The sequence below is a fragment of the Novosphingobium sp. TCA1 genome (assembly GCF_009811895.1).
Lineage (GTDB): Bacteria > Pseudomonadota > Alphaproteobacteria > Sphingomonadales > Sphingomonadaceae > Novosphingobium > Novosphingobium panipatense_A.
The window spans coordinates 1-57,340 of record NZ_BLJH01000022.1 but is presented as its reverse complement, the minus strand read 5'-3'; the positions used below and the strand labels follow the sequence as shown (position 1 = coordinate 57,340).

Annotated in this window: 52 protein-coding genes (1 of these 52 cut by a window edge); 33 read left to right on the top strand and 19 right to left on the bottom strand. The window is 63.9% G+C overall.

Annotated elements, in window-relative coordinates:
• Nucleotides 1-462, bottom strand: the 5' end (the start) of a protein-coding gene (gene parE / locus NTCA1_RS20995; protein WP_086490561.1) for a DNA topoisomerase IV subunit B. 1,536 nt of this gene lie to the left of the window's left edge; the window shows 462 of its 1,998 coding nt (coding positions 1-462); its start codon is at nt 460-462; its stop codon lies off the left edge, out of view.
• Between the two features lie 102 nt (nt 463-564).
• Nucleotides 565-1,734 carry a penicillin-binding protein activator gene (locus NTCA1_RS20990; protein WP_159831716.1) on the bottom strand — a complete coding sequence of 390 codons (1,170 nt, stop codon included), beginning with the start codon at nt 1,732-1,734 and terminating at the stop codon, nt 565-567.
• Nucleotides 1,735-1,775: 41 nt separating this feature from the next.
• Here NTCA1_RS20990 and rsmI point away from each other — a divergent pair, with 41 nt between their 5' ends.
• The 5 genes from rsmI to aqpZ all read left to right on the top strand — a co-directional run bounded on the left by rsmI (nt 1,776) and on the right by aqpZ (nt 5,502).
• Entirely contained in the window at nt 1,776-2,603 is an 828-nt protein-coding gene (gene rsmI, locus NTCA1_RS20985) for a 16S rRNA (cytidine(1402)-2'-O)-methyltransferase (RefSeq protein WP_159831715.1), read from the top strand.
• Complete coding sequence (locus tag NTCA1_RS20980) at nt 2,600-2,962, top strand: YraN family protein (protein ID WP_159831714.1); 363 nt, start codon at nt 2,600-2,602, stop codon at nt 2,960-2,962. Before rsmI ends, NTCA1_RS20980 begins: the two co-directional genes overlap by 4 nt.
• A gap of 105 nt (nt 2,963-3,067) precedes the next feature.
• On the top strand, nt 3,068-4,069 hold the full coding sequence (gene gshB, locus NTCA1_RS20975) for a glutathione synthase (RefSeq protein WP_159831713.1): 1,002 nt from the start codon (nt 3,068-3,070) through the stop codon (nt 4,067-4,069).
• Nucleotides 4,070-4,093: 24 nt separating this feature from the next.
• Nucleotides 4,094-4,708, top strand: a complete 615-nt coding sequence (locus NTCA1_RS20970) for a DedA family protein (protein WP_159831712.1) — start codon at nt 4,094-4,096, stop codon at nt 4,706-4,708.
• A 95-nt stretch (nt 4,709-4,803) separates the two neighbouring features.
• Nucleotides 4,804-5,502 (top strand): aquaporin Z, encoded by a 699-nt coding sequence (aqpZ, locus tag NTCA1_RS20965; protein ID WP_086490555.1) that lies wholly within the window; start codon nt 4,804-4,806, stop codon nt 5,500-5,502.
• 4 nt (nt 5,503-5,506) lie between these two features.
• Here the strand turns inward: aqpZ and NTCA1_RS20960 are convergent, their stop codons facing one another.
• The 4 genes from NTCA1_RS20960 to rph form a co-directional block, all read right to left on the bottom strand.
• Nucleotides 5,507-6,403 carry a tyrosine recombinase XerC gene (locus NTCA1_RS20960; protein WP_159831711.1) on the bottom strand — a complete coding sequence of 299 codons (897 nt, stop codon included), beginning with the start codon at nt 6,401-6,403 and terminating at the stop codon, nt 5,507-5,509.
• Between the two features lie 5 nt (nt 6,404-6,408).
• A complete protein-coding gene (gene hemW / locus NTCA1_RS20955) occupies nt 6,409-7,560 on the bottom strand; it encodes a radical SAM family heme chaperone HemW (protein ID WP_159831710.1) in 1,152 nt (383 codons plus the stop codon).
• 9 nt (nt 7,561-7,569) lie between these two features.
• The gene (gene rdgB, locus NTCA1_RS20950; RefSeq protein ID WP_159831709.1) at nt 7,570-8,199 is read right to left on the bottom strand and encodes an RdgB/HAM1 family non-canonical purine NTP pyrophosphatase; all 630 of its coding nucleotides are present in this window, start codon (nt 8,197-8,199) and stop codon (nt 7,570-7,572) included.
• Nucleotides 8,200-8,265: 66 nt separating this feature from the next.
• Nucleotides 8,266-8,982 carry a ribonuclease PH gene (rph, locus tag NTCA1_RS20945; protein ID WP_159831708.1) on the bottom strand — a complete coding sequence of 239 codons (717 nt, stop codon included), beginning with the start codon at nt 8,980-8,982 and terminating at the stop codon, nt 8,266-8,268.
• 161 nt (nt 8,983-9,143) lie between these two features.
• On the opposite strand from rph, the gene hrcA reads away from it, so the two are divergent.
• The 3 genes from hrcA (at nt 9,144) to NTCA1_RS20930 (ending at nt 11,194) form a co-directional block, all read left to right on the top strand.
• On the top strand, nt 9,144-10,187 hold the full coding sequence (hrcA, locus tag NTCA1_RS20940; protein ID WP_086490550.1) for a heat-inducible transcriptional repressor HrcA: 1,044 nt from the start codon (nt 9,144-9,146) through the stop codon (nt 10,185-10,187).
• 16 nt (nt 10,188-10,203) lie between these two features.
• Entirely contained in the window at nt 10,204-10,779 is a 576-nt protein-coding gene (gene grpE / locus NTCA1_RS20935; protein ID WP_086490549.1) for a nucleotide exchange factor GrpE, read from the top strand.
• 160 nt (nt 10,780-10,939) lie between these two features.
• Nucleotides 10,940-11,194, top strand: coding sequence for a glycine zipper domain-containing protein (locus tag NTCA1_RS20930; protein WP_159831707.1), 255 nt, complete (start codon nt 10,940-10,942; stop codon nt 11,192-11,194).
• 78 nt (nt 11,195-11,272) lie between these two features.
• Here NTCA1_RS20930 and NTCA1_RS20925 read toward each other — a convergent pair whose 3' ends face one another.
• The gene (locus NTCA1_RS20925) at nt 11,273-11,665 is read right to left on the bottom strand and encodes a hypothetical protein (RefSeq protein ID WP_306439311.1); all 393 of its coding nucleotides are present in this window, start codon (nt 11,663-11,665) and stop codon (nt 11,273-11,275) included.
• Between the two features lie 95 nt (nt 11,666-11,760).
• On the bottom strand, nt 11,761-12,324 hold the full coding sequence (locus NTCA1_RS20920) for a copper chaperone PCu(A)C (RefSeq protein WP_236549496.1): 564 nt from the start codon (nt 12,322-12,324) through the stop codon (nt 11,761-11,763).
• 218 nt (nt 12,325-12,542) lie between these two features.
• Here NTCA1_RS20920 and dnaK point away from each other — a divergent pair, with 218 nt between their 5' ends.
• Nucleotides 12,543-14,456, top strand: coding sequence for a molecular chaperone DnaK (dnaK, locus tag NTCA1_RS20915; protein ID WP_086490546.1), 1,914 nt, complete (start codon nt 12,543-12,545; stop codon nt 14,454-14,456).
• Between the two features lie 81 nt (nt 14,457-14,537).
• On the top strand, nt 14,538-15,668 hold the full coding sequence (gene dnaJ, locus NTCA1_RS20910; RefSeq protein WP_159831706.1) for a molecular chaperone DnaJ: 1,131 nt from the start codon (nt 14,538-14,540) through the stop codon (nt 15,666-15,668).
• A gap of 170 nt (nt 15,669-15,838) precedes the next feature.
• Here dnaJ and NTCA1_RS20905 read toward each other — a convergent pair whose 3' ends face one another.
• Nucleotides 15,839-18,157 (bottom strand): patatin-like protein, encoded by a 2,319-nt coding sequence (locus NTCA1_RS20905; RefSeq protein WP_159831745.1) that lies wholly within the window; start codon nt 18,155-18,157, stop codon nt 15,839-15,841.
• 70 nt (nt 18,158-18,227) lie between these two features.
• Here NTCA1_RS20905 and radA point away from each other — a divergent pair, with 70 nt between their 5' ends.
• The 10 genes from radA (at nt 18,228) to rnr (ending at nt 29,485) form a co-directional block, all read left to right on the top strand.
• Nucleotides 18,228-19,604: a DNA repair protein RadA gene (gene radA / locus NTCA1_RS20900; RefSeq protein ID WP_086490544.1), complete on the top strand. Its 1,377-nt coding sequence runs from the start codon at nt 18,228-18,230 to the stop codon at nt 19,602-19,604.
• Nucleotides 19,605-19,615: 11 nt separating this feature from the next.
• Nucleotides 19,616-20,143: a CvpA family protein gene (locus tag NTCA1_RS20895; RefSeq protein WP_159831705.1), complete on the top strand. Its 528-nt coding sequence runs from the start codon at nt 19,616-19,618 to the stop codon at nt 20,141-20,143.
• On the top strand, nt 20,143-20,568 hold the full coding sequence (locus NTCA1_RS20890; protein WP_159831704.1) for an iron-sulfur cluster assembly scaffold protein: 426 nt from the start codon (nt 20,143-20,145) through the stop codon (nt 20,566-20,568). Before NTCA1_RS20895 ends, NTCA1_RS20890 begins: the two co-directional genes overlap by 1 nt.
• A gap of 156 nt (nt 20,569-20,724) precedes the next feature.
• Nucleotides 20,725-21,768: an alanine racemase gene (gene alr, locus NTCA1_RS20885; protein ID WP_159831744.1), complete on the top strand. Its 1,044-nt coding sequence runs from the start codon at nt 20,725-20,727 to the stop codon at nt 21,766-21,768.
• Nucleotides 21,769-21,862: 94 nt separating this feature from the next.
• Nucleotides 21,863-22,420 (top strand): polyhydroxyalkanoate synthesis repressor PhaR, encoded by a 558-nt coding sequence (gene phaR, locus NTCA1_RS20880; RefSeq protein WP_133083885.1) that lies wholly within the window; start codon nt 21,863-21,865, stop codon nt 22,418-22,420.
• Between the two features lie 102 nt (nt 22,421-22,522).
• A complete protein-coding gene (gene proS / locus NTCA1_RS20875) occupies nt 22,523-24,061 on the top strand; it encodes a proline--tRNA ligase (RefSeq protein ID WP_236549495.1) in 1,539 nt (512 codons plus the stop codon).
• A gap of 20 nt (nt 24,062-24,081) precedes the next feature.
• Nucleotides 24,082-24,666, top strand: a complete 585-nt coding sequence (locus tag NTCA1_RS20870; RefSeq protein ID WP_086490539.1) for a DUF805 domain-containing protein — start codon at nt 24,082-24,084, stop codon at nt 24,664-24,666.
• 40 nt (nt 24,667-24,706) lie between these two features.
• Nucleotides 24,707-26,071 (top strand): M28 family peptidase, encoded by a 1,365-nt coding sequence (locus tag NTCA1_RS20865; protein ID WP_086490538.1) that lies wholly within the window; start codon nt 24,707-24,709, stop codon nt 26,069-26,071.
• 175 nt (nt 26,072-26,246) lie between these two features.
• On the top strand, nt 26,247-27,122 hold the full coding sequence (locus NTCA1_RS20860; protein WP_159831702.1) for a sulfite exporter TauE/SafE family protein: 876 nt from the start codon (nt 26,247-26,249) through the stop codon (nt 27,120-27,122).
• 110 nt (nt 27,123-27,232) lie between these two features.
• Nucleotides 27,233-29,485, top strand: coding sequence for a ribonuclease R (gene rnr, locus NTCA1_RS20855; RefSeq protein WP_201282555.1), 2,253 nt, complete (start codon nt 27,233-27,235; stop codon nt 29,483-29,485).
• 48 nt (nt 29,486-29,533) lie between these two features.
• Here the strand turns inward: rnr and NTCA1_RS20850 are convergent, their stop codons facing one another.
• Entirely contained in the window at nt 29,534-29,989 is a 456-nt protein-coding gene (locus NTCA1_RS20850; RefSeq protein ID WP_086490535.1) for a universal stress protein, read from the bottom strand.
• Nucleotides 29,990-30,155: 166 nt separating this feature from the next.
• Between NTCA1_RS20850 and NTCA1_RS20845 the strand changes: the two genes are divergently transcribed.
• From NTCA1_RS20845 to lpdA, 3 genes are read left to right on the top strand one after another with little or no spacing between them, the layout of a single operon-like run.
• The gene (locus tag NTCA1_RS20845) at nt 30,156-31,466 is read left to right on the top strand and encodes a pyruvate dehydrogenase complex dihydrolipoamide acetyltransferase (RefSeq protein ID WP_159831700.1); all 1,311 of its coding nucleotides are present in this window, start codon (nt 30,156-30,158) and stop codon (nt 31,464-31,466) included.
• A gap of 43 nt (nt 31,467-31,509) precedes the next feature.
• Nucleotides 31,510-31,848 carry an acyl-CoA thioesterase gene (locus NTCA1_RS20840; protein ID WP_081673882.1) on the top strand — a complete coding sequence of 113 codons (339 nt, stop codon included), beginning with the start codon at nt 31,510-31,512 and terminating at the stop codon, nt 31,846-31,848.
• 4 nt (nt 31,849-31,852) lie between these two features.
• Nucleotides 31,853-33,268, top strand: a complete 1,416-nt coding sequence (gene lpdA / locus NTCA1_RS20835; RefSeq protein WP_159831699.1) for a dihydrolipoyl dehydrogenase — start codon at nt 31,853-31,855, stop codon at nt 33,266-33,268.
• A gap of 84 nt (nt 33,269-33,352) precedes the next feature.
• On the opposite strand, the gene NTCA1_RS20830 is transcribed toward lpdA, so the two are convergent.
• On the bottom strand, nt 33,353-33,862 hold the full coding sequence (locus NTCA1_RS20830) for a GNAT family N-acetyltransferase (protein WP_159831698.1): 510 nt from the start codon (nt 33,860-33,862) through the stop codon (nt 33,353-33,355).
• Between the two features lie 258 nt (nt 33,863-34,120).
• Between NTCA1_RS20830 and acs the strand changes: the two genes are divergently transcribed.
• The 5 genes from acs (at nt 34,121) to NTCA1_RS20805 (ending at nt 42,226) form a co-directional block, all read left to right on the top strand.
• Nucleotides 34,121-36,070, top strand: coding sequence for an acetate--CoA ligase (gene acs, locus NTCA1_RS20825; RefSeq protein WP_159831697.1), 1,950 nt, complete (start codon nt 34,121-34,123; stop codon nt 36,068-36,070).
• 268 nt (nt 36,071-36,338) lie between these two features.
• Nucleotides 36,339-36,959, top strand: coding sequence for an FMN-binding negative transcriptional regulator (locus NTCA1_RS20820; protein ID WP_159831696.1), 621 nt, complete (start codon nt 36,339-36,341; stop codon nt 36,957-36,959).
• Between the two features lie 161 nt (nt 36,960-37,120).
• Nucleotides 37,121-39,355 carry a TonB-dependent receptor gene (locus NTCA1_RS20815; protein ID WP_236549494.1) on the top strand — a complete coding sequence of 745 codons (2,235 nt, stop codon included), beginning with the start codon at nt 37,121-37,123 and terminating at the stop codon, nt 39,353-39,355.
• Nucleotides 39,356-39,566: 211 nt separating this feature from the next.
• Nucleotides 39,567-41,183, top strand: a complete 1,617-nt coding sequence (locus tag NTCA1_RS20810) for an inorganic phosphate transporter (protein WP_159831695.1) — start codon at nt 39,567-39,569, stop codon at nt 41,181-41,183.
• Nucleotides 41,184-41,215: 32 nt separating this feature from the next.
• On the top strand, nt 41,216-42,226 hold the full coding sequence (locus NTCA1_RS20805; RefSeq protein WP_236549493.1) for a transporter: 1,011 nt from the start codon (nt 41,216-41,218) through the stop codon (nt 42,224-42,226).
• 12 nt (nt 42,227-42,238) lie between these two features.
• On the opposite strand, the gene NTCA1_RS20800 is transcribed toward NTCA1_RS20805, so the two are convergent.
• The 6 genes from NTCA1_RS20800 to NTCA1_RS20775 all read right to left on the bottom strand — a co-directional run bounded on the left by NTCA1_RS20800 (nt 42,239) and on the right by NTCA1_RS20775 (nt 49,316).
• The gene (locus tag NTCA1_RS20800; protein ID WP_159831694.1) at nt 42,239-43,273 is read right to left on the bottom strand and encodes a c-type cytochrome; all 1,035 of its coding nucleotides are present in this window, start codon (nt 43,271-43,273) and stop codon (nt 42,239-42,241) included.
• On the bottom strand, nt 43,270-43,863 hold the full coding sequence (locus tag NTCA1_RS20795) for a cytochrome c oxidase assembly protein (protein WP_159831693.1): 594 nt from the start codon (nt 43,861-43,863) through the stop codon (nt 43,270-43,272). The genes NTCA1_RS20800 and NTCA1_RS20795 overlap by 4 nt, the downstream gene beginning before the upstream one ends.
• Nucleotides 43,860-44,240, bottom strand: coding sequence for a hypothetical protein (locus NTCA1_RS20790; protein ID WP_159831692.1), 381 nt, complete (start codon nt 44,238-44,240; stop codon nt 43,860-43,862). Before NTCA1_RS20790 ends, NTCA1_RS20795 begins: the two co-directional genes overlap by 4 nt.
• Entirely contained in the window at nt 44,237-46,759 is a 2,523-nt protein-coding gene (gene ctaD, locus NTCA1_RS20785; protein ID WP_159831691.1) for a cytochrome c oxidase subunit I, read from the bottom strand. The genes NTCA1_RS20790 and ctaD overlap by 4 nt, the downstream gene beginning before the upstream one ends.
• A complete protein-coding gene (gene coxB / locus NTCA1_RS20780; protein ID WP_374705210.1) occupies nt 46,756-47,727 on the bottom strand; it encodes a cytochrome c oxidase subunit II in 972 nt (323 codons plus the stop codon). Before coxB ends, ctaD begins: the two co-directional genes overlap by 4 nt.
• 698 nt (nt 47,728-48,425) lie before the next feature.
• Nucleotides 48,426-49,316: a LysR family transcriptional regulator ArgP gene (locus NTCA1_RS20775; RefSeq protein ID WP_133083888.1), complete on the bottom strand. Its 891-nt coding sequence runs from the start codon at nt 49,314-49,316 to the stop codon at nt 48,426-48,428.
• A 73-nt stretch (nt 49,317-49,389) separates the two neighbouring features.
• On the opposite strand from NTCA1_RS20775, the gene NTCA1_RS20770 reads away from it, so the two are divergent.
• The 4 genes from NTCA1_RS20770 (at nt 49,390) to NTCA1_RS20755 (ending at nt 52,083) form a co-directional block, all read left to right on the top strand.
• Entirely contained in the window at nt 49,390-50,010 is a 621-nt protein-coding gene (locus NTCA1_RS20770; protein ID WP_159831689.1) for a LysE/ArgO family amino acid transporter, read from the top strand.
• Nucleotides 50,011-50,222: 212 nt separating this feature from the next.
• Nucleotides 50,223-50,543: a multidrug efflux SMR transporter gene (locus NTCA1_RS20765; RefSeq protein WP_086490522.1), complete on the top strand. Its 321-nt coding sequence runs from the start codon at nt 50,223-50,225 to the stop codon at nt 50,541-50,543.
• Between the two features lies 1 nt (nt 50,544).
• Complete coding sequence (locus NTCA1_RS20760; RefSeq protein ID WP_086490521.1) at nt 50,545-51,162, top strand: LysE family translocator; 618 nt, start codon at nt 50,545-50,547, stop codon at nt 51,160-51,162.
• Nucleotides 51,163-51,180: 18 nt separating this feature from the next.
• Nucleotides 51,181-52,083, top strand: a complete 903-nt coding sequence (locus tag NTCA1_RS20755) for a dihydrodipicolinate synthase family protein (RefSeq protein WP_086490520.1) — start codon at nt 51,181-51,183, stop codon at nt 52,081-52,083.
• Between the two features lie 279 nt (nt 52,084-52,362).
• On the opposite strand, the gene NTCA1_RS20750 is transcribed toward NTCA1_RS20755, so the two are convergent.
• The gene (locus tag NTCA1_RS20750) at nt 52,363-53,775 is read right to left on the bottom strand and encodes a DEAD/DEAH box helicase (RefSeq protein WP_201282554.1); all 1,413 of its coding nucleotides are present in this window, start codon (nt 53,773-53,775) and stop codon (nt 52,363-52,365) included.
• 2,791 nt (nt 53,776-56,566) lie between these two features.
• Here NTCA1_RS20750 and NTCA1_RS20745 point away from each other — a divergent pair.
• Nucleotides 56,567-56,803 carry a hypothetical protein gene (locus NTCA1_RS20745; RefSeq protein ID WP_133083893.1) on the top strand — a complete coding sequence of 79 codons (237 nt, stop codon included), beginning with the start codon at nt 56,567-56,569 and terminating at the stop codon, nt 56,801-56,803.
• 128 nt (nt 56,804-56,931) lie between these two features.
• Here NTCA1_RS20745 and NTCA1_RS20740 read toward each other — a convergent pair whose 3' ends face one another.
• Entirely contained in the window at nt 56,932-57,096 is a 165-nt protein-coding gene (locus tag NTCA1_RS20740) for a hypothetical protein (protein ID WP_159831688.1), read from the bottom strand.
• Nucleotides 57,097-57,340: the final 244 nt, after the last annotated feature.

Genomic DNA, 57,340 nt, shown 5'->3' with positions numbered 1-57,340 from the left:
CGCGAACAGCTCCTTGTTGCGCGCCACTTCCACCCGCGTGAGGCTGGACAGCGCATTGACCACGGAAATGCCCACGCCGTGGAGGCCGCCCGACGTGGCATAGGCCTTGCCGGAGAACTTGCCGCCCGAATGGAGCGTGGAGAGGATGACTTCGAGTGCCGACTTGCCGGGGAACTTGGGATGTTCGTCTACCGGAATGCCGCGACCGTTGTCGGTGATCGTCAGCCGGTTGCCTTCGTCGAGCGTGACCTCGATGCGGTTGGCGTGGCCGGCGACGGCCTCGTCCATGGCGTTGTCGAGAACTTCGGCGGCAAGGTGATGCAGCGCGCGCTCGTCGGTGCCGCCGATGTACATGCCGGGTCGGCGCCGGACAGGCTCAAGCCCCTCCAGCACTTCGATCGCGGAACCATCATAGGATTCCCCGCCCGAGGACGGGAGCTTGTCGAACAGGTCATCGGACATGGGCTGGACTATAGGGCGCCTAAACCCGCGATCAAGCACGGGTTTAGGCTTATCCGCAAAGAGATGTTCGCTGTCTGATCTTTTCGCCCGAAACGGACGGGGTTACTTGGCGAAACCGCTGGGGGCTGCGCTGACGACTTTGACGGCCCCGCCTTCCACCGCGCGAACCTCCAGGGCGCGTTCGATCAGACCGGTCTTGCCGAAGCGGAACGGGCCGTCCACGCCCAGGAACCCGCCGGGATCGAGCATGGCCGTGGCCGGAAAGACCTTGCCCGGCGCCCAGTCGCGCGCGACGCGCAGGGTCAGGAGTACCGAATCGTAGCCCAGCGTGGCGATACGGAAGGGTGCCGTCCCGAAGCGGGCGCGGTAGCTCTTGGCGAACTGTGCGAAACGGACGTCGGACACGGTCGAGAACCACGCGCCGTTCAGGGCCGGGCTGGTCGCGAGTTCGCGTTCGCCGCCCCAGAGTTCGGTGCCGAGCAGGCGCACGCCCGCGCCGCCGCCCGCCGCGCGGTACGAAACCGCGGCCTTGGCGGACAGACTGCCGCTGTCGGCGATGAGCAGGGCACCGTAGCCGGTCTTGGCCTTGATCCGGTTCGCCGCCGCGCCGATCGATGCGGCCGACCGGTCATAGGTCTCCATGGCGACAACCGAGCCGCCCGCGTCGCGCACCGAGGTGAGCAGCGAACTGCTCACGCGCTCGCCGTAGTCGCCCCTGGGGACGAGCGCGGCGAAAGTCGTGACGCCCTTGCCGCGTGCATAGGCAACGGTGCGGGCGATCGACTGCCCGGGCAGGTTGCCGATGATGAAGACGTCCTTCGTCGCCGCCTTCTCGTCGTTGGAGAACGAGATCAGCGGGATATGCGCGGGCTTGGCCACCGCCGCGACCGAGGCGATGTCGTCGGACAGGAGCGGGCCGAGAATCAGCTTGTTGCCGTCGGCAATCGCGCGGCGGGCCGCGTCGCCGGGATTGGTGCCGGTATCGTAAGTGGTGATGCGAAGATTTTTCGCGCCGGTATCGAGCAGGGCCATGTTGGCGGCATTGGCCAGCGACTGGCCGACACCCGCGTTGGCGCCGGTCGTGGGCACCAGCAGGGCGACGCGGTGACGCTCGGTATCCGTGGGAATCTCGCTTTCGGAGGGTGTCGGAGCGGGGGCGGGTGCCGGGGCAGGTGCCTTGGGAACCACGGCGCAGCCCGCCAGAGCTGCCATCGTCGCCGTCATCGCTGCCGCCGCGAGAAGATTGCGCCGGTTGAGGCGATTATAGAACATTGCTTGCCGCTCCCATAGTGCTTGGGCCATGAGTTCCCGCGATGGAACACACTCTCAACTCAGGCCTCTACATAGTGGCAACCCCGATTGGCAACCTCGGGGACATTACCTTTCGCGCGGTGGAGATCCTCAAGGGTGTCAGCGCGGTCGCCTGCGAGGATACCCGCGTCACCGGAAAGCTGCTGCATCACCTGGGTATCAAGCAGAAGATGATCCGTTATGACGACCATGCGGGCGAGGGTGATCGCGAACGCCTGCTGGCGCTGATGGAAAGCGAGCCGGTGGCATTGGTCAGCGACGCGGGGACGCCGCTGATTTCCGATCCGGGCTATCGCCTCGTGAAGATCGCGCGCGAACGGGGCATCCCCGTCACCAGCCTGCCCGGCGCCAATGCGGCGGTGATGGCCATGACGCTTTCCGGCCTGCCCAACGACCGTTTCCTCTTCGCCGGGTTCCTGCCGAACAAGGCCAAGGCGCGCGAGACGGTGCTGGGCGACCTTGCCAAAGTGCCGGCGACGCTGATCTTCTACGAAACGGCGCCGCGCCTGGAAGATGCGCTGGAGGCGATCGGCACGGTCCTGCCGGGCCGCGAAGTCGCCGTGGCACGGGAGCTTACCAAGAAATTCGAGGAATGCCGCAGTGGCACACCCGAGGAACTTGTCGCGCACTATGCGGCGCATCCGCCCAAGGGCGAGATCGTGCTCCTGATCGCCCCGCCCGGCGAGGAGCCGCTGGGCGAGATCGATGTGGATGCCCTGCTGCGCGCGGAACTGGCGCTGGCCAAGCCCTCTCAGGCGGCGGCCAGCGTGGCCAAAGCGACCGGGCTCGACCGCAAGATGCTCTATGCCAGGGCGATGGAACTGAAGTGAGCAGGCAGCGCGCCGAAGCGGAGCGCAAGGGGCGCAGGGGGGAGGCCCTGGCCGCATGGTACTTGCGGCTGACGGGCTGGTCCATTCGGGCGCAGCGCGTGAAGACTGCGCGCGGCGAAATTGATCTCGTCGCCCGCCGGGGCCGCACGCTGTGCTTCGTCGAAGTGAAATGGCGCGCGCGCCGGGCCGATCTCGACCATGCGATCGACCACTACCGCCTGCGCCGCGTGGCTGCCGCCGCCGAGGCCGTCGCCCACCGCTACCAGAGGCCCGGCGACGACGTGAGGGTGGATGTCCTGCTCATGGCGCCGGGCTGCTGGCCGCGCCGCATAACCAATGCCTGGCAGCCTTCTTCCTAAAGATGCGGCCCGATCCCGAAACCATTCGCGCCCGCCGCCGAATTTGATTAAGCCGCCTTCACGAAAGATACCGCTCGGTACATATCCGCGAGCACCGGAGTTTTCATGACCTTACGCATCGCAGTTCAGATGGACCCCCTGGAATCGATCAAGATCGCAGGCGATTCCTCGTTCGCACTCATGCTCTCGGCGCAGGCGCGCGGGCATGAGCTGTTTCATTACGACGTGCGAACGCTTGCCTACGATGCCTCTTCCGGCGCGGCCGGTCGGCTGACCTGCTGGGGGGCGCCGGTGACGGTGCAGCGCGTGGAAGGTGCGCACTTCACCCGCGGCGAATATCGCCTAATCGACCTCGTGGCCGATATCGATGTCGTGCTGATGCGGCAGGATCCGCCTTTCGATCTCGGCTATATTACCGCCACGCACCTGCTCGAGCGGCTTGCCGGGCAGACGCTGGTGGTCAACGATCCCGTCTCGGTCCGCAATGCGCCCGAGAAAGTCTTCGTGCTCGACTACGCGCGCTTCATGCCGCCGACGTTCATCGCGCGCCGTATCGAGGACGTGCGCTTGTTCCAGCAGCGCAATGTGGAAGCCGGTTTCGGCGGCGATCTCGTGATCAAGCCGCTCCACGGAAACGGCGGCAAGGCGGTGTTCCGCGTGCCCGCCGACGGCAGCAACCTTGGCGCGCTGATCGAGATGTTCGAGAACGCCTGGGTGGAGCCTTTCATGGTCCAGCCCTTCCTTCCCGACGTGGCCGAGGGCGACAAGCGCATCGTCCTTGTGGACGGCGAATTCGCAGGCGCCATCAACCGCAAGCCGGGGGCGGGCGAGTTTCGCTCCAACCTGGCGGTCGGCGGTTCGGCAGAGGCGACCGGCCTCACTTCGGCTGAAGAGGAAATCTGCGGGGCGCTGGCACCGGAACTCAAGGCGCGCGGCCTTGTTTTCGTGGGCATCGACGTGATTGGCGGAAAATGGCTGACCGAAATCAACGTGACCTCGCCAACCGGCATCGTCGCCATCGACCGGTTCAACGGAACCGATACCGGCGCGAAGATCTGGGACGCCATCGAAGCGCGCCATGCCGCGATGGCGAAAGGAGCGGTCTGATCCGCTCGGTGGAATTGCTCCGCCATGGATGAATGGGTCATCTCGCTCATCGAGGGGGGAGGATACTGGGGTATTCTCCTCCTGATGGCGCTTGAGAACATCGTGCCTCCGATCCCCTCGGAGCTCATCATGGGTGTCGCCGGGATAGCCATGGCGCACGGGCGGATGGATTTCGCGCCGGTGCTTCTGGCAGGCACCCTGGGATCGACGCTCGGCAACTATGTGCTGTTCCTGATGGCGGATCGTCTCGGCTATGAGCGGCTGAAGCCCTTCGTCGACCGGTGGGGGCGCTGGCTGACGATGGAATGGCGCGACATCGAGCGCGCCGGACAGTTCTTTCGCAGGCACGGGCGCTGGGTGGTGTTCGTCATGCGTTTCATGCCGATGTTTCGGAGCATCGTCTCGGTTCCTGCCGGGCTGGCGCATATGCGGCACCTGACTTTCCTGATCTACACGGCGGCAGGGGCCGCGATCTGGAACACGATCCTCATCATGGCGGGTAGCTGGCTGGGCCGCCGCTTCTCGGAAGCTGAGACCTGGATCGGCTGGGCCACGGTCGTTTTTGCTGTTGTAGCAGCCGTTTGGTACTTCTGGAGAGTATTTACCTGGCAGCCCTCGTCAGGGAAGGTTGAAGACTAACCGTAAACTATTCATCAGTTTTGTACAAAGCGCCGAGTATCGTCGCTAGGTGCAATGCCGTAGTCTTTGCTCGCAACCATTTGGGAGCAGGGGTTATGTCCAAGCGATTGGCAGCGGAATTCTTCGGTACTTTCTGGCTTGTCTTCGGGGGCTGCGGTTCGGCGGTCCTTGCGGCGGCCTTTCCCGATCTCGGCATCGGCTTCGCCGGTGTGGCACTGGCCTTCGGCCTAACGGTTCTGACGATGGCCTACGCCGTCGGCGGGATTTCGGGCGGACACTTCAATCCCGCCGTCTCGTTGGGAATGGCCGTGGGCGGCCGGCTCGAGTGGAAAGACCTCGTTCCCTACTGGGTCTCGCAAGTCCTGGGTGCCATTCTGGCGGCAGCGGCTCTTTACGCGATCGCTTCGGGGAAGGCCGGCTGGACCCCCGGAGGATTCGCCACCAACGGCTACGGCGAGCTTTCGCCGGGCGGTTATGCGCTGTCGTCGGCCCTGCTGATCGAGACCATCCTGACGGCCGGTTTCATCGTCGTCATCCTCGGATCGACTTCGAAAATCGCTCCGGCCGGGTTCGGACCGCTCGCCATCGGCCTTTGCCTGACCTTGATCCACCTGATCTCGATCCCGGTCACCAATACCTCCGTCAATCCCGCGAGATCGACCGGCGTGGCGCTCTTCGCGGAAACCGCGGCGCTGGGACAGCTCTGGGTGTTCTGGGTGGCGCCGCTGGTCGGCGCGGCGATCGGTGCGCTGATCTGGCGCGGCTTGCTGGCGCCGCACGAAGGCGCGCTTTGACCTCTCAACCCTGCTCGCGAGGATGCGCGCTGCGATAGACGTCGAGCAGGGTTGCCGCATCCACTCTGGTATAGATCTGCGTCGAACCCAGGCTGGCATGGCCGAGCAGTTCCTGCAGGCTGCGCAAGTCCGCGCCGGCGCCAAGCAGATGGGTGGCGAAGCTGTGCCGCAAGGCGTGCGGCGTAGCGCTGGCCGGTAGCCCCAGCACGACGCGCGCACGGGCAACCGCTTTCTGGACCATGCCCTGGGACAAAGGCCCGCCTTTCGCCCCGCGAAAGATCGGCATGTCCGGCGCCATCGGCCAGGGGCACTTGTCCAGATAGTCGGCCACGCCCTCGCGCACGATCGGAAGCAGCGGCACCATGCGCTGCTTGCCGCCCTTGCCGGTGACGAGCAGCGTCTCGCCAAGGGGAAGGGCGGCGGCGGTAATCGCCAGGGCTTCGGCAATGCGCAGCCCGGCGCCATAGAGCAGCAGCAGCACGGCGCGGTCGCGCGCGCCTATCCAGGGCGCGCTGGCGTCGTCCTCGACCATGGCCGCCAGGTTGACGGCCTCATCCGGCGTGACCGGGCGCGGCAGGCCCTTCTTCACGCGTGGGCCGCGAAGACGTGGGGCCTTGGCATGAGGCGATCCCGATTGCTCGCGGGCAAAGGCGAGAAAGCTCTTGAGCGCGGAAAGCTCTCGGGCAGCGGAGGTGTTGCCGATGCCGTCTTCGCGGCGATCCGCCAGATGGTGGCGCAGTTCGGCCGCTTCGAGCCCGGCCAAGGCATGCCAGTCGGCAGGCTTGACACTGTCGATCAGCCGCCCTGCCGTGGCGAGATAGGCCCGCACGGTATGGGGACTGCGTCGCCGCCCGTTCCTGAGATGGTTGCCCCAAGCCTCGAGCAGGTCGGCCTTGGTCATCCGGTTCAAGGTTCCACCAGATCGACGGGCACGATTTCGCCCAGCAATCCGTCAAGCAGCGGCATGCCCTCTTCGGTGACATGGAGCCGCGCGCCTTCGCGGCGGACGAGGCCCTGCCTCTCGTAGAACGCGGCCTTGGCCGGATCGCACAGCTCTGCGCCGGTCAGGCCGAACCGTGCAGCCATGACATCGAGGTCCACACCCTCGCGCAGGCGCAGGCCCATGAGCATGGCCTCGCTCGCCTGTTCGCGGCGTCCCAGATCGCGGTGTTCGTTGATGCCCTGGGCCTTGGCATCGAGGGCCTCGAGCCAGTTCTCCGGCTTGCGGTGGCGGGTGGTGGCAATGCCCCCGCGCCGCCCATGAGCGCCGGGGCCGATCCCGCAATAGTCCTGATAGCGCCAGTACGTCAGGTTGTGGCGGCTTTCCTCGCCGGGGCGGGCGTGGTTGCTGATCTCGTAGGCCGGGAGGCCTGCGTTGGCGGTCATTTCGCGGGTGAGCGCGAACATGTCGGCGCAGGCATCCTCGTCCAGCGGTTCAAACTGGTTCTGACGCACCATCGTGGCGAACCTGGTGCCGGGTTCGATCGTGAGCTGGTAGAGCGAAAGGTGGCCGGTCCCGAACGACAAGGCCCGTTCAAGCTCTGCCTGCCACGCATCCAGGGTCTGGCCGGGGCGTGCATAGATGAGGTCGAAGCTGACGCGGGAGAAGCGTTGCTGCGCCACTTCCAGCGCTTGCAAGCCTTCCGAGGCATCGTGAAGCCTGCCGAGGAAGCGCAAGGTTTCGTTGTCCAGCGCCTGAAGGCCAAGCGAGACACGGTTCACGCCGGCATCGGCCAGAGCGGCGTAGTTGCCCGCTTCCACCGACGAAGGGTTGCCCTCCAGCGTGATCTCGATCCCCTCCGAAAAGCCCCAGAGCTTCTCGGCCTCGTCCAGCAGCCGCGCGACGAGGGCAGGGGGCATCAGCGACGGCGTGCCGCCCCCGAAGAAGATCGAATCGAGTTTCTCTCCGCCCGCGACGGCATGTTCGTGGCGCATGTCCGCCAGCAGGCCCGCCTGCCAGCGATCATGCTCCACGCGTTCGCGGACATGGCTGTTGAAGTCGCAATAGGGGCATTTTGCGAGGCAGAACGGCCAGTGGATGTAGAGCGCGCGCGCCATCTTGGCAGACTAGCCTGCGAACTGCTCCGCGACCAGCTTGGCGAAAGCGTCGGCGCGGTGGCTGATCTCGTGCTTCTTTTCGGGCGCGATCTCGGCAAAGGTCTGGTCGAGGCCGTCCGGCACGAAGCAGGGATCGTAGCCGAAGCCCATCTTTCCGCGCGGAGGCCAGGTGAACGTGCCGTTGGAGCGGCCTTCGTAGACGGCTTCCTCGCCGTCCGGCCAGGCGATCGCCAGGACGCAGGAGAACCAGCAAGAGCGATCGACTTCCGGTCCCTGTTCGCAGAGCAGGCCTTCGACCTTGCCCATCGCCATGAACCAGTCGCGGCCGGAAGGGCCTTCGAACCACTGCCGTTCGGCCCAGTCGGCGGTGTAGACGCCGGGCCTTCCGCCCAGCGCCGTCACCGACATGCCACTGTCGTCGGCCAGCGCGGGAAGCTGCGCGGCCTTGGCGGCGGCGTGGGCTTTCAGGAGCGCGTTCTCGACGAAAGTCGTGCCGGTCTCTTCCGGTTCGGGCAGGCCGAGTTCGCCAGCGGAAACGCACTCGATGCCGAAGGGTGCGAGCAGGGCACCGATTTCCCGCAGCTTGCCCGCGTTATGAGTCGCGATGACGAGGCGGGTGTTTCCGAGTTTGCGGGTCATATGCCTGGTTCCATTTTCGCCGTCCCCGCGCAGACGGGAACGGCGATGGTTTATGCGTATTTGAACTTAGCGGCCGACGGCCTTGGCCTGCTCGGCGAAGATACGGTCGCAGCCGATGCGGGCGAGGCGCAGCAGGCGCAGCAGGCCTTCCTCGTCGTAAGTCGCGCCTTCGGCAGTGGCCTGGGCTTCCGCGATCTTGCCGCCTTCGATCAGCACGAAGTTGGCATCGGCATCGGCCGAGCTGTCCTCGATATAGTCGAGGTCGAGCACCGGGGTGCCTTCGCAGATGCCGCAAGAGATGGCGGCGACGCGGCCGGTGATCGGGTCTTCCTTGATCTTGCCTTCCGCCATCAGCTTGTCGACGGCCAGGCGCAGCGCCACCCAGGCGCCGGAGATCGAGGCCGTGCGGGTGCCGCCGTCGGCCTGGAGCACGTCGCAGTCGAGCACGATCTGGCGTTCGCCAAGCTTCTTCATGTCGACCACGGCGCGCAAGCTACGGCCGATCAGGCGCTGGATTTCCTGGGTGCGGCCCGACTGCTTGCCCTTGGCCGCTTCACGCGAACCACGCGTATGGGTGGCGCGGGGCAGCATCGAATATTCGGCCGTCACCCAGCCTTCGCCCTTGCCGCGCAGGAACGGCGGCACCTTTTCCTCGATCGAGGCGGTGACGAGGACGCGGGTATCACCGAAGGAAATCAGCACCGAACCTTCGGCGTGCTTGGTGAAGCCGGTCTGGATATCGATAGCGCGCATCTCGTCGGGCGTACGGCCGGAAGGTCGCATGGAGGTTCCTTTGCTCAAAGTTCTGATCGTCGATTACCGGCGCGCCCTAAAGCATTTTTGGGGCGAGTGGAAACACCTCAAGCGCGTAAAAATGCGCGCAATCGAATGGCCCCCGCGCATTTGGCTTGAGACGCCCGCGCCATTCCCTAGATTGAAGGCAGATGCCGACACCGCCGATCACCGAACTTTCCGACCGCGCCCGCGAGATATTCCGCCTCGTGGTGGAGGGATATCTTGCGACTGGAACTCCGGTCGGCTCCAAGACCCTGGCCGGGCCGGGCGGCTTGAAGCTGTCGTCCGCCTCGATCCGTTCGGTACTGGCGGACCTCGAATCGTTCGGCCTGCTGGCCGCGCCGCATACCAGTGCGGGACGGCTTCCCACCGAGGCAGGCCTGCGTCTTTTCGTGGATGGCATCATGCAGGTTGCCGAACCCACTGCCGAGGAACGCTTCGCGATCGAGAGCCGCCTCGCCGCGCCGGGACCGATCGAAGCCGCGCTGGAGGCGACCAGCACGCTCCTGTCGAACCTCACCTCCAGCGCGGGCGTGGTTATGGTGCCACGCCGCGAGCCGCGTCTGATGCACCTGCAACTCGTGCCGCTGGGGCCGGGGAGGGCACTGGCCGTGCTGGTGGGAGAGGACGGCGCGGTGGAGAACCGCATCGTCGAATTTCCCGATGCCTTGCCGCCCGGAGCGTTGGAGGAGGCCTCCAACTACATTACCGCGCATCTGGCCGGGCGCACCCTCAGCGAGGCGGCGCGCGCCATGCGCGCGGATATCGCGACCGGCAAGTCCGCCCTCGATGCCGCCAGTCGGGACCTTGTCGAACGCGGCCTGGCGGTCTGGAGCCAGGACGCCATGGCCCGTCCGGTGCTGATCGTCAGGGGGCAGGCCAACCTGCTCGACGAAACCGCGCTGTCCGACCTCGAACGCGTGCGCTCCCTGCTGGACGACCTCGAGAACAAGCAATCGGTCTCGGACCTGCTCGATCTGGCGCGCGAGGCCGAATCGACGCGTATCTTCATCGGCTCGGAGAACCGGCTCTTCGCGCTTTCCGGCTCTTCGGTGATCGCCTCGCCCTATCGCGACCGCGATGGCCGGGTGGTCGGCGTAGTGGGGGTAATCGGGCCGACTCGGTTGAATTATGCGCGCGTCGTCCCCATGGTGGATTTCACTGCCCAGAGCCTGGGCAAGCTCATCGGATAGTTGGAACCTTACAATAATGACTGACGACAAGACCCAGCCGCCAGAGGGTCAGACTGTAGATCCCGCCATCGCGGAAGAACTGAAGGGCGTGCCCGAAGACATGATCGACAGTGATAAGGACAGCGGTGAACTCGCCAAGCTGCGCGAGGAACTGGAAACCGCCAAGCAGGAAGCGCTTTACGCCCGCGCGGAAACGCAGAACGTGCGCCGCCGCCTGGAGAAGGATGTTGCCGACACGCGCGCCTATGCCGCAACCGGTTTCGCCCGTGACATTCTTTCGGTGGCCGACAATCTGACCCGCGCGCTCTCGGCAATCCCGGCGGACCTGCGCGAGGACGAGAAGCTCAAGGGCATCGTCGCCGGTATCGAGGCCACTGGCCGCGAGATCGACAAGGTCTTCACCAACCACGGCATCACGCGTGTCGCGGCGATGGGTCTGCCGCTCGATCCCAACCAGCACCAGGCCATGATCGAAGTGCCTTCGGCCGATGCCGAGCCCGGTACCATCGTTCAGGAACTCCAGGCCGGTTACATGATCAAGGACCGCCTCCTGCGCCCCGCCATGGTCGCGGTCGCCAAGAAGCCGGACTGATCTTCCCGCAGCGCTGCGCTCGCCACCGGAACTTCAAGGTCCGTCAAGTCCTTGAGGGACGAATGGGGGCGCGGCGGGGTTGGCCCGAAAGATCTGATGGAACCCGTCCGCATCGGGGCCGTTGATCAGGTAGAGTCCTGATATTTAGCGGAGACAACCCATGCGACAGTTCATTCTTCCGATCCTCGCAGCCGGTGCGCTTGGCATGGCCGGTTGTGCTAGCAACTATACAGGCGAAGGCGCTCTGGCAGGCGGCGCGCTGGGTGCCGGTGTCGGCGCTCTCGCAGGCGATGTCGGCGCAGGTGCTGCCGTCGGCGCGGCGGCCGGTGCCGCGGTGGGTTCGACCCAGAAGAAGCACAACGGCTGCTACCGCTACGATCGCAGGGGCGACCGCTATTGGGACCGCGATTGCTGACCTGGCGGCAAGACCACTGGAATTTCGAAAAAGGGCGCGGATCGTTCCGCGCCCTTTCCTGTTTTCGAAACCGCAGCTTCAGGCCGAAAGGTGGCCGAACGGAAGAATGCCGCGATAGCTGCCCAGCGGCGGCGCGCCGGGCACATGCCGTCCCAGATCCAGCAGGAAGGCATGGCGCACGATTTCCGCCTGCTGCTCGATCCCGTAACGATCGAGGGTCCAGCCCGGCCGCAGCGTGTAATCGTAGCGGCAGAACGGGTGCCGCATGAGCGGCAGATACCATCGCCCCTTTTGCTGGCTCTGCCAGACGTGGGTCATCTCATGGATGAAAAGACCCTGGAGGCCGATCGGCGCCGACGAGAAATCCTCGCGGTAGAGATCGGAGCGGTGATGGAAATGAAGATGCCCGCAAGGCGCCATCACCACTTTGGCCGGTTGCAGGGGGAACCATTTGCGACGGCGGATCCGCACCGGACCCGCGTCTACGGCATCTGCGAAAACACTGCGGACCAGCGCGACTTCACCTGAGGTGAGCGGCCTTTCCCCACCTGGCGGGCAATTTCCCGTCAGTGGTCCATCCCCGGCATATCGCCGCCCATGTCCTTGCCGCCGAGGCTTTCCACGCGCAGCGGCATCGAGAGCTTGTCGCCGCCCAAGAAGGTCAGGGTCAGCTCCGCCGTGCCGCTGGCCTTCACTGTATCCTCGATATCGAAGACCATGACGTGCATGCCGCCCTGCTTGAATTCCACCTGGGCGCCCGGTGCGATCTCCAGCGAATCGACCGCCGCCATGCTGCCGCCTTCGGTCTTGTGCATCTGTGCCTTGCCGGTGCCGCTGACATGGACGCCCACCAGGCTGACGGGCGCGGGGCCGTCATTGCGCACGGTGAAATAGACCGCACCCGGCCGGCCCGCCACGATCGGCAGGAACAGGTGCCCGTCGCTGGCGCTGATCCCGGGCTTTGCGGTCGGCCCCGAATTCGCGCCCGATCCTGGAGCAGCGCTTTCCTGTGCAGCGGGGTTTTCGGCCTTCTGGCAGGCCGCGAGCGAAGCAAGAAGGCCGACCGAGCCGACGACAGCAAGCATGCGGAGGGGCTGGGGAAAACGCACGGTCTTCTGGGCAGGCTTCACGGCAGATCGGTCCTCTCGGGTAGGCGCCTGATGCCAAGGAGCTTGGGGCGCTGAAAATTTCCACCGCGTAATGCCATTGCGACAGACTTGTTCCAAGCGAAACCACACCTATATGCCGCTCCGACGACTTTGAACGTCATCGAGCCATGCAAGCCGCCTTGCCTTGTGGAGGGAGGCGATCCGCATGGTGTCATCCACTGACGTGAGGAATGGGGATAATGGCAAAAGTAATTGGTATCGACCTCGGCACCACCAACAGCTGCGTCGCCGTGATGGACGGCGGCAAGCCGAAGGTTATCGAAAACTCCGAAGGCGCGCGCACCACGCCCTCGATCGTCGCTTTCACCAAGGATGGTGAGCGCCTGATCGGGCAGCCTGCAAAGCGCCAGGCCGTGACCAACGGCGACAACACGATTTTCGCGGTGAAGCGCCTTATCGGCCGCCGCTTCGACGACCCGGTGACCAAGAAGGACACCGAGCTGGTTCCGTACCACATCGTCAAGGGTAAGAACGGCGACGCCTGGGTTCAGGCCGGCGGCGAAGACTACAGCCCGTCGCAGATCTCGGCCTTCACGCTGCAGAAGATGAAGGAAACCGCCGAATCGTACCTCGGCGAGACCGTGACGCAGGCCGTCATCACCGTGCCCGCCTACTTCAACGACGCGCAGCGCCAGGCGACCAAGGACGCCGGCCAGATCGCCGGTCTTGAAGTGCTGCGCATCATCAACGAGCCGACTGCGGCCGCGCTGGCCTATGGCCTCGACAAGCAGGACGGCAAGACCATTGCCGTCTACGACCTTGGCGGCGGTACCTTCGACGTTTCGATCCTCGAAATCGGCGACGGCGTGTTCGAAGTGAAGTCGACCAACGGTGACACGTTCCTGGGCGGTGAAGACTTCGACACCAAGCTGGTCGAATGGCTGGCCGACAAGTTCAAGGCCAAGGAAGGCATGGACCTGCGCAGCGACAAGCTGGCCCTGCAGCGTCTGAAGGAAGCGGCCGAAAAGGCGAAGATTGAACTCTCGTCCACCGCGACGACCGAGGTCAACCTGCCCTTCATCACCGCACGTATGGAAGGCGGCGCCACCACGCCGCTGCACCTCGTGGAAACCGTTACCCGCGCCGACCTTGAAAAGATGGTTGCGGACCTGATCCAGCGCACGCTCGAGCCCTGCCGCAAGGCGCTGGCCGATGCCGGCGTTTCGGCCAAGGATATCGACGACGTCGTTCTGGTCGGCGGCATGACCCGCATGCCCAAGGTACGCGAAGTCGTGAAGGACTTCTTCGGTAAGGAACCGCACACCGGCGTTAACCCTGACGAAGTCGTGGCCATGGGCGCTGCGATCCAGGCCGGCGTGCTTCAGGGCGACGTCAAGGACGTGCTGCTGCTCGACGTGACCCCGCTGTCGCTGGGTATCGAGACGCTGGGCGGCATCATGACCAAGATGATCGACCGCAACACGACGATCCCGACCAAGAAGAGCCAGGTCTACTCGACCGCCGAGGACAACCAGCAAGCGGTGACCATCCGCGTGTTCCAGGGCGAGCGCGAGATGGCGCAGGACAACAAGATGCTCGGCCAGTTCGACCTCGTCGGCATTCCGGCCGCGCGTCGCGGCGTGCCGCAGATTGAAGTGACCTTCGACATCGACGCCAACGGCATCGTCAACGTCTCGGCCAAGGACAAGGGCACCGGCAAGGAGCAGCAGATCCGCATCCAGGCTTCGGGCGGTCTGTCCGATGGCGACATCGACCAGATGGTCAAGGATGCCGAGAAGTTCGCCGAAGAGGACAAGAAGCGTCGTGAGGCCGCCGAGGCCAAGAACAACGCCGACAGCCTCGTCCACGCGACCGAGCAGCAGATCGCCGAGCATGGCGACAAAATCGACGCCGGCCTGAAGTCGGAAGTCGAAGCGGCCATCGCCGCGACCAAGACGGCGATCGAAGGTGGCGACCCCGCCGAGATCACGGCAAAGTCGCAGGCGCTGACCGAAGTCGCGATGAAGATGGGTCAGGCCATCTACGAGAAGGAACAGGCTTCGGCTGCTTCGCCGGAAGCCGCTCCGGCCGGTGGTGACGACGATGTCGTCGACGCCGAGTTCTCGGAAGTCGACGAAAACAACAAGGGCTGATCGGTCCTCATGACAAGCGTGGCCGCCATCGTTACATCGCGTGACGGTGGCGGCCAGGTCGCACGCGGGGAATAACGAGACGTGTCAGCTACCGAAATCGACTATTACGAACTGCTCGAAGTAGAGCGCGGCGCCGACGACAAGACCATCAAGTCGTCCTACCGTCGCCTTGCGATGCGTTATCACCCGGACAAGAACCCGGGCTGCGGCGACAGCGAAGCACGCTTCAAGCAGATCAGCGAGGCTTACGATTGCCTCAAGGACCCGCAGAAGCGGGCAGCCTACGATCGCTACGGCCATGCCGCGTTCCAACAGGGAATGGGTGGCGGCGGCCATCCCGGCGGCGCCGAGTTCGGCGACATCGGCGATATCTTCGAATCCATCTTCGGCAGCGCCTTCGGTGGCGGCGGTCGTCAGCAGGCCCGTCGCGGCGCCGACTTGCGCTACGACATGGAAGTCTCGCTGGACGAGGCCTTCCATGGCAAGCAGACCGAGATCACCATCGAGGTTTCGCAAAGCTGCGAGCCTTGCAGCGGTTCCGGCGCGGAGCCGGGCACCGGCAAGCGCGGCTGCAACATGTGCGGCGGCCATGGCAAGGTCCGTGCCCAACAGGGCTTCTTCGTGGTGGAACGCACGTGCCCGACCTGCCACGGCCGCGGCGAAGTGATCGAGAAGCCCTGCCGCTCCTGCGGCGGCGAAGGGCGGGTCGACAAGCCCCAGGCCTTGCAGGTGGAAATTCCGCCGGGCGTCGATTCCGGCACCCGCATCCGCCTGTCCGGCAAGGGCGAGGCCGGGCCGTTCGGCGCGCCTCCGGGCGACCTCTATATCTTCCTCCACGTCAAGCGGCACAAGGTGTTCGAACGCGACGGCACGACGCTGCTCACGCGGGTTCCGATCACGTTCACCACGGCGGCGCTCGGCGGTTCGATCGACATTCCCGGCATGGACGGCGAGACCATCTCGGTGGACATTCCCGCAGGCATCCAGTCCGGCAAGCAGCTTCGCAAGCGCGGGGCAGGCATGCCGGTGCTTCAGGGCCGGGGCCGGGGCGATCTCGTCATCGAGATCAGCGTGGAAACGCCGACCAAACTGTCCGCGCGCCAGAAGGAACTGATCCGCGAGCTGCAATCGACCGAGACGGGCGATGAATGCCCGCAGTCAAAGGGTTTCTTCGACCGGATCAAGGAAGCCTGGAACGATCTGACCGAGTAATCTCGGTCTGGGATAATACGTCGTCCCGGACTTGATCCGGGACCGCTGGCAATACTTTAGGCGATACATCGCGCGCGAACGCAGCGCCTAAAGACGGCCAGCGGTCCCTGGTCGAGCCCGGGACGACGTAATACCGCCCATCGCATTACCGCTCGTGGTTATCCCGCTCATCACCCGCCGCGCAGCACTTCGTCCCTGACATTGCGCAGGAGCGCCGGATCCGCTGTCAGCCGCTCCTCTTCCTCGTCCAGCACGGCCAGGAATGCCTCGCGCTTCAGCGCCCAAAGCTCGCCTTCGAGCAGAGCATGCTCGCCTTCCGCGGTGGAGGAAATCAGGTCGATCATCCGCTCCGCGCCGTGAAGCCGTCCCCAGAGATAGTCGTTCTCACGATAGGCGCGGCTGAAGAAGGCGCCGAAGTTGAAGAACTCGGTGCCGCGCAGCACCGGTCCCTTGCGGATCATGTGGCAATCTTCGGGCGAGATGCGATCGACGCGGATGGGATCGAATTCGGTCAGCCCTTCGCCGCGCAGCAGGGGCAGGGTGACGGTGTCGTAGAAAGGGAACCCGAGGTAGGCGAGCAGCACCCGCCGCCGCAGGACCTGGGGCATTTCCGAGAGCGCCTCCGCCAACATGCTGTCGACTTCCGCATCGATCTCGCCGAGGTTGCGCACCCGTTCGACATGCTCGATCACAGCGCCGGGATCCGTGAATACGCCCGCAGCCAGGGCCGCGAATTCCGCGCCCATGGCAGAGACCGGCTCCCTGTTGAGGTAGAGCGCCAGCGCGGCATAGATCGCCTCTCGCGCGCTGTCGCGTTCGGCTTCGTCGACGCTCGCTTCTTGCTGCCATTCCTGCGTCACGCGGCGTGCCAGGAGGCGAAGTCGCCGTATCCGGAAAGCGAGGTCGTGGCTGCGGAAGAAATCGATCATCCCGGGAGAGCCGTCGCCCTTCAGGCCGTGGATTCGGTCCAGCCCCATGCTGGCGAAATGGTCGTGAAGACGGCGCGCGACGGGTTCGCTGGACGATAGCCCCAGTTCGGGCGCCGCTTCGTGGATCAGCTTCGCGAGCTTGGCGACGATGCCGGAGAACTTCACCTGGACATAGCCGTGATAGGCGAAACCGGCCTGCTCCAGCGCCGCTCTCTGCGCCTTGTCGCGCCAGGCAGCGAGACGCTTGGGTGTCGGGCGATCGAGGAAGAAGGTATTGCCGAACAGGCGGTCCACCGTTTCCTCGATCTCGGGCCGCATGGCGAGAACGATGGCGCGAAGTGTCGCCATCTCCTGCGAATCCCGCTCGAGCGTCTCCAGATTGTCGCGGATGGGCTGCTCGCGCGGGATCGAGGAGAGCGAGCCGAAGATCGTCGAGAAGAAGCCCGGTGCTTTCCTTTCCTGCCGCACCGAGGCGCCGATGCGATCGGGGGTAGGGTCGATATAGACGAAGCGGCGATCCACCTCGCGCGTGGCCGGGCGGTCTCGCAGCACGCTCATGGCGTCCGCGAAGGGCGCATTGTTGAGCACCGATCCATCGATGAGGGCCACATTGTCGAGGTCGCCGCGCTGGCTATGCTCCGGCATGATCCGGCGGAAGAACGCCTCGCGCCCGGGCCATGCAAGCCCGAGTTCCTCGACCAGCCCGTCGATCTCCTCGATCTGGAGCGGGGGGAAGGCGCCGGGGAAGCTCGCCGTCGAACGTGCCGCCAGCAGCAGTTCCGGCATGGCGGCAAGGGCAGGGGTGCCGGCCCGCGATTCGAAACCGATGCTCAGGCGGTGTTCGCTTTCCAGCACGAGTTCGGGCGAATGCAGCCTCAGGGTTTCGAGATGGCCCTTGAAGTCTGTGGCCGTCACGAAAAGATTGATCGGATGGCCGTGCGGCAGGAGCGGCGGCCCGGGCTCGCTTTCGGCCATGGCGGTAAGCGCGCCTGCCAGCAGGCGCGAAAGGCCGATGCCGCTGAAGGGCGGTTCGAACCAGCGCGAGCGGATCAGGCGGGAGAGCTTCTGCCGCACTTCCTCGCGCGTTTCCGGTGCAACGCTGCTGCTCACCGCATTGCCGGGACGATGGAGCAGATAGGAAACGATCGGCCGCGCCCAGAACTTCGTAACCTCGCTGCGCGCCCGCGCCTCGGGATCGAGCAGCACATCGACGTCGGCATTCTCGAGCCAGAGTTCGGTCAGGGGTTCCAGCGAGTGGCCGGAATGGATCGCCTGCGAGAGGAACACGCTGTTGATCCCGCCCGCACTGGCCCCGGCGACGATGTCGGCAAGGATGCGCAGTCGCAGGTTACTTCCCGATTCGAGCCTTTGCAGCAGCTTACGATAGACTGCCGCGGTTCCCTTTCCCGCTCCGACGTTACCCGGCTCGCCGCTCCCCGCCCAGAACGCCTGGCTGGCCTGAAGTGCCTTCCAGAGTTCCTTGGTTACTCCGTGCATGTAGACGGCAAGGCTGATGCCGCCGTAGCAGACCAGCGCGATCCGCAGTTCCTTTTGCCGCATTCCGCCATGTTGGCGCGATCGTTCGGGAAAGGCAATTGCGTTCTCATTCCGTTCCAGATAATCGAGGCGCATGGCAAAGCCCAAGCGTCGATATGTCTGTCAGGCCTGCGGAGGCGTCTCGTCCCGCTGGCAAGGTCAATGTCCCGATTGCGGAGAGTGGAACACGCTGGCGGAAGAAGCGCCGCAGACGGTGTTTTCCTCCAAGCACGATCTGTCCTCGGGCGGTCGGCCCATTCTCTTCACTCCGCTCGATGCCCCGGGCGAGCTGCCCAAGCGCCGCGCCAGCGGTTTTGCGGAGTTCGACCGTGCGCTCGGCGGCGGGCTGGTGCCCGGTTCGGCGATCCTGATGGGCGGCGATCCCGGTATCGGCAAGTCGACCCTCCTGCTTCAGGCCTCCGCGCATATCGCCATGGCGGGCGGCAGCGTGGTCTATGTCAGCGGCGAGGAAGCGGCCGGGCAGGTGCGCCTGCGCGCGGAGCGGCTCGGGCTGTCCAAGGCGCCGATCCAGCTGGCCTCGGCCACGTCCGTCCGGGATATCCTGACCACGCTGGGCATGATGGAAGCGCCGACCCTGTTGGTGATCGATTCGATCCAGACCATGCACTCGGACACGATCGAGGGCGCACCGGGCACCGTCAGCCAGGTGCGTGGCTGCGCTTTCGAGCTGATCCGCTATGCCAAGGAGAACGACGTCACCCTCGTGCTGGTCGGCCATGTCACCAAGGACGGCACGATCGCCGGGCCTCGCGTGCTGGAGCACATGGTGGACGTCGTCATGGCCTTCGAAGGCGAGCGCAGCCACCAGTACCGCATCCTGCGCAGCCTGAAGAACCGCTTCGGCCCTGTCGACGAGATCGGCGTCTTTGCCATGGAGGGAGCCGGGCTCGCGGAAGTCGGCAATCCTTCGATGCTGTTCCTTTCGGGCCGAGACGAGGAAATGGCGGGGAGCGCCGTCTTCGCCGCCATGGAAGGCACCCGGCCGGTGCTCGTGGAAATCCAGGCCCTGATCGTCCGGCTCCAGAGCGGGGCCACGCCGCGCCGCGCGGTGGTCGGTTGGGATTCCGGGCGCATGGCCATGCTGCTGGCCGTGCTGGAGGCGCGCTGCGGGCTCAATTTCTCCAGTGCGGAAGTCTATCTGAACGTTGCGGGCGGCTATCGCCTGGCAGACCCCGCTGCCGATCTCGCGGTGGCGGCCGCCCTGATTTCGGCGCTGGGAGACCGGCCGCTGCCCAAGAACGCGGTGTGGTTCGGCGAAGTCTCGCTGGCGGGCGAGATCCGCCCGGTTTCGCATTCATCGATCCGTCAGCGCGAATCGGCCAAGCTCGGCTTCGGGCGCGCGATCGGGCCGGCGGGCGGGGCCAATGCCGAAGGTACGGCTAAGGGCATCGAATTCACCGGTTTGACCATGCTGCCCAATCTCGTTGACCGTATCCTGACGGATGCCTAGTTCGGGGCATTATGACCGGTTTCGATATTGCTGTTCTGGTGTTCGTCGGCGTGGGCGCCGCCATCGGATTTCTGAGAGGTTTCGTGCAGGAGATCCTCGCCCTGGGGGCGTGGATCTTCGCGGTGTTCGCGATCAGGGCGCTGCATACCCCGCTGTCTGCCTGGCTTGAACCCTACACCGGCTCCGGCACTGCAACGCCGGTGATCGCCTTCGCGCTCCTGCTGCTGGTGCCTTTCATCGTCGTGAAGCTGGTCGCAAGCTGGGCCGGAAAGCAGAGCCGCGCCTCGGTGCTCGGACCGATCGACCGCGTGCTCGGCTTCGGTTTCGGCGCAGTGAAGGGGGTGATCGTCGTCATCCTCGGCTTCTCGGTTCTGGTGCTTGGCTACGACACCGTCTGGGGCCCCGGCGGACGCCCGGAATGGATGAAGGAGGCGCGCACTTATCCTTTCGTCAACGCCAGCAGCGAAGCGCTCGTCAAGATGATCTCCGAACGCCGCCGCGAAGCGCGCGAAGCAGAAGCGCGCGAGGCAGAAGGCTGATGTCCAGCGCAGTTCTCTACACGCCCGACGTGCTGGGCCTGACGATCCGGCTTGCCGCTTATCCCTGGGATGAGGGCTTGCCCTTCAAGGGCGAGGCGCGATCGCAGAGCTGCGGCTCCACAATCGCCCTTGGTCTGGCGCTGGACGGGCAGGGCGCCGTCGCGCGCATCGGCGTCCGCAGCCAGGCCTGCGCCATAGGACAGGCCGCTGCCGCCATCTTCGCCGACGCAGCTATTGGCCGCAGCCCGCGAGACCTGCATGCGGCAGCCGAAGCGATTGCCCTTTGGCTTTCGGGCGAGCGCAACCTACCGGAATGGCCCGGCCTTGCGGCGATCGCCAAAGCGCGTGACTACAGTGCCCGCCACGGCGCCGTTCTGCTCCCCTGGCACGCCGCCGTTCAGGCGCTTTCCGGTGCGTGCGGCTAGCGCTGGATTACCTTCGGCCGAGCCTGCGACGATCACCCGCCAGACCAGATTGGCGGTTTCCTTCCGCTGATTTCCGGCTACATGGTCGCGAGCAGCGGCAATCCCTGCCTGATTACCCGGGCCGTTGTCGCGGCCTTCCGCGCGATTATGGTGAAGATGTTTCCTGAGTTTCCCGCTTCCGCCCTCCGTCTCGCTTTCGACCGCGATGCCCTGCGCGCCAACTGGCAGGCGCTCGATCGCCTGTCTGGAACCGCGCGTGCCGGAGCGGCGGTAAAGGCCAACGGCTACGGCCTGGGTGCGCGAGAAGTGGTTCCGGTGCTTCACGCAGCCGGATGCCACGATTTCTTCGTCGCCCACTGGGGCGAGGCGCAGGATCTGCTCGAGTGCATCAGCCCTGCCGCGCTTTCGGTGCTGCACGGTCCGCTGACCGCGCAGGACGCCGCTTTCGCGCGGGAAACCGGCGTGACGCCCGTGATCAATTCGCTGGCGCAGGCCCGGCGCTGGAACGAGGCAGGCGGCGGGCGTTGCCACCTCATGGTGGATACCGGGATGAACCGCCTCGGCATTCGCCTGGAAGAACTGGGCGACGAGGCGATTGCCGCGCTCGATATCGACGTGCTGATCTCGCACCTCGCCTCGGCGGAGGAGGAAACCGATCTCAATGCCGCGCAATGCGCGCGCTGGCAGGATGCCCGCAGGCAGGTTCGCCATCTGCGTGCCAGCCTGGCCAATAGCGCCGGGATCGCGCTGGGTAGCGACTATCACGGCGACCTGACCCGCCCCGGCATCGCCCTCTACGGCGGCATTCCGCGCGAAAGCATGGCAGGAGACTTGCGGCAGGTCGTCCGTCCCGAGGCAGCGATCCTTCAGGTCCGTGACGTGCCCGCCGGCGAAACCATCGGCTATAACGCCACTTTCACGGCGCCTGCCGCGATGCGGGTGGGAACGATCGCGCTCGGCTATGCCGACGGCTACTTGCGCTGCTGGTCCGACAAGGGAATGTTCCGCGCCAAGGGCCACGAATTGCCGGTGCTCGGCCGCGTCAGCATGGATCTTACCGTCGTCGATCTGACCCATGCGCCGGATGTGGGCGAGGGGGACTGGATTACCGCCGACTATGCCCTGCCGCAAGCCGCGGCGCGATCGGGGCTGTCGCAATACGAGTTGCTCACCCTGCTCGGCCGAAGGTTTGGCCGCTAGGGTTTCTACCCGGACTTTTGCTGCGCAGCAATTTGTGTTGCGTTGCGATATCGGGGGGTGGTAACCTGCGGCGATACTGTACTGGGGATTGGCAATGGCTGAAACGGCGTCGCAGGACGACAACACGGTAATCATAAAAAAATACGCAAACCGTCGTCTCTACAATACACGTTCATCGAGCTATATTACGCTCGATCATCTCGCGAAGATGACCCGCGAAGGGGTCGATTACAAGGTGCTCGATGCCAAGACCGGCACCGACATCACGCACACGATCCTCACGCAGATCATCATGGAGGAGGAATCGAACGGAGAGCAGATGCTCCCGGTCAACTTCCTGCGCGAACTCATCAGCATGTACGGCAATTCGATGCAGTCGCTGGTGCCGCACTATCTGGAAGCCTCGATGGACAATTTCCGGGCCAACCAGACCAAGCTGCACAAGGCTTTCGAAGACAGCCTCGGCAACAATCCGCTGGCCAAGCTGGCCGAACAGAACATGGCGATGTTCAAGGCCGCTGCCGCCGCCTTCATGCCCGGATCGGAAAAGCCCGAGCCCAAGGCACCTCCCGCAGAAGACGCCGGTGACCTTGCCGCGCTGCGCGATCAGATGGCGGAAATCCAGAAGAGGCTTGACGCGCTGGGCAAATAAGGGTCTGCGCGAGGGGCTTTCGCGGTGCCCGAAATGGCGCCGCGATTTGCCTGGAATGCAACGGATGGTCCGTCGCATCGCTCAGTTCAGGAAGAAGCACCCGTGCCCGCCATTCGCCACGCCCTCTCCACCAAGCGCGAGGACGACTTCGCCCAGTGGTATCAGGAAGTCATTTCCGAGGCCGAGATGGCCGAGGAATCGGGTGTTCGCGGATGCATGGTCATCAAGCCGTGGGGCTACGGCATCTGGGAACGCATCCAGCGCCTGATGGATGACCGCATCAAGGCGGCCGGTGTCACCAACTGCTACTTCCCGCTGTTCATCCCGCTTTCCTACTTCGCCAAGGAAGCCGAGCACGTCGAAGGCTTCGCGAAGGAAATGGCCGTCGTCACCCATCACCGCCTGGTCGGTGACGGCAATGGCGGCCTCGTGCCCGACCCCGAAGCGAAGCTGGAAGAGCCGCTGATCGTCCGCCCGACTTCGGAAACGGTGATCGGCGCCGCCATGGCGCGCTGGGTGCAGTCGTGGCGCGACCTGCCGCTCATGGTCAACCAGTGGGCCAATGTCGTGCGCTGGGAAATGCGCACCCGCATGTTCCTGCGCACCAGCGAGTTCCTCTGGCAGGAAGGCCATACCGCCCACGCCGACCGCGATGACGCGATGACCGAGACGCTGCGCGCGCTCGAAATGTACCGTGATTTCTCCGAAACCGAGCTGGCCATGCCGGTGATCGCGGGTGAAAAGCCCGAGAATGAACGCTTCCCCGGCGCCGTCGCGACTTATTCGATCGAGGCGATGATGCAGGACGGCAAGGCGCTTCAGGCGGGCACCTCGCACTACCTGGGCACGGGCTTTGCGGAAGCGGCAGGCATCCAGTACCAGGACAAGGAAGGTACGCAGCAATACGCGCACACGACCAGCTGGGGCACTTCGACCCGCATGGTTGGCGGGGTCATCATGACCCACGGTGACGACGATGGCCTGCGCGTGCCGCCGATGATCGCGCCGCACCAGATCGTGATCCTGCCGATGCTGCGCGACAACGACGAGGACGAAGCGCTGCTCGCCTACTGCGAGGAACTGCGCAAGGCGCTCGTCACGCAGTTCGCTCTGAACGAACCGCTGCGCGTCCTGCTCGACAAGCGGCCCGGCAAGGCCACGCAGAAGCGCTGGGCCTGGGTCAAGAAGGGCGTTCCCCTGATCCTCGAAATCGGCGGCCGCGATGCTGCCGGTGGCCAGGTTTCGATGCTGCGCCGCGACAAGCTGTGGAACGATGCGGCCAAGGCCAATTTCGTGGCCATGTCCAAGGAAGATTTCGTCGCCCGCGCCGCAGCCGAGATCGAAGATATCCAGACTTCGCTCCACGCCGAAGCCAAGGCGAAGCTTCAGGCGAACATTTTCCAAGCCGCCAGCTTCGAGGAACTCGCTTCCTTCTTCTCGGAAGACAAGCGCTATCCGGGCTGGGTAGAAGTGGAATGGTCCCGCCCGACCGGGGAAGCGCTCGAAGCCGTGGTGCAGAAGCTCAAGGCACACAAGCTGACGATCCGCAACACGCCGCTCGACGCCGCGCCCGTCGCCGGTAATTGCGTGTTCACCGGCGATCCCGCAGTGGAACGCATCTACGTGGCGAGATCCTACTGATCTGAAAAGGGGAAGAGGGCGTGTTGGGATCGATCAAGTACAACCTGACGAACCTGCTGAACTTCAAGGGCCGCGATGCGCGGCAGACTTTCTGGTTCTACGTCCTCTTCCTCGTCGTCATCCAATATGCGGTGGGCATGGTGATCGCCATGCCCATGATGGGCGGCATCATGAAAGGCGCCTTCGTTGCCGCGCAGCAGGGCGCGACCGGTGCCGACATGAATGCGCGGGTCATGAGCCAGATGGCCGGCTACATGCGCACTTCAATGACGCTCTCGACGATTGTCTCCCTCACCGCCGGGCTTCTCCTGCTGGCGTCGTTCGCGCGGCGGCTTCACGATTCCGGCAAGCCGGGCTGGATCTCTGTGCTGACTTTCCTGCTTTCGCTGACGTCGAAGGCGATTGTCTGGTCCAGGATGGATGAGATCGTTTCGACCATGCAGAAAGTATCGGCGGACAATCTCGAAACCGCCTTTGCCATGCAATCCAAGATGGTGGCCGCCAGCCTGCTGGGATACGCGGCGATCCTGATCGTCATAATCTTCGGCGTATGGCCATCCAATCCGGGGCCGAACCGCTACGGCGAGGCGCCCGTTCGCTTCTGACCTCTTGCCAAGCAGGCCGTCGGACGTGACAAGCGCCTGCATGAACAAGATTCTGGTCGCGACCGCGCTTTCCGCCACGATCCTTCCCGTTGTTCCGGCCGGAGCTGCCGATTCGAACACCGCATCTGGCGCCACTTCGGCTCAGGTGTCCGAGGCCCGGATGCGCGCCGATGTGGAAAAGCTCGTTGCTTTCGGCACGCGGCACACGCTTTCGTCGGACACCGATCCCAAGCGGGGCATCGGCGCAGCACGGCGCTGGGCGGCCGATGAGTTCCGCAAGACTTCCAAGGCCTGCGGTGGCTGTCTCGAAGTGGTCATGCCCGAGGCCATGGTCAGCGGCACGCGCATCCCGACACCGGTAAAGATGGTCGACGTCGTCGCCATCCAGCGCGGCACGGAGCGACCGAACGAAGTCGTCATCGTCGAGGCGCATATCGACAGCCGCGTGACCGACGTGATGGACGTGAAGAGCGACGCGCCCGGCGCCAACGACGACGGTTCCGGTACCTCGCTGGTGCTGGAAGCCGCCCGTGTCCTCTCCAAGCGCAAGTTCGCCACGACCATCGTCTACGCAGCGCTTTCGGGCGAGGAGCAGGGCCTCTACGGCGGCAAGCTGCTGGCCGATTACGCCCGGAAGCAGGGCTGGACCGTGAAGGCCGTGCTGAACAACGACATCGTCGGCGGCACGCACGGCTCGGACGGGCTGGTCGACGACAAGAACGTGCGCCTTTTCTCGGAAGGGCCGCGCGCCGATTCCACCGACAAGACCCGCGCGGATGCCCGCCGTTTCGGCGGCGAGAACGATAGCCCCGGTCGCAATATCTCCCGTTTCATCGCGCAGCTCGCGGGCGGCGTGCAGGACGATCTTGCCGTGAGGCAGGTCTGGCGGGCCGACCGCATGGGGCGCGGTGGCGACCAATTGCCGTTCCTCGAACAGGGCAATCCCGCCGTGCGATTCTCGGTCGCCATCGAGGATTACGAGCACCAGCACCAGGACCTGCGTACCGAGAACGGCATCAAGTATGGCGACACCATCGACGAGATGGACTTTCCCTATCTCGCCAAAGTGACGCGCCTCAACATTGCCGCGCTCGCGGCTCTCGCCAGCGCGCCCATGCCGCCTGCGCCCACGGCCGATGCGGCGGTGAAGACCTGGACCGATGTGACCTGGCAGCCGGTGCCGGGCGCGGCGGCCTATTCGGTCTGGCGTCGGCGTACCGATGCGCCGGAGTGGGAAGCAGAGCCGATGGTGGCGCGCACCACGCAGACCAGCGTCAAACTCGACGGATTTCGCGGGGACGACTGGATCCTCGGCGTCCGCTCGATCGCGGCGGACGGCAGCGCCAGCCCGATCGCCGCGGCCGTTCCGGGCGGAGGGTTTACTCCGCTTGCCCAATTGCCCTGACCAATCCGATGGTCGAATTTCGTTCGGGGCGCCGGGCTCGCCCGGTGGAGGAGAAATCGCTCGGGGCAAGGAATTCTTTGTTGTCGGCCGCGCGCGGGCGTGACACTCGCCCCGTGAGAACAGCGCAGGATGGCGATTTGAGAGAGCGGATGATTTCGGGCAACGGTGGGCAATCATGGCGCTGACGCAGCATTTTGACTATCTGCATGTCTTCGCAGGCATGCTTGTCGGCGTGCTGGTGGGGCTTACCGGCGTGGGCGGCGGCTCGCTGATGACCCCGCTGCTGGTGCTGCTGTTCGGCGTCAGCCCGCAGACGGCGGTTGGCACCGACCTGCTGTTCGCCGCCATGACGAAGATCGCGGGCTCCGTGGTCCACGGCAAGCGCGAAACGGTGGACTGGCGCATCGTGCGCCGGATGGCTTGCGGCAGCGTGCCGGCAGCGGTCCTCACGCTGGGGTTCCTGTCGTGGTTCGGGAAGGTGGGCAATTCCACCGAGCACCTGATCATGGTTTCGCTCGCGGTGCTGCTCGGCATTACCGCGATTGCGGTGATCTGCCGCAAGTGGCTGCTCAGGCTCGCGCACGATATCGACCCCGCCCAGCCCCGTTCGAGAGTGCTCGCTGGCACAGTCCTGCTGGGCGCCGCGATCGGCGTCGCCGTATCGATTTCCTCGGTAGGGGCAGGCGCCATCGGCATGACCGTACTGCTGGTGCTCTATCCCAAGCTCCCCGTCGCGCGCATCGTCGGTTCCGATATCGCCCATGCCGTGCCGCTGGCACTGATCGCCGGGTTCGGTCACTGGATCATCGGAGACGTGGATTTCGCACTTCTGGCCGTGTTGCTGGTCGGCTCGATCCCTGGCGTCGTGATCGGCAGCTACCTCTCGTCCCACGCTTCGGACCGCATTCTCCAGCCCTTGCTGGCCTGCGTTCTGGCGGTGTCGTCCTGGCAGCTGTTCCTCAAGGCCAGTGCCGGTCAGAAACCGGCCCCCGCGCAGAGCACTGCCCAGTCGGTATCGATTGCAGGTGAAGCGGACGCGAAACAGCCCTGATTTTTGAAGGGGCTGGGTTTCGCGGGCGATCACGCAGCACCATCCCGCCCTCGTGCTGCGTCGATGCCATGCCATTGCATTGACGGCCATTCCGGCGCATGGCGGAAACCATGCCTCCCAAGAACCGGCCCGCGCCTGGCCTGCCGACGCGCCAGCAGATCCTCGATTTCATCCAGAACGCGGTTGACCCCGTCGGCAAGCGAGAAATCGCGCGTGAGTTCAGCCTGAAAGGCCATGAGAAGATCCAGCTCAAGGCCTTGCTCAAGGACATGGCCGAGGAAGGCCTGATCGACGGCAAGCGCACTGCCTTCCACCGCATGGGCGGGCTGCCCAAGGTCACGGTGCTGCGCGTGGTGGACGTGGACGAAGGCGAACCGGTCGCCATTCCCGATACCTGGACGCCCGACGATGCCACCCCGCCGCCGCGTATCCGCCTGATCGAGAAGGGTCGCTCGGCTTTGCGCAAGGGCGACCGCGTGCTGGCGCGCACCGAAGAGACGCAGACCGGATGGCGCGCCTATCCGATGAAGAAGCTGATGCTGCGCTCCGAACAGATGCTCGGCGTCGTGGAAATCGACGGTGCGGGCAAGCCCTGGCTGGCGCCGGTGGACAAGCGCATCCGCAATTCCTCGCCGATTTCGGACCTTGGCGGCGCCGAAAAGGGCGAACTGGTGCTGGCCGAGCCCATCGGCCGCTCGGCGCGCCCTTCGGTAAAGGTCACCGAAGTTCTCGGTGAGCCGCTGGCGCCCAAGGCGTTCAGCCTGATCGCGATCCACAAGCACGGCATTCCCAACCACTTCGACGGCGATACTATTGCAGAGGCTGGCGCTTCCGCGAAGATGCCGCTCAGCCACGAAAAGCGGGAAGACCTGCGCCATCTTCCCATCGTCGCGATCGACCCATCGGACGCGCGCGACCACGACGACGCGATCTGGGCCATGCCGAATGAGGAAGGCGGCTTCGACGCGCTCGTCGCCATTGCCGACGTCTCGTTCTACGTCCGTCCCGGCGGTCATATCGACCGCGAGGCACGCAAGCGCGGCAACTCGGTCTATTTCCCGGACCGGGTCGTGCCGATGCTTCCCGAAGTGCTGAGCGCCGACGTCTGCTCGCTGCGTTCGGGCGAGGACCGTGCGGCGATGGCTTGCCATCTCAAGGTGGACGGTCAGGGCAAGGTCACCGAATGGCGCTTCACCCGCGCGCTTGTCAGGATCGATGAAGTCATCGCCTATGAAGAGGCGCAGGCCCGCATCGACGAGGGCAGGGCGGCCGAGCATCTCCAGCACCTCTGGGCCTGTTGGAAGCTGCTGGCCAAGGCCCGCGAGGCCCGCGACCCGCTGGAACTGGAACTGCCCGAGCGCCGCGTGAAGCTGGATGAGCAGGGCCGCATCACCGAGATCGCCATCCGCGAACGGCTCGACGCGCACCGCGTGGTCGAGGACTTCATGATCGCCGCCAACGTCGCCGCCGCCAAGGCCCTCGAAGCCAAAGTCGCGCCGGTAGTCTACCGCGTCCACGAAACCCCGAGCCGCGAGAAGCTGACCGCGCTCAAGGACTATCTGGCGACCTTCGGCCGCAAGCTCTCGCTGGGGCAGGTCATCACGCCGGGCCTGTTCAACCGCATGCTCAAGGACATCGCGGACGAGAGCGAAAAGGCGCTGATCATGGAAGCGGTGCTGCGCAGCCAGACCCAGGCCTATTACGGCCCGCGCAACGAGGGGCACTTCGGCCTTGCGCTGGGTTCCTACGCCCACTTCACCTCGCCGATCCGCCGCTATGCCGACCTTCTCGTCCATCGCGCGCTCGTCGATGCCTATGGCCTGGAGCAGCCGAAGCCGGAAGGCGATATTCCCGCCACGTCAGGCCTGTCGGACCGCGACCGGGATGATCTCGGCCGCGTCAGCGAGGCGATCAGCAATGCCGAGCGCCGCGCCATGGAGGCCGAGCGCGAGACTATCGACCGCTACGTCGCCGCCTGGCTCTCCGGCCGCGTCGGCCAGGTTTTCGACACCCGCATCACCGGCGTCCAGAAATTCGGCTTCTTCGCCACGATCATCGGCCTTGGCGGCGACGGCCTCGTGCCCGTCTCCACGCTGGGCGACGAACGTTTCGGCTATGACGAAAAGGCGCAGGTCCTCGAAGGCGAGCAGACCGGCACCACGTTCGCAATGGGCCAGATCCTGCGCCTGCGCCTGGCCGAAGCCAATCCGCTGACCGGCGCGCTGAAGTTCGAACTGGAAGAGGGCGGCGGCCGGATCGAACAGCGTGGCAAGCCGCTTGCGCTCAAGAAGAAGGGCAAGCACTTCGTCTCGCCGCGCGGCCGTCCGGGGAATATCCGGCATCAGGGACGCAAGAAGAAGTAAGGCACCCGTCGTCCCGGATCAAGTCCGGGACGACGTTGCATCCTTACCTCAGCTCAGGCGCTCGATCGCCTCGGCATCGAGCGTGCCTGGGATCACGAAGACCGGGCAGGGCATCTGGCCGAGCCCGGCGCCCGTGAAGTGCGTCACCAGCGGACCGGGCCCGCCTTCCTTCGCGGCGCCGAGCACGAGTGCGGAAACCTCGCCGTGCTCCTTCAGGTATTCGCGTACGATCTTGATGTCTTCTCCCATGCGAACGGAGATGACCGGCATCTTAGCGCCTTGTGATAAAAGGTTTCCGGCAGCGGCTGTCACCAGCGTTTCGGCGCGGGCGCGGGCCTCTTCCTCGATGGTCGCCTGAACGCCGCCGAAGGCATTGAAAGGCTGAGGCGGAACCACGGCGAGAAGGTGGAGCGCGCCGTCGGTCTTCGCGGCGCGGCGCGCGGCGAACTGCAGCGCCACCAGCGCTTCTTCCGTTTCGTCCACGATGACCAGGTAGATGCGCATGGGTTTCCTCTCGATGGGGGCTTATCGGGCTATTCAGGACGTGGTGCAAGCCATCACGATTGCGAAAAAAGGATCGTGAAGGCGCTTGTGCGCGCGCCTCAACTTGTCCAAGGAAAGGCGGACCCCGCATACCTCCCCAAGGAAAACAAGGGACACACAAGCTTCCATGCCCATCGACATCAAGATGCCCGCCCTGTCCCCCACAATGGAAGAGGGAAAACTGGCAAAATGGCTGGTTAAGGAAGGCGACACCGTCAGCTCCGGCGACATCATGGCCGAGATCGAGACCGACAAGGCCACCATGGAGTTCGAAGCCGTCGACGAAGGCGTCATCGGCAAGATCCTCGTGGCCGAGGGTACCGACGGCGTGAAGGTCGGCACCGTGATCGCCGTTCTCGCCGGTGAAGGCGAAGACGCCAGCGCCGTTTCCGCCGCACCTGCCGCCGCGCCTGAAAAGGCCGAAGCGCCCAAGGCTGCCGCCAAGCCCGCGGAGGCTGCTCCGGCGCCTGCCGCTGCTGCGCCGGCTCCCGCCGCCGCTTCCGCTTCGAAGGAAGGCCGCGTCGCCGCCTCGCCGCTCGCCAAGCGCATCGCCGCCGACAAGGGCGTCGACCTTGCCAGCGTGAAGGGCTCCGGCCCGAACGGCCGCATCGTCAAGGCCGACGTCGAAGGCGCGAAAGCCGGCGCCGCCAAGCCCGCCGCCGCCGCACCTGCTGCCGCAGCAACCGAAGCGAAGGCCCCGGCCGTCGACATGGCGCCCGAAACCCGCGCCCTGCTGGACGACCGCGTGCCCCATTCGGTCGAGAAGCTCTCGGGCATGCGCAAGACGATCGCCAAGCGCCTTACCCAGTCCAAGCAGGAAGCGCCGCATATCTACCTCTCGGTCGATATCTGCCTCGACAAGCTGCTGGCCCTGCGCGGCGAGATCAACTCCATGCTGGAAAAGCAGGGCGTCAAGGTTTCGGTCAACGACATGCTCGTGAAGGCCCTCGGCCGCGCGCTGCTCGACGTGCCGGAATGCAACGTGACTTTCGCAGGCAACGAGCTGATCAAGTATGCCCGCGCCGACGTATCGGTGGCGGTCTCGATCCCCGGCGGCCTGATCACCCCGATCGTCACTGACGCCAGCGGCAAGTCGTTCTCGCAGATCGCGCGCGACATGAAGGATCTTGGCACCCGCGCCCGTGAAGGCAAGCTCGCCCCCACCGAGTATCAGGGCGGCACCGCCTCGATCTCGAACATGGGCATGATGGGCATCAAGCAGTTCTCGGCCGTGATCAACCCGCCGCAGTCGACCATCATGGCAATCGGCGCGGGCGACAAGCGTCCCTGGGTCATGCCCGACGGCTCGCTCGGCGTGGCTACCGTGATGAGCGCGACCGGCAGCTTCGACCACCGCGCGGTGGACGGTGCGGACGGTGCCCGCCTGATGGCCGCTTTCCGCGAATACGTGGAAACGCCGCTCAGCATGGTCGCCTGAAGTGACCGAAGCACGACGTGACCCGGTGATCCGGGTCACGGCCATGCCGGCCGACGCCAATGCCTACGGAGACATCTTCGGCGGCTGGTTGATGAGCCAGATGGACATGGGTGCCGGCCTCGTCGCCGCCCGTCGCTCGCGCGGACGCGCGGTGACGGTGGCGATGGACGGCATGCAGTTCCACCTGCCTGTAAAAGTAGGTGACGAAGTGTCGGTCTACGGCGAGATCCAGCGCGTGGGCCGCACTTCGCTGACCATCGCCATCGAGGCCTGGCGACGGCATCGGCACGAAGAGGAAGAAGTGAAGGTGACGCAGGCCGTGTTCACCTTCGTCGCGGTGAACGAATTCGGCAAACCGCGCGCCATCGATCAGGAGAAGTAAGACAGTGGCTGATACCTACGACGTCATCGTCCTCGGTTCGGGCCCCGGCGGCTATGTCGCGGCCATCCGCGCCGCCCAGCTGGGCCTGAAGACCGCCATCGTCGAGCGCGAGCTGCTCGGCGGCATCTGCCTCAACTGGGGCTGCATCCCGACCAAGGCGCTGCTGCGCTCGGCCGAGGTGTTCCACCAGATGCAGCATGCCAAGAACTACGGCCTGGCTGCGGACAACATCACCGCCGACCTCGCCGCCATCGTCAAGCGTTCGCGCGGCGTTGCAGCCCAGCTCAACGCGGGCGTCACGCATCTGATGAAGAAGAACAAGATCACCGTCCACATGGGCACCGGCAAGCTGGTGGCCAAGGGCAAGCTGGCGGTGACCGACAAGGACGGCAAGACCGCCGAACTTTCCGCGAAGCACATCATCGTCGCCACCGGCGCGCGTGCCCGCGAACTGCCCTTCGCAAAGGCCGACGGCAAGCGCATCTGGACCTATCGCCACGCGATGACCCCGTCCGAAATGCCGACCAAGCTGCTGGTCATGGGATCGGGCGCCATCGGCATCGAATTCGCCAGCTTCTACAACGACATGGGCGTGGACGTCACGGTCGTTGAAATGCTCGACCGGATCGTGCCGGTAGAGGACAAGGACGTTTCCGCGTTCCTCGAAAAGGCGCTCACCAAGCAGGGCATGAAGATCATGACCGGCGCCGGCGTCGAGGCGATCACCGCAAACGACAAAGGCGTGAAGGCCAAGATCAAGGGCAAGGACGGCAAGGTCGTCGAGCACGACTTCAGCCATGTCATCTCGGCCGTGGGCATCGTGCCCAACACCGAGGAGATCGGCCTCGAAACGCTTGGCATCAAGGCCGACCGCGGCTTCATCCAGATCGACGACTACGGCCGCACCAATGCCGCCGGCATCTGGGCCATCGGCGACTGCACGCCCGGACCCTGGCTCGCCCACAAGGCCAGCCATGAAGGCGTCACCGCCGCCGAATCGATCGCCAAGGAACTGGGCAACAAGGACTTGCATCCGCACGGCCTCGACCGGAACAACATTCCGGGCTGCACCTACTGCCACCCGCAGATCGCTTCGGTCGGCATGACCGAGGAAAAGGCCAAGGAAGCGGGCTACACCGTCAAGGCCGGCACTTTCCCGTTCATCGGCAACGGCAAGGCGATCGCGCTGGGCGAGCCGGAAGGCTTCGTGAAGACCGTGTTCGACGCCAAGACGGGCGAACTGCTCGGTGCGCACATGATCGGTGCGGAAGTGACCGAGATGATCCAGGGCTACGTCGTCGGCAAGACGCTGGAAACGACCGAGGCGGAACTGATGCAGACCGTGTTCCCGCATCCGACGATCTCGGAAGCGATGCACGAATCGGTGCTGGCCGCTTACGGACGCGCGATTCACATCTGAGCCTTGGCCAGAGACGCAAAAAAGAAGGGCGGGTCCACATGGGCCCGCCCTTTTTCTTGTTGGCGCTCGGCGTGGATATTCGCTTCAGAACGTACGCGAGAGGATGACCAGCGTCGGGTCTCCGATAAACGGCTCCGGGATGAAGCCCTTGTCGCGTTCCACTTCGATGGCGGCGCTGTTCTCGCGACTTTCGATCGCGATCACGCGTTTGCAGCCGCGCTTCTCAGCCTGCTTGCCGAGGAAATCGAGCATGGCCCAGCCCACGCCCTTGCCCTTGTGGTCCGCGCGCACGGAAATCGCGACTTCGGCCGTATCGCCCTGATCGTCGAAGGCGAGCACGCCCGAGGCGATGATCTCTCCCCCATCCGAGAAGCCCAGCCAGGATTCGGTCTGGTAGTGATCCGCCTTCACGATCGGCGCGATCTGCTGGGGGCTCACCCGGTCGGCAGCCGCGAAGAAGCGGAAGCGGCGGTCGTCGTCGGTCACATGTTCGAAGAACTGGGAGAGGGCGTCGGCGTCGCTTTCCCGGGCCGGGCGAACGTCGAGCGCGATGCCCGAACGGGTGGGCAGCGTGATGGCGTCATTCAGGGACATGGATCGAGACTCCGCTTGATTGGTATCGGATTCCTAAGCCTTTCTATCACGCAAGGTCTTGATCGGGATCATTATCCCTGCGCGCAGAGGCGGCAAGGCTAACACAGGCCGCCGCTTATGTCCCACTGCCGAGACATATCGTGGGAAGACAGTGGCGCTGGCCGATTCATCGGTTAAGGTAGCAGGGAAACGGCGGTTTTGAATTTCGCCGGGAACGAGATCTGCCGGAGAGGATACCGGCGAGAGGAGAAGGACATCATGGCCGAGGCCATCTATCCCGTGCCCAGCGAATGGGCGAAGAACGCCCTGATCGACGAGGCGCGCTACCAGCAGATGTACGCGCGCTCCGTGGAGGATCCCGAAGGGTTCTGGGCCGAGGAAGCGCAGCGGATCGATTGGATCAAGCCGTTCAGCGTGGTGAAGCAGACCAGCTTCCACGAAGCGGATTTCGGTATCTCGTGGTTCACCGATGGTACGCTCAATCTCTCGGCCAATTGCCTCGATCGCCATCTTGCAGAGCGCGGCGATGCCGTGGCGATCCTCTGGGAACCGGACGATCCGAAGAACCCGGAACGCCGCATCACCTACCGTGAACTTCACGAATCCGTCTGCCGTTTCGCCAACCTGCTGAAGGCCAGGGGCGTGAAGCGCGGCGAGCGGGTGACGATCTACCTGCCGATGGTGCCCGAGGCCGCCGTCGCCATGCTCGCATGCGCGCGGATCGGCGCGATCCACTCGATCGTCTTTGCCGGCTTCTCGCCCGACGCGCTGGGCGGGCGCATCCAGGACTGCGATAGCCGCATCGTCCTCACCTCCGACGAAGGCCTGCGCGGCGGCAAGAAGATCGCGCTCAAGGCCAATGTCGATGAGGCGTTGAAGGCATGTCCCGGTGTCGAAACCGTCATCGTGCTCAGCCATACCGGCGCCGATGTGCCGATGGTGGAAGGGCGCGACATCGACTGGGCCTCGGCCGTTGCGGAGCAGTCTGCCGATTGTCCGCCGGAGGAAATGAACGCGGAGGACCCGCTGTTCATCCTCTACACCTCCGGCTCGACCGGCAAGCCCAAGGGCGTGCTCCACACGACCGGGGGCTACTCGGTCTGGGCCTCGATGACGCACGAATACGTTTTCGACTATCGCCCCGGCCAGATCTACTGGTGCGCGGCGGACATCGGCTGGGTGACCGGCCATTCCTATGTCGTCTACGGTCCGCTGATGAACGGCGCGACCACGGTGATGTTCGAAGGCGTGCCCAACTTCCCCGATCCGAGCCGCTTCTGGCAGGTCGTGGACAAGTTCCAGGTCGAGATCTTCTACGGCGCGCCTACCGCTCTGCGCGCACTGATGCGCGAAGGCGACGACTGGGTGAAGAAGACCTCGCGCAAGAGCCTGCGCCTGCTGGGTTCGGTGGGCGAGCCGATCAATCCCGAGGCCTGGTCCTGGTATCACGAAGTGGTGGGCGAGGGGCGCTGCCCGATCGTCGACACCTGGTGGCAGACCGAGACGGGCGGGGCGATGATCACGCCGCTGCCCGGCGCCACCGCGCTCAAGCCGGGCTCGGCCAGCAAGCCGTTGTTCGGTGTGAAGCCGATGCTGCTCGATAACGACGGCTCCGTGCTCGAAGGGTCCACGGACGGCTGCCTCGTCATTGCCGACAGCTGGCCTGGCCAGATGCGGACGGTCTGGGGCGATCACGAGCGCTTCTTCCAGACCTATTTCACGACGTTCCCGGGCTATTACTTCACCGGCGACGGCTGCCGCCGCGATGAGGACGGCTATTTCTGGATCACCGGCCGCATCGATGACGTCATCAACGTTTCGGGCCATCGCATGGGCACGGCGGAAGTCGAATCCGCGCTCGTGGCGCATCCCGCCGTGGCCGAGGCAGCGGTCGTGGGCATGCCGCACGAGATCAAGGGGCAGGGCATCTATGCCTTCGTCACCTGCAATGCCGAGATCGAACCCGACGAGGACCTCCGCCGCGAACTGATCAAGTGGGTGCGGCACGAGATCGGCCCGATCGCGACGCCCGACGTGATCCAATTCACGCCGAGCCTGCCCAAGACCCGTTCGGGCAAGATCATGCGCCGTATCCTGCGCAAGATCGGTGAAAACGACTTCTCCAATCTGGGGGATACCTCGACGCTGGCAGACCCCTCGGTGGTGGACAATCTCATCGCCAACCGGCCGCAGCCAGCCACTGCCTGAGGCAGGAAACGAGTAGCGAACGATGCGGCGGCGGAACCGGAAGTCGGTTCTGCCGCCGTTCTACACAGCTGGGCCTGACCAAGGGTCCAGAACCAAGCTGCATGATGGTCCATCGATGGCATACCTGCAGACCACGAGACCAGAGATCACCTGCTTCAGTGGCAGCTTTTCGGCTTTTTTCGCTGCGGCGATGCACCGTTCATTGGACCCATGAAACTTTCATTTTTGGCCGATTGAAGGGGGACAGGCGCCGCGCGACAGTGCTGCCATGAAGTTTCCATCCGGCTCCGCGCAAGACCTGCTCAAACTGATCGGCGATCATCCGCTCGCCTGGATGGTCTCGGCGCGCGAAGGCCGGTTCCAGGCCATTCCCCTGCCGCTATTGGCCGAAACCGACGCCTTGGGCGAACTGGTTTCGCTGCTCGGGCACTGCTCGCGCAGCAATGCCCAGGTCGCCCATCTGCGGGAGAATCCGCGAGCGCTCGTATTGTTTTCCGGCCCACATGGCTATCTTTCGCCGTCGCTGGTCTCGAACCCGACCTGGGTGCCGACCTGGAACTATGCCGTGGCCGCGATCGAGGTCGACATGACCTTCGTGGAGGAAGAGACCCGGGGATCCGTCGTTCGGCTTTCCGATGCGATGGAGGCCGGTCTGGCGGATCCCTGGACCATAGATCGGGCCGGTCCCCGCGTCGGTCCCATGCTGGAACGGATCGTAGCCTTTCGCGCGGAAGTTCGCTCCGTCTGGGCCAGTTTCAAGCTCGGCCAGGACGAGACGCTGGAAGCCCTGAACGAATTGATTTCCGGCACGTCCGACCGCGCATTGGCGGACTGGATGACCCGTTTCAACGCCGAGCGCCTGCCGCAAGGCGCGCTCGCGCCGGAATAAGGCTGCAAACCGGCCCTGGCCGGAGATGGCAATGGAGGAATGTTCCCGGGCCCCGAAAAAAGGCGCGGGAAACGGCAGGGAGGCCGGGCAGCAGCCCGGCGATCAAACGCGGGCGTACCGGGAAACGAGCCGGACGCTTCGGCAACATGAGGGTTGAAACCATGCGTTCACGTAACATGATCAAGGGCACCATCCTGTCCTCCACCATGCTGTCCCTGGGCCTCGGGCTTGCGGCTCCAGCTTCAGCGGAAGAGGCCCCGGAAGGTGGCGCAAATCCCGAAATCGTCGTCACCGCCACCAAGCGTGCGCTCAAGCTCAGCGACGTGCCCATGCCGATCAGCGCGGTGACCGGCGATCAGCTCAAGGCCATGAACGCCAACTCGCTGGGCGACTACATCGCCCGCCTGCCCGGCGTGGTCTTCAACGACTATCAGCCCGGCATCTCGGAAGTCGTGATCCGCGGCATCGCCGCCACGACCTATCACGAGCAGGGCCAGACCACCGTCGGCTATTATCTCAACGAAGTTCCCATCGTCGAACCCGGCTTCCCGATCGGTATTCCCGACATCGATACGTTCGATCTCGATCGCGTCGAAGTGCTGCGCGGACCGCAGGGAACGCTGTTCGGCACCTCGACACTGGGCGGCGCGGTGAACTACGTGGCCGCCGTGGCCGATCCCGGCAAGTACGATGCGGCCGCCCAGGGACTGCTGGGCAGCACCAAGAATGCCTCGGGCCAGCTCAACTACGCCGCCAAGGCCATGATCAACCTGCCGCTGGTCAAGGATCAGCTTGCGGTACGAATGATGGCGCTCCAGCGCGTGGATGCGGGCTATCTCGACAATCCCGGCATCGGCGTGAACGGTTCGAGCGACTATCGCACGCGCGGACTGCGCGGCTCGCTGGTGGCGACGCCCAACGACACCACCAAGATCACCCTGATGACGACCTATCAGGATACCAGGCTCGACGACCAGACCTACCTGGATCTCGACAATCCCTACGTCCGCAACACGCCGCGTGCCGAGCCGCAGAAGACCGATTTCTGGATGAGCAGCGCGCGCCTGGACCAGGAGCTGCCGTTCGGCACCCTGACCATGCTGGGATCGGTGATCGAGAAGCACAACACCACGGTCTTCTCCTATCCCTATGCCTATGTCACCGGCGTCACCACGGGCGAGGATGCCGCCTATTCGCTGGGCAAGGCCGACGCCAATATCAAGACTTTCGAAACCCGCCTGGCCTCGAAGGACGCAGGGCCGTTCCAATGGCTGATCGGCTTCAGCTACATGAAGGCGAAGAAGCACAGCAACGACCGTATCTACCAAGGCGGCGCGGCTGACTTCATCGATGCCAACCCGGACCTTTACGATGGTTACGCGGGTGATCTGATCGCACCCGACGATGCGATCTACGGTTATCTTTCGGATACCAGGAACGAGAACTGGGGCCTGTTCGGAGAAGCCTCGTGGGAGTTCGTACCCACCCTCACGCTCACGCTTGGCGGCCGCTACTACAATACCCGCAACTCGGCAGAGATCACCAATGCGCCGGGTTCGCTGGCGCCGGGCGACTACACGATCGCACCGTCCAGCTTCGGCGTGAAACAGAAGGAGGACGGCTTCACGCCGAAGGCCTCGCTGTCGTGGAAGCCGAGCCAGACCATGCTGGCCTACGCTACATATTCGCAGGGCTACCGCGAAGGCGGGCCGAACCCGAATGCGGCCATTCTCGACGGCATCCCCACCAGCTACAAGAGCGACACCGTCGACAACTACGAAGCCGGGGTGAAGACCTCGCTCTTCGGCAACAAGCTGACCCTGGACGCCGCCGTGTTCCATATCGAATGGAAGGACATCCAGGCCCGTCTCTTCACCGATGCGCCCTATTACTATTCCTACGTCACCAATGCCGGCGGCGCCAAGATCGACGGCGTGGAGTTCTCGGGCGCGTTCCAGTTCAACCGGAACCTGGGCTTCAGTTCGAACGTGACCTATCAGGACGCCAGGTTGAGCAAGTTCCTACCGGATACCTTCGCGGTGGGCGGCGGCTACGACAAGGGCACGACGCTGCCCGGTTCGTCGAAGTGGTCGGTCGCCAACAACCTGCGCTTGGAACTGCCCGACATGACCGGCGCGCCCAGCCTCGAAATCGCGCATCGCTACATTTCGAAGGCCCCGGTCGCTTTCGGCAACGAGGCGACACGCGGCAATTTCAACGTGTTCGACTTGCGCGCCTCCATGGGCCTTGGCGAGAACATCCGCGTCATGGCCTTTGCCAACAACGTCTTCGACAAGTTCGGCATTCTCAATGCGCCGTTCACCTCGCAGACCGTGCCTTCGGGGTCGATCATCCGGCCCCGCACGATCGGCGTGAAGCTGGACTGGAGCCTCTGAGGCAAGCCTTTCGCGGCGGCAGGTCTATCAAGGGCCTGCCGCCGTTTCCTTTTTCATATTGCCCTACGATGGCCTCGTCCTCGGCAATATGCCGACCCTGCCGCCCCGCTGGTTGCAGGATAAGTGAACGGCTGCGCGAACCCATCTTTCGCGCAGCAAATCTGTCATCGAAGCTACGTAAGGTTCCCGCCTCTCCATCTGAGGCGAATCCATGAACGCGACACTGGCGGCACCATCCAGCACTACCCGGCCCGATCTCGACAAGGGGCTGGGCGCCGCAGGCCGGATCGGCTTCGGCGCCGCGATTGCCGCCGCGCTCGTCTATGTCGGTTACAGCGTCTATTCGGATGCGGCTGCAGTCGGCGTGGAACCGACCACCTATCTGCCGTTTCTCCTGCTGTTCGTGGCGCTGCTCATCGCGCTCGGCTTCGAGTTCGTGAACGGCTTCCATGATACGGCCAATGCCGTGGCCACGGTGATCTACACCAATGCCATGCCTGCCAATATCGCGGTGGTCTGGTCCGGGTTCTTCAACTTTCTCGGCGTGCTGCTCTCCACCGGGGCCGTGGCTTTCGGGATCGTCTCGCTGCTGCCGGTGGAACTGATCCTGCAAGTCGGCTCCAATGCCGGGTTCGCCATGGTTTTCGCCCTGCTGCTGGCGGCGATCATCTGGAACCTCGCGACATGGTGGCTGGGGATCCCTTCATCCAGTTCCCACACGCTCATCGGCTCCATCATCGGCGTCGGCGTCGCCAATGCCATGATGCACGGCAAGAGCGGCACTGCCGGGGTCGACTGGAGCAAGGCGACCGAGATCGGCCAGGCCCTGCTGTTCTCCCCGCTGATCGGCTTCGGCGTGGCGGCGCTGCTGTTTCTGGCCATGCGCGTCCTTGTTCGCAAGAAGGAACTCTACGAGGAACCCAAGGACGGCGTGCCGCCGCCGCTCTGGATCCGCGCCCTGCTGATCTTCACCTGCACGGGCGTGAGCTTTGCCCATGGTTCGAACGACGGGCAGAAGGGCATGGGGCTTATCATGCTGATCCTGATCGGCACGGTGCCCACGGCCTACGCGCTGAACCGCGCGGTGCCGGAACGCTATACCGCCGAGTTCCACAGCCGCTCGATCGCCGCCGAGGTCGCCCTGAGCGGCAGCCTTGGCGGGAGCGGCGGCACGGAGATGACCCCCGCGCAGGCCCGCCGCCAGGTGACGAGCTATATCGCGGAAAAGACCTTCACGCCCGCCACGCTGCCCGCGCTTTCCGTGCTCGTTCATGACGTGGACGCCCAGGTCATGGGCTACGGCTCGCTCGCGAAAGTTCCGGCGGCGGCGGTCAGCAATATCCGCAATGACATGTATCTGGCCTCGGAAGCGATCAAGAGCCTGGGCAAGCAGAAGCCGGAGGCGCTGTCGGAAGCGGCGCAGGAAAGCCTGGCCACCTACAAGACCTCGCTCGACGCAGGCACCCGCTTCATCCCCACCTGGGTCAAGGTGGCCGTGGCCTTCGCGCTCGGCCTCGGCACCATGGTCGGCTGGCGCCGCATCGTCGTCACCGTGGGCGAGAAGATCGGCAAGACCCACCTCACTTACGCACAGGGGGCGGCGGCGGAGCTTGTCGCCATGGGCACGATCCTGGGCGCGGACCATCTCGGCCTGCCGGTTTCAACCACCCATGTCCTGTCTTCGGGCGTTGCGGGCACAATGGCGGCCAACCGTTCCGGCCTGCAGATGAGCACGATCCGCAACCTGCTCATGGCATGGGTACTCACCCTGCCGGTGTCGATCGTGATCGCCGGTGTTCTCTACATGATTTTCGCGCAGATATTCTGATAGTATCCCGTCTCCAGAACGGGGATAACGCGATGGCGAAAGACGCGCCGGGATTGATCCCGATCGAACTGCCGCATGGCAGCATGGGGCCGGGGCTGATCTGGGGCATGGATGCCGGTGCCGACGGCGCCTTCGCCGTGACCGACTGCGAGGTTCCCCCGGACGGACGGTTCCGCTGGCTCCATCTCAACCTTGCGCATCAACGCACGCGACGCTGGATAGAGCAGTTCGAGCCGCTTCCCGCCGCGGCGCGCGAACTGCTGCTTTCGGCCGATACCCACCAGCGCGCACTGGTCGACCGCGATACGGTGGCCTGTGTTCTCCACGACTTCGAGCGCGATTTCGACGTGGCCGATACCGCCCGCATCGGCGGGCTGCGCATGGCGCTGATGCCGGGCCTGATGATCACCGCGCGGCTCCATCCCATCCGCTCCGCCGATATCGTGCGCAATCGCCTGTCCCGCTGGGTCGGCACTTTCGGCGGTCCTCAGGCGCTGGAACTGCTCGTGAGCGCGATCAGCGAGAACATGGCGGACATCTGCCGCTCTCTCAGCGCCGAAGTGCAGCATGTGGAAGATGTCTTCCTCGACGCACGGGACCCGCCCAAGGCGCGCGATCTCATCGGTATCCGTCGCCGCCTTGCCCAGATCCAGCGCCTCATTTCAGGCATGCGGGGCGTGTTCCAGCGTCTGGAAAAGGATGAGGATCTTCCCGAGGATCTGCTTCCCACCGTCGAAAAGATCGCCCAGCGCATCCAGTCCCTGGATGCCGACGTGATCGGCGTGCAGTCCCAGCTCCGGCTCCTGCGCGAGGAACTGGATATCCAGGAATCGCAGAGGACCAACCAGAACCTCTACATCCTCTCGATCATTACCGCGCTGATGCTTCCGGCAACGCTGGTGACCGGGATATTCGGCATGAATACGGGAGGGCTTCCCTTCGCCAACGGTCCCTACGGCACCTTGCACGCCGCGCTCATGGCGGGCGGCGCGGCCATCGCGACTTACCTGCTGCTGCGCTGGATGGGCTTCATGCGCCGGTAAAGGCGAGGGCCGTCAGCGATGCGGCGCCGATCCGGTGTCGCCGCGTGAAAGCGCTTCGGCCAGGCTGTCTATCTCCGTCTCGGGAATGCGGCGAGCAATGACGGCCATGGGATCGCGCGGTTTTCGGACATCCGTCACCGCGTCGTCGCCGCGCCATTGGCGCAGGCGCGCAGCAAGGAAGGCGGGATGCTGTCCGGTCAGGACCGGGGCATTTTTTCCCGGAGCATGGCAGGATCGGCAGGCGGGAAGTTGCTTGCCGGGCAGGCCATGTTCCGCGATCGCATGGCCGGACGCCAGGGTCCCCGCACGTAGACCCGGCAGCTCCGCAAAGTGCCGTGCCGCCGCGCGCATTTCCGCCTCGCTCATGCCGCTTGCCGCAACCTGCATCACAGCGCCCTGACGCTTGCCGCTGGCGAAATCGCGCAAGGCCGAGAGGAGGAATTGTTCGTTCTGTCCGGCTATGACGGGAATGTCGGCCTGTCCGCGGCCTCTTCCATCGGTGCCGTGGCATCCCGTGCAGCCTGAGAGGGGGCCGGGAGGAGCGGCGGTCAGCGCTCGATATTCCTCGGCCTTCATGCCCGGCAGGCGGCGCAGGAACCCGACCATTCGGCGCACTTCGTCGGGTCGGTCCCCGGCGGGCCAGGCGGGCATGCCGGTATATTTCACGCCGTGACGCACGATCCAGAACAGTTCGCGGTCGTCATAGTGGCCCACCGTCGTCGCAAGGTTCGGCGCGGGCGGGGTCGCGGCCTGCATCACGGGCGAGGGCGGTACGCCGGGAGCGCCGTGACAGACCTCGCAGGACTGGTGAAAGTGTCCGGCGGCGCTGACCATGGCCCGGTCGTCGCGCACCTCTTCCGGGGTCTGGAAGCTGCTATAGGTTCGCGCGGAATTCTGCATGGTCCAGTGCAGGAACCAGTCGGTGATGGCCCAGTGGCCGGACGAGGCGGCGATGGGAAAAAGGCCCGACCAGGCGAACCCCATGCCCAGCAGCAAAAGGCCGAGAGCGCCCGCCGCGAGCCGTTTCCAGGTCAGTCTGATCGTCATGTCGAACGCTCCGGCCCGGCCCTCAGCAGGCCGGCAAGAAGGGCAAGGCCGCCGAGGAAGTAGCTGACGCCGCCGATCACCAGCATCGCCACGCCGCCGAGTTGCTGGTCGGTCAGCGGGTCGAGACCGGAAAAGGCCGCGTGGTGCATCGCGTAGAGCGGGCGCGGCGCAAGGCCGATCAGCACGCCCAGCAGCGTCATGTGCATGGAGGTCAGCAGCAGCGCCCCGATCCCGGCGGCGCGGTGCGGCGTGTGGACGACCGCGCTCCAGAGCAGCAGCCCGGCGATCAGGAAAGTGGCGTGTTCGGTGGCAGCGAAGGCGGGCGTGCCGTCCGCGAGACGTCGCAGCGCGGGCAGGTGCCAGGACCAGACCGCGACGAGTTCCACCAGCATCATGGCCATGGGCGTCACCACGCGGCGCCAGCGGCGCGCGGGATCGAGGGCGCCTCCTGCGAGGCCGAAGGCCAGCAGCGGCGCGGCAACGGCTACCGCGATCATATGGCCCGTCATGTGACCCGTCATGCCCAGCGGCGCCAGCGCCCAGCCCAGCGGAACCAGCGCGAGGCCAGCGAGGAGCGAAGTCTGCTTCACCGGCAGTCCCCGATGAAAACGACCGGCAGCGCGGTGAACAGCACGCCCACGAAGCTCAGGCCTGCCAGCAGCAGCGTCGATTTCGCAAGAAAGCGCAGGCGGTCGATGTCGGTGCCCTGCTCATGCGGAGGCGGGTCGCCGCGCTGGCGCGTCTGACGATGGGCGATCCAGCCGGACAGCGCGATCGCCATCAGCGCCAGCACGGTGCCGATGACGAAGAGGGTCGGAAACTCGGCGAAGAAACCGGCCTTGGCGCAGGATACCGCCGCCCAAAGGTAAGAGAACAGGAAATGCACCGCCCATACCGTCGGCGGGACGATCAGTGTCCAGAGCGTGACCTGCAGCCGCTCGTGCCATTTGCGCCGCTCGTCGGTCATGCCACCTCCGGGAACAGGCCGATCGTGGCATAGGCGACGAGGGCGGTGAGCGCGAAGAAATGCATGTAGACCGTGACGTTGCGGATATCCGCATCGTGATGCGGCGTCATCCGTCCCGCGAAGCTGCGGGCAAGGACATAGGCCTGCATGATCGCAGCAACGGCGGCGTGGAGGCAGGTCCAGATCGCCAGGGTCCAGACGATCGCCGGATAGCTGTGCGCGGTCGGATCCATTCCCGAAAGCCATGGCCCGGCAAGCCCTGCCGGAACGCCGGCCAGACTGGTCAGGAGACCGAATATCAAAAGCATGCGCGCGGCGGCGATCGCGCCGCGCGCATGGACTTCGCGTGCAGCGATAGTGGCAATCCAGCCCGCAAGGCCCAGAGCGAGCGCCAGGAGCGGCCACGCCATGCCCGGCGCGGTGGCCAGCTCGGGTGGAGGAAAGGCCTCGTGCCGGGTCCAGAAGAAGAAGTAGCCGAAGACCAGCCCGGAAAAGGCGGTGGCGTCGGCCATCATCGTGATGAACATCGCCCACCACCCCGGAGAGGCACCGCCCGATATGTAGAGCGGAAGCTCCATGCCGTGCCCGATCGGCTTGCAGGACTTTTCGGGGATCTCCGCCGTTCCCGTCCAGAGCCACCAGAGCACCATGACCAGGGTGGCTATGCCCGAAACGAGTGCGGCCCAGTAGAGATGATAAGTCGTCAGGATGAACACCCCGCCCAGCGCGAGCGCCGTCAGCATGGGTTTCCAGCTCGGCCCGCCAAGGCGGATGACCGAGATCGGGCGGGCGTCGAGCACGGACGTGATGATCGTTTCGCGGCGGCCTTCCTCGGCATCGGGCAGGAAGTAGCGACCTTCGTCCACCTTGCGCACGAAATCGTCCTGGTCCCAGATCGGATAGCGGCTTTCGATCAGGGGGATCGAGCGGATGCCCCAATTCTCGTCTTCCGGGTGAGCCAGCCATTCCAGCGTGCCCGCCTGCCACGGATTGCGCGGCGAACGTTGCCGCCACGGCGAGCGGGCAAGGTCGAGCACGATCACCGCAACCCCTGCGGCAATCACGAAGGAGCCGATCGTGGAGGCAAGATTGAGGCCGCCAAGGCCGAGGTCTGCCGGATAAGTGAAGACACGGCGCGGCATGCCCTCCAGCCCGGAAAGGTGCATCGGAAAGAAGCACAGGTTCGCGCCGACGAAGACCAGCCAGAACGCGATCCGTCCCAGCCTGTCGGACAGTTTCTTGCCCGTCACCAGCGGCCAGTAATAGTAGAGGCCCGCGAAAAGCGGCATCAGCGTGCCGCCGATCAGCACGTAGTGGAGATGGGCGACGACGAAGTATGTGTCGTGCGCCTGCCAGTCGAACGGGGCAAGGGCGACCATCACGCCGGTCAGGCCCCCAATCACGAAGATCGCGAGACTTCCCGTGGCATAGAGCAGCGGCGTCGACCAGACGACGCGGCCTGCCCAGAGCGTGACGATGAAGACGAAGATCTGCACCGCCGTGGGGATCGCCACGGCTTCGGAAGCTGCGGAGAAGAAGCCCAGGCTGATCTTCGGCAGGCCGGTCGCGAACATGTGGTGGACCCAGAGCCCGAACGAGAGGAACGCCGTCCCCACCGCCGCCAGCACGATCCATGGATAGCCCAGCAGATGCCGCCGTGCGAACGTGGGCACCAGCATGGCGAACAGCGCGATGGAAGGCAGGAAGACGATGTAGACCTCGGGGTGGCCGAAGATCCAGAACAGGTGCTGCCAGAGCAGGGGATCGCCTCCGCGCGCGGCATCGAAGAAGGGCCAGTCCAGCAGGCGCTCCATTTCGAACAGCACGTCGCCCGCGATCAGTGGCGGGAAGGCGAAGAGGATCATCACCGCCACCACCAGGATGTACCAGGCATAGAGCGGCATGAGATTGAGCCGCATGCCGGGCGGGCGGCACTTGAGCACGCCCACGATCAGTTCGACGGCGGCAGCGACCGAGGATACCTCGATGAAGGAGAGGCCCAGCATCCAGATGTCCGCGCCCAGCCCCGAAAGATCGGTTCGTGTGGTCAGCGGGGGGTACATGAACCAACCGCCATCCGGCGCCGCGTCGAAGAATATCGATCCCGAGACGAACACCCCGCCCAGCAGGAACGACCAGTAGCCGAAGGCCGAAAGGCGCGGGAAGGGGAGGTCCCTTGCGCCCAGAAGCTGGGGCAGCAGGATGATCGAGACCGCCTCGAACATCGGCACCGCGAAAAGGAACATCATCACCGAGCCGTGCAGGGTGAAAAGCTGGTTGAATGTGCCTGGCCCGACCAGATCGTTGTCGGGAACCGCCAATTGGGTACGCATGATCAGCGCCAGCACGCCTGCGAAAAGCATGAAAGCGAAGGCGGTCAGCACATACCAGTTGCCGACCTGGTTGTTGTTGGTGTCCGTCCAGCGCAGGAACAGGCCTTTCGGAGGCGCCCATACCTCGCGAAGGCGGCGCTCCTGCGCGGCGCGCAGAGCGGGATCGTCCTGGTCGTGGAGGCTCATGGGCGCGCCTCCGGCGTTTTCGGCTTCCCGTTCCGCTTCAGCCAATGAGCGAGGGCAAGCGCCTCTTCCTGCGGCAAGTGGTCATAGGCGGGCATGCGGGCGCCGGGCTTGAAGCGGTGCGGATCGCGAATGAAGGCAGCGGTGTTCGCGGCCGTCGGCGCGAGAATACCGGCGCCGAGCGTCAGTCGCTCGCCATAGCGCGTGAGATCGGGGCCGATCCGGGGAGTCTGCTCGCCATTTGCCGAATGGCAACTTCCGCACCCTTCGCGGGCGAAGAGCGCCGCGCCGCGTTCTCGCGGTTGATCGACAGGCCGGACCCGCGCTTCGGCGAGCCATGCGTCGAAAGCCGCCGGTTCCATGGCAACGACGTCGAAGGCCATCAGCGCATGGCTCAATCCGCAGAACTCCGCGCAGACCCCGCGATAGGTGCCCGGCTTTTCGGCTTTCACGACCAGTCGATTGGTCCGGCCGGGTATCATGTCCATCTTGCCCGCGAGCCCCGGGATCCAGAAGCTATGGACGACATCGGTTGCGGTGAGTTCGAACACCACCGTCCGGCCCACCGGCAAGCGTATCTCGTTGGCGGAAAGTAGAGGGTCGGCGCCGTCCTGTCGGTAGTTTACGCGCCACCAGAACTGTTCGCCCTCCACCCGTATCCGCAAATCGCTATCGGCTGCGGGTAGCGGACGCATCGCCGGAAGCGCCCAGATCAGCAGCGCCGTCAGAACCACCGTGGGAACCACAGCACCCAGCCAGAGCACGAGGCGCATGCCGCTTTCATGCGTTAGCTTTCCCTCGGGCGCACGAGCGGCGACCACATAGATCGCGGCAACACCCAAAGCGATCACCAGCCCCCCGGCCGCAAGGATTATCGTCAGCCAGAGCGTCGAGCGCGCCTCCAACCCGAACGGCGCCAACGCCGACTGGTGCGCGTTGCAGCCGGTCAGCACCAGGGTCCACAAGACCAAGGATTTTCCGGCCATGGATTGCCCGGCACAGGATTCTCGCAAAAGACTTTCTTCCCTGACGCGTGCGTGACCAACGCGCGAAGGACAGAGCGGTTCGCCGTAAACAGCGGAATACCGCGTTACAAATAGTTGCTGAGTGCTGCTTGTATCGCCGCTCAAACCTGCCGAACGTGACTTGGCGGAGTTTGTCGAGCCTGACGATACATGGCGGACAGGGTGTCAGTCAAAAGTCACTCCTAAGTATTGAAAATAAATGAAAAACTTTTAAAACATCTGCCGTGATACCCCACTAAATACCCCACTTTAAGATGTGCTGGTTGCAGGAAATCGAACCCACATTTTTCGAGTAGGTAAGTCCCCGAATCACTTCCGTACCGCTGCGGTCATCAATTGACTGACCGCAGCGTGTCGCCTCTCCCTCATCTCTGCCATCAAGGAGGGGAGGTCCGGTTCCCAAACGCCGCCAACTGCACAGCTTTGGCGCCTGTCATTCCTGAAGGGCGAGTTGGTCGGATATTCCGCTTCCGGTTCCGAACCAGTAGCCCAAGAAAGCTGACGCTCCTTGCATAGAAATCGCCATCAGTGCTCAGGCTGAATAGCGCCCATTCCAGCCATTTGAGGATCGACCTGACGGTCTTGGAAGCCGACCATCAAGCGGAACGGTAGAGAGGTGAGCAGCTGCTACGCGCCGGTCTAACTCAGATCAGAGTCTCCTTAGCAACACTGCGAACCGCCTCGGTAAACGTGCGAAGTGCAGAGGCATGAAGTCTGGTCACAGTCCAGTACAGCTTCACATCAAGCGGATGCCCTGGCGCCAGTTCAATGAGTTGACCCTCAGCGATCTTAGCTTCCGCAATCATGGCTGGATGCATGCCCCATCCCAGACCGGACAATCCGAAATTCAGGAACCCGATGCTTGAGGGCACCCAATGCATCGGCGCATCCAGCTCAACCTTGAAGTTTTCGCGTACCCATCGGGCCTGAAGGCCATCCCTGCGTTCGAACCGCAGGCAGGGCGCATTCTGCAGGGCCTCCACAGTGACGCCCTTTGAGAAGTGCCGCTCTGCAAATTCCGGGCTGCAACAAGCGAGGTACTGGAGGCTACCAAGCTCAACCGTTTTGCAGCCTTGAACCGCCCCTGGGTCGTCTGAGACTGCCGCGATCACCTCACCGGAACGCAAGCGATCTGCGGTGTGAGCTTCATCCTCGATGATGAACTCAAGAAGGTAGCCGGTGGCATGAGAGAATTTTGCTGCAGCTTGAGGGAACCACGTCGCTATGCTGTCGGAGTTAACAGCCAGCTTCAGCGTGACCGGCTTTTCTGTCCGACCATCTGCGAACGACAAAGCCGGGACCAAATCGGCCTCAAGCAGTTGCACCATGTCGACATGCGCACACAGCTTGCGCCCGAGATCGGTTGGGAGGCATGGTTGCCCCCGCACAATCACAATGCTGCCGAGCCGCTCTTCCAAAGCGCGAACTCGCTGGGAAACAGCCGAGGGTGTAACGCCCAGTCGCTCGGCCGCGCGTTCGAAGCTCCCTTCCCGGACAACGCTAGCGACGGCGGCGAGTGCAGGATAATCTAGCATGATTTAGGGATACTTCATCAGGCGTAGAAGAACAAGTTTTCCTGCATGGATGAGCGAAGGCATAAGCTGGTCCATGACCAACGTTCTGCCCACTTTTGTTACCGGCTTTGCCATGTCGGCCGCACTGATCATGGCGATCGGTGCCCAGAACCTTTTCGTCCTGCGACAGGGGCTGAAGCGTGAGCATGTCGGGCCGATAGTCCTGTTCTGCGGCATTGCCGATGCGATCCTAATTGCCGCCGGCGTCGCCGGCGTGGGCGCGCTACTCGGCGCAATGCCTCAACTAACTCTGTTCCTCACCCTTGGCGGCGCCGCGTTCCTTGCGTGGTACGGTCTCAAGGCATTTCAGCGAATGATGACGCCTGAAGCAATGGCGGTATCGGCACAAGGCAAGCTCACGATGGGCAGCGCCTTGGGGGCGACAGCTGCGTTCACGTTCCTCAATCCGCACGTCTATCTTGATACTGTGCTGCTGATGGGGGCAGCAGGATCTGCTCATGCACCTGCCTTGCGTCCTGTCTTCGTCGCCGGTGCTGCGACGGCGAGCATGACCTGGTTTGCGGCGCTCGGCTACGGCGCGCGCATCCTGATCCCGCTTTTCGCCCGTCCCGTGGCTTGGAAGATCCTCGATGCCATCGTTGGCGTCGTCATGCTGACCATAGCGGCATCACTGATTGGGAGGATTATCTTATGACGCGCCTGACGACGAACCATGTCATGCATGGGTCATTTCAGCCTCGACATCCAGATAGCACGAAGGTCAGCAATTGCGGTCCGGCATCAATCGCATCGATCTGGCAATGGCTAGTCGCAATATCCGAGGTCGCGGTGAGGCATCGCTATGCTTCCCCATGGGACCAGACAGATCGGAGACCCGGCACAAATGCTACGGAAAGACGACAGGCCATGGCGTGGATCGTACTCGGGATCGCGGTGATCACCGAAATCGCATGGGCGCTTAGCATGAAATGGGCGGCAACGCAGGGAAGCTGGACGTCGGCATCTTTCCCCATCATCCTGAACTTCGTCAACATGGGGCTGCTTGCCTACGCCATGCGCACGCTTCCGGCAGGGACCGCATCCGCAGTATGGACCGGTCTTGGCGCGGTCGGCGTAGCCATCATGGGCGTGATACTGTTTGGGGAGCGATTGAGTCCGGTGCAGATGGTCTTTATTTCTCTCGTTGTTGTCGGCGTCGTCGGCACCAGGTTCTTCGCGACCGCGTAACATGTGGAATGATCTGTTCCTCGTGTACGGCGCTTACATCCTGACCGCAGGCAGCCCCGGCCCTAGCACCATGGGCATCATGGGAATCGCCATGCGGCATGGACGCAGACCTTCTGCGGCAATGGCAGCTGGCGTGGTGACGATGTCGTTCGCATGGGGCCTGATCGCCGTGACTGGGCTTGCGGCGCTGGTCATTCGCTATGCACAGGCACTCGCGATCCTGAAGTTCGCTGGCGGTCTTTACTTGCTTTGGCTTGCCTTCAAGTCCGCCCGGTCAGCTATGCAAACGGATGCGGCACCCTTGGTGATATCCGCTGGAGAGGAAAATCTTGGCGCCATGTATAGGCGCGGAGTGCTCATGCACGTCGGAAATCCGAAGGCGATCCTCTCGTGGGTCGCCCTTATGTCTCTAGGCGTTGGAGCACATGCTTCGACCGAGCGTTTGGCCCTGGCCTTTGGCTGCTGCGTCCTTCTGGGGGGACTTATCTTCTTTGGCTATGCCGTGCTGTTTTCAACTGCACCGATGGTAAAAGGCTATGCCAGAGCGCGACGCTGGATAGATGGGACGCTCAGTATTGTTTTCGCTGGCGCCGGTACGCGCCTCCTCTTCGGCCGATAGTACATTGGATTATCACATATGACAGTTTTCAAGGGCCTTTCCGCATTCCCGCCCACTCCGGCAAACGAAGACGGCATTGTCGATACGGATGCACTGGGCATTCTTGTCGATCGCCTTGCTGATGCAGGCGTCAATTCAGTAAGCGTTCTCGGTAGCACGGGCACCTATGCCTACCTTGACCGGGAACAGCGCAATCGCGCTGTCGCGGCTGCCGTGGAAGCGGCGGCAGACCGCGTCCCTGTGGTCGCAGGTGTCGGAGCGCTCCGAACCAGCTGGTCCTGCGAACTTGCCGTTGCAGCTCAGAGCGCCGGGGCCAGCGGGCTGCTGCTTGCGCCGATGTCCTACACACAGCTGTCCGCCAAAGAAGTCGAGCACCATTTCAAGGCAGTCGCTGCGGCGACGGATTTGCCACTATGCATTTACAACAACCCGGGCACGACGAATTTCAAATTCTCGCACGACCTGATCGTCGAACTCGCACAAGTACCGGGCATCGTTGCGGCAAAGATGCCGCCGCTCGATGACCAGAACTATACGGCCGAAATCGAGGAGCTTCGCGCTCGCGTGCCGGAGGATTTCAGAATTGGCTATAGCGGCGACTGGTGCGCTGCGCCGGCATTCTTAGCAGGCGCCGATGCCTGGCATAGCGTCGTCGCAGGGGTGCTGCCGGAGCCGGCGGTTCGCCTAACCCGAGCTGCAATGGCTGGCGACACTTCCGAAACCGAAAGGCTGCAGGCGCTCTATGCCCCCATGTGGGCACTCTTCGAAAGGCATGGCAGCCTGCGCACCATATACGGGATCGCAGAAATCCTCGGCCTTGATGTCGGGATGGCCCCGCTGCCGGTGCAAGGGTTCGTCGGTGAGTACCAGTTGACCGCACTACCGGCTGCCGTCGACAGAATGAAATCCGCTGCGAAGTGAGATGGCGATAACACAAAGCTCGCCGAACGATGATCGCTTCTTAGCCGGACCTTTCATCAGGAATGCGCAGAACCGCGGCTTCCAGCTTTGGTGAGCGGGGAAGATCTCTGGATTTCGGTGAACGGCAGCTCCCAGCGTCGGCGGCCGTTCACCTTAGAAGCGATTACCGGAAAATGTCGGGCGGCAGCCGATTCCGATTGAACGTCAGCTATCCCTGCAGACTGAATCTAATCCAGACATTCCCCTATCGGCCAGACCACGCCATAACTTCATCCTCGGTCAGCCGTATGGAGGCGCGAATGACGTCGCGGCATCCGAGCTGTCTGATATGGAGATGCCATCGCGCGTGACTGGAAGGTCGCCAGCCAGAGCGCGGGCATGGGCGACACCCGACCAGGCTCCATGAGAGCCGATAACGTAGAGCCGACGTTTTGCGCGCGAAACCGCCACATTGAAAACATTCGGCGTCCCGCTGGCCCAATTTCGAGCGCCGCCCTGGTCAGCCCGAGGGGCACCCAGCACCAGAACGACGGCTTCGGCTTCGCGTCCCTGAACGGTATGGATCGTGCCGACCCTGTCGTTCGCCCAGCTGTGGGCATCGACTTCAAGCGCGTTCATAAGTCCCTTATCCTGCTTCAGGATACGGCGCATTTCCTGGGCGACAATTCGGAACGGGCTGATGAGGAAAATGTCGGGCTGCGTTATGCCTGCATCTGCAAGGCGTCGCAGCAGCGACTTGGCCAGCTCTCCCTTCTTGGGGCACCATTTCGTTTCGGCATCGCCATCGACACTCAGCCACGAGGAAACACCCAGGACTCTACCGATTGGGCTTTCTCCAGCAGCCGTCGCAAGGACCATTTTGTCGTCATAGGCAATGGCATTGGAGATGCCGAACATGGGCTGGTCACAGCGGCGGTGAACGAGGAGGGGAATACCCACGCGTCTGTCGCCCTGGGGGGAGGGGAAACTGGCCTGATATGCCGATGCCGCATCCGCCAAGGTCTGGGCGGATGCTTCGGGCGCAGCCCATTTGTCCACATAGACATTGAAGTAGTTGCAGATCTCGACCGAAAGTCGCTGAGGCAGGGTGACCACAGGAGGAATCTGCAGCGGGTCGCCTACGATGATCGAACGGCGCGCCCGCATGATCGCGCCCACTGCTGCTTGCGGCAGCGCTTGGCCTGCCTCGTCGATCAAGAGCCAGCCGATCGCCTCGGGAGGCAGTTCGCCGATCATGCGCTCGACCGATGCAAACGTGGTCGACAGAACCGGCACGACCAGGAAAAGCGTTGACCAGAGCTCGGGGAGCAAGGCCAGTTTGGCCGGGTCCTTGGGGGCGCCTTTGGAAAAGATGTCCATCAGCACGTTCAGGTTTTGCAGCAGCTTCTGGGCCGCGCAGTCGATGAAGACCTTGTGGACGGCAATCGCCGCGATGAACAGCGCTTCGCGCTTGCGATGAATGCTGTCCGGCACCCACGGGGCGGACAGGTTTGAGACTTCATGGCCTTGTGCAAAAAAGGCGTCATCGACGAGACGTCCGCCGAGACGGGTGCGCCAGTCGGCCAGCTTTTGTTCGAGGCTGCGGAGGTTCGTGCGGCTGGTGTCCAGCCTGTCTCGGACCTGCGCTTGTTGCGCTTGCGCCATCTGCAGCGCTGCGGCCAGTTTCGCGAGTGCCTTTTCTGTTTCGCGCAACCGAGCTTGTTTAGCCTCAGCATCGCCGTCACCTCATCAGGCTCGAGCATCATATCTCTCCGCGCAGACACTGCGGAGATTGTCGCATTATCCAGGCTACTCATCAGTCCCTCCTCATTCAGGGGGGGGCCAGTTCTATTTGTCGCTACCGGCCCAGTTTTGCATGGCGCCTGACAGCGGGCTTCCTCCTGAACTCCGGGCATTGCGGTGCGCCGAGCGAGGACAGGCTTTCGCTTTGCCTTCGGCCCAAGGGGCACGACGGCGAACACGAGATGGTCTGCTGGGAAGGCTTTCGTATCCGGTCCCCTTGGGGAGACGGCATGACGATCCCTTTCCGGGGCTTCACCAGCTAAGTCGATAACTGAAAAGGCCCGAGGCATCTGACTGCCCCGGGCTTTCAAGTTTGGGTCGCCTTGCACTTTCGCGCAAAAGGGTGGCCTTGGCAGGTAACGGAGTTACTTCCTGAGGACCGGCGACAAAATGTACCAAGTCTCAAAAGGTTCCAATGCCTTATCGATTTTTAATCCGGCGCCTTTTTGGATATTGTAATTCGGTGACGCATGAGAATCGGTCAGGAGTTTCCCTGATGCATGTCGAGCACCTCTACCTGATGCTTGCCGCTGTTGTGTTCGGAGTTTCGTTGGCAGCTACAGCCATACTCGCGGACGGAAGCCTTGGGCCTGCCACCCGCCGAATATTGGCTGCGCTTGGCTGCTGTGTGATCCTGGTGGGCGTCGTGGCCCTATGAAGCGAGAGGCCGTCCCCCGCAAAAGGGACGGCCTCTAACTCGGTGGAGACAGGGGGTGATCCGCCGAGGTGATGGGTTAACATGTGGCAAGGGCGATTGTTCCGTGCCTCGATCTTGATAGCTTCCACTTGGCTGCGGCTGCACGGATGGACGTGCCCATGCTTGAGGATCGCGAAAGCGGTCGGGCCAAGTGGAATGAAGGCCGCTTGGTAGCCGGTGTCGAGCCCGGTCCGTAGCTACCTCTCAGACGCCGCCGCGCCACCCCGCGCTGCGGCGTCAACCTCAAAGCAGACCGCTATTTGCCGCAGTCGGGCAGGGCTGGCTGGTGAACGATCTCGCCAAGAGCAACAAGGCTCATCGAGGCTTGGCGCGGGACTGAGATCCAGAATCCTTCCGCAAGTGTTTGAGGATTTTCCATGGGTTCGCGCCTTGGGACGCGGACTGCGGGGGTGTTGGCGCCACGCGGTTCATAAGGCTGTGACATAGAAGAGGTCGCCTCCTGTCCAGAAGCGACCTCAAACCGGGGGGCACCGGTTCCTGAGTCAGCATACGGCACTAGGTTAGCGGATCAATATCTCAATCGTTGAGCGATCTGGCGCATCGTGGGTCATCCTTTTGCGCGCAAGGTAAATGGCCCCGTAGCGCTCGGTCGCTACGGGGCCATTTTCATTTAGAATCTGCCGATGACGAATCATCCGCATTCATCGAGGCTTCGATTTGTCAGAAACCGCCGACACCTGCAAGCTAAGCGCGGATTTGAAAAAATGGTTCCGAAATCGTTGCGCCCGAGTTCTCAGTTTCGAAAACGAGGCCGCTCAGATGCCTTGTCGTTCGACCGGCAATCTCTAATTCACTAGCTCCACAACAACAGCCGGTACTCGATAAACGACTTTCCCGTCGCGCCGTTCGATCTCGATTCTGGTGGCAGGACCACGAACCAAAGCATTGTGCGCTTGGGTTATCACGCCCTCCAGTGGGTGACGGGACCAATTTATCGTTCCGATCAAATTCCGACCGTCAAATAAGCGCACGAGATACATTCGAACACCTCTATCTGAGCGTAACAGGATCGAAGAGGCCGCCGTCAGCGGCCAGCCGAAGCGGCCTCTTCTCACCGCTCGGACACGGCGTTTGGGGGAGAGCCATGCCGCGGAACTTGACCCCAAGGGATCCACTGCCTGCAACGACAGGCTAGGCGGAAGAGTTCCGCGCCTTTGGTAGAGTCTATGGATCACGGCGTTTGTCCCTGAAATTTTTGCAGGGTATCCTCCCATCCATATCCTTTGCTGCAGCTACTTCTCAAAGGTCGCCGCACCGTGAATTACAGTGTCATTCGCTCGCACATATCTAGAAATGAGCCCGGGGTGTGTCGAAACCCCGGGCCCTCTCAGGATTTCACTATCTTTGCCTTGCGCGCTGATAGGATCTCGACGCTAGGCCGCTAGCATGAGTTCCTCTGGATCTTTGCCGTAGAGGTCCCGCATCCAACTGCAGATTTGCTCGTTTACAATTCGATGCAGCATTTTTAGGCGCTTAACCTCTGACGGGTCTGCGCTTCCGCTCTCCTCCGCTTTCGCTATGGCGGTTTCGAGACGTTTTCGCTCTTCGCGCAGCAACGTAAATAGCCTCTCCGACATGGTTATGCCTCGCGAGCATCAAGGCTGCGCATAGCAGACATTATGTCGTCGAGCCTGATTGATCCCGATGTGCCGGGCGGTCGCCTTAGATCAGGACGGTTTTCGACTGATTGGGCATCTGAGGCCCATGAAGCTAGAATTGCGCGCTTAACCTCCGGTTCGAGTTGGGGGTGCTTCACGAATTCCAATGGATGACGAAAATTGGAGAGGGACATTGTGGTGCCTCCTTTCTTCCAGCTCTCCTCACGTTGGCGGTGATTCCGCCTTACGAAATATTTGCACCTTTGTTTTCGAGGTCAAGAGGCTTCGCAGCTCTAGACATCCTGCTTGGAGGGCGGCCTGCGACTAATCTGCCGCTTTTGGGCACACGATGCCCGGCATCCCCAATTGCGCTAGGTAAAGGCAGATGCGGCCTCCAGAATCGCTGACCGCCTTGCTCCATGCGGCGATCCGCCGACTGATAGTTCGCCGCGGCAGTTGGGTTCTCCGGGTCAAGCGCGGCTGGCGGGATCTTCGGGCGCGGCGCGGTGATGGCCGTGACGTCGGCCGCGCGCGGAAAGTCGAGAGCGGGACACGTCTTGCACCCGGCCACGAGCAGGGCGAGCAGGAGGGCGGCGAGGCGGATCATCGGCAATGCTCCTGATATTCGGACATCTTCGCCAGTTCGGCCGCCGTGTAGTCCTCGCGGGCAATGGCGCAGTTGAGGGCGAGGGCCTGCGGCGCGGTCGTGGCGCGCGCTTCTGGTGGCTTGGCGGCTTCCGTCTGCCATCGTCATTCTCCCTTGGTGCGGAATGGGATGCGGGTGAGGCCGTCCGGGCCGGGCAATTCGATCCCGTCGACGAAGCCGTTCTCGTCGAGCACCAGCGACGACCGCTTGGCGAGCAAAGAGACCACCGAAGTGCCGGAAGCGAATGAGCTCGACAGGGACGCGATCATCGTTTCGAAAGTGGCGGCATCGAGCTGGGCCTGGCCGAGGTCGCTCTCGAGGTGATCGATCCGGCGTTTCTGTCGGAAACCGTTATAGGACGCGAGCAGCAGGGTCGCGCAAGGAAGCTGACGCTCCTGGCCTAAAAATTGCCATCAGTCCTTAGGCTGAAATGCGCCCATCCAAGCCGTTCAATTAGGCCGTGAACCCATAAAAGTTGCCGCCTTCTCAGCCCTATGCCACACCTTCCCGCGA

Bases quoted from the DNA above. Each gene is read 5' to 3' on its own strand.
- aqpZ (WP_086490555.1), top strand. From the start codon at position 4,804: ATGTCCAAGCGATTGGCAGCGGAATTCTTCGGTACTTTCTGGCTTGTC.
- gshB (WP_159831713.1), top strand. From the start codon at position 3,068: ATGACCTTACGCATCGCAGTTCAGATGGACCCCCTGGAATCGATCAAG.
- hemW (WP_159831710.1), bottom strand. From the start codon at position 7,560: ATGGCGCGCGCGCTCTACATCCACTGGCCGTTCTGCCTCGCAAAATGC.
- NTCA1_RS20890 (WP_159831704.1), top strand. From the start codon at position 20,143: ATGTCCAGCGCAGTTCTCTACACGCCCGACGTGCTGGGCCTGACGATC.
- NTCA1_RS20760 (WP_086490521.1), top strand. From the start codon at position 50,545: ATGTGGAATGATCTGTTCCTCGTGTACGGCGCTTACATCCTGACCGCA.
- radA (WP_086490544.1), top strand. From the start codon at position 18,228: ATGGCAAAGCCCAAGCGTCGATATGTCTGTCAGGCCTGCGGAGGCGTC.
- grpE (WP_086490549.1), top strand. From the start codon at position 10,204: ATGACTGACGACAAGACCCAGCCGCCAGAGGGTCAGACTGTAGATCCC.
- NTCA1_RS20800 (WP_159831694.1), bottom strand. From the start codon at position 43,273: ATGACGATCAGACTGACCTGGAAACGGCTCGCGGCGGGCGCTCTCGGC.
- NTCA1_RS20770 (WP_159831689.1), top strand. From the start codon at position 49,390: ATGACCAACGTTCTGCCCACTTTTGTTACCGGCTTTGCCATGTCGGCC.
- NTCA1_RS20830 (WP_159831698.1), bottom strand. From the start codon at position 33,862: ATGTCCCTGAATGACGCCATCACGCTGCCCACCCGTTCGGGCATCGCG.
- NTCA1_RS20820 (WP_159831696.1), top strand. From the start codon at position 36,339: ATGAAGTTTCCATCCGGCTCCGCGCAAGACCTGCTCAAACTGATCGGC.
- NTCA1_RS20755 (WP_086490520.1), top strand. From the start codon at position 51,181: ATGACAGTTTTCAAGGGCCTTTCCGCATTCCCGCCCACTCCGGCAAAC.
- NTCA1_RS20810 (WP_159831695.1), top strand. From the start codon at position 39,567: ATGAACGCGACACTGGCGGCACCATCCAGCACTACCCGGCCCGATCTC.
- alr (WP_159831744.1), top strand. From the start codon at position 20,725: ATGTTTCCTGAGTTTCCCGCTTCCGCCCTCCGTCTCGCTTTCGACCGC.
- NTCA1_RS20805 (WP_236549493.1), top strand. From the start codon at position 41,216: ATGGCGAAAGACGCGCCGGGATTGATCCCGATCGAACTGCCGCATGGC.
- NTCA1_RS20775 (WP_133083888.1), bottom strand. From the start codon at position 49,316: ATGCTAGATTATCCTGCACTCGCCGCCGTCGCTAGCGTTGTCCGGGAA.
- NTCA1_RS20990 (WP_159831716.1), bottom strand. From the start codon at position 1,734: ATGTTCTATAATCGCCTCAACCGGCGCAATCTTCTCGCGGCGGCAGCG.
- NTCA1_RS20970 (WP_159831712.1), top strand. From the start codon at position 4,094: ATGGATGAATGGGTCATCTCGCTCATCGAGGGGGGAGGATACTGGGGT.
- NTCA1_RS20905 (WP_159831745.1), bottom strand. From the start codon at position 18,157: ATGCGGCAAAAGGAACTGCGGATCGCGCTGGTCTGCTACGGCGGCATC.
- NTCA1_RS20930 (WP_159831707.1), top strand. From the start codon at position 10,940: ATGCGACAGTTCATTCTTCCGATCCTCGCAGCCGGTGCGCTTGGCATG.
- NTCA1_RS20815 (WP_236549494.1), top strand. From the start codon at position 37,121: ATGCGTTCACGTAACATGATCAAGGGCACCATCCTGTCCTCCACCATG.
- NTCA1_RS20960 (WP_159831711.1), bottom strand. From the start codon at position 6,403: ATGACCAAGGCCGACCTGCTCGAGGCTTGGGGCAACCATCTCAGGAAC.
- NTCA1_RS20765 (WP_086490522.1), top strand. From the start codon at position 50,223: ATGGCGTGGATCGTACTCGGGATCGCGGTGATCACCGAAATCGCATGG.
- NTCA1_RS20860 (WP_159831702.1), top strand. From the start codon at position 26,247: ATGGCGCTGACGCAGCATTTTGACTATCTGCATGTCTTCGCAGGCATG.
- NTCA1_RS20850 (WP_086490535.1), bottom strand. From the start codon at position 29,989: ATGCGCATCTACCTGGTCATCGTGGACGAAACGGAAGAAGCGCTGGTG.
- NTCA1_RS20895 (WP_159831705.1), top strand. From the start codon at position 19,616: ATGACCGGTTTCGATATTGCTGTTCTGGTGTTCGTCGGCGTGGGCGCC.
- NTCA1_RS20865 (WP_086490538.1), top strand. From the start codon at position 24,707: ATGAACAAGATTCTGGTCGCGACCGCGCTTTCCGCCACGATCCTTCCC.
- rsmI (WP_159831715.1), top strand. From the start codon at position 1,776: ATGGAACACACTCTCAACTCAGGCCTCTACATAGTGGCAACCCCGATT.
- phaR (WP_133083885.1), top strand. From the start codon at position 21,863: ATGGCTGAAACGGCGTCGCAGGACGACAACACGGTAATCATAAAAAAA.
- acs (WP_159831697.1), top strand. From the start codon at position 34,121: ATGGCCGAGGCCATCTATCCCGTGCCCAGCGAATGGGCGAAGAACGCC.
- hrcA (WP_086490550.1), top strand. From the start codon at position 9,144: ATGCCGACACCGCCGATCACCGAACTTTCCGACCGCGCCCGCGAGATA.
- ctaD (WP_159831691.1), bottom strand. From the start codon at position 46,759: ATGAGCCTCCACGACCAGGACGATCCCGCTCTGCGCGCCGCGCAGGAG.
- rdgB (WP_159831709.1), bottom strand. From the start codon at position 8,199: ATGACCCGCAAACTCGGAAACACCCGCCTCGTCATCGCGACTCATAAC.
- rph (WP_159831708.1), bottom strand. From the start codon at position 8,982: ATGCGACCTTCCGGCCGTACGCCCGACGAGATGCGCGCTATCGATATC.
- NTCA1_RS20745 (WP_133083893.1), top strand. From the start codon at position 56,567: ATGCGGCCTCCAGAATCGCTGACCGCCTTGCTCCATGCGGCGATCCGC.
- NTCA1_RS20845 (WP_159831700.1), top strand. From the start codon at position 30,156: ATGCCCATCGACATCAAGATGCCCGCCCTGTCCCCCACAATGGAAGAG.
- rnr (WP_201282555.1), top strand. From the start codon at position 27,233: ATGCCTCCCAAGAACCGGCCCGCGCCTGGCCTGCCGACGCGCCAGCAG.
- NTCA1_RS20790 (WP_159831692.1), bottom strand. From the start codon at position 44,240: ATGACCGACGAGCGGCGCAAATGGCACGAGCGGCTGCAGGTCACGCTC.
- dnaK (WP_086490546.1), top strand. From the start codon at position 12,543: ATGGCAAAAGTAATTGGTATCGACCTCGGCACCACCAACAGCTGCGTC.
- NTCA1_RS20840 (WP_081673882.1), top strand. From the start codon at position 31,510: ATGCCGGCCGACGCCAATGCCTACGGAGACATCTTCGGCGGCTGGTTG.
- NTCA1_RS20740 (WP_159831688.1), bottom strand. From the start codon at position 57,096: ATGATCGCGTCCCTGTCGAGCTCATTCGCTTCCGGCACTTCGGTGGTC.